Origin of the sequence: Tychonema sp. LEGE 06208 (assembly GCF_015207505.1) — a bacterium.
Classification (GTDB): domain Bacteria; phylum Cyanobacteriota; class Cyanobacteriia; order Cyanobacteriales; family Microcoleaceae; genus Microcoleus.
Genome location: NZ_JADEWT010000042.1, coordinates 1 through 47,242, shown reverse-complemented (window position 1 = coordinate 47,242; position 47,242 = coordinate 1). Strand labels below are relative to the sequence as shown.

Annotated in this window: 40 protein-coding genes; 25 read left to right on the top strand and 15 right to left on the bottom strand. The window is 44.6% G+C overall.

The features are described from left to right. Nucleotides 1–444: 444 nt before the first annotated feature. The 8 genes from IQ263_RS13260 to IQ263_RS13225 form a co-directional block, all read right to left on the bottom strand. Nucleotides 445–1,941 carry a chlorophyll a/b binding light-harvesting protein gene (locus tag IQ263_RS13260; RefSeq protein ID WP_194067837.1) on the bottom strand — a complete coding sequence of 499 codons (1,497 nt, stop codon included), beginning with the start codon at nt 1,939–1,941 and terminating at the stop codon, nt 445–447. Between the two features lie 22 nt (nt 1,942–1,963). Beyond that, entirely contained in the window at nt 1,964–3,034 is a 1,071-nt protein-coding gene (locus tag IQ263_RS13255; protein ID WP_194067840.1) for a chlorophyll a/b binding light-harvesting protein, read from the bottom strand. Between the two features lie 548 nt (nt 3,035–3,582). Beyond that, entirely contained in the window at nt 3,583–4,320 is a 738-nt protein-coding gene (locus IQ263_RS13250) for a response regulator transcription factor (protein WP_194011399.1), read from the bottom strand. A gap of 938 nt (nt 4,321–5,258) precedes the next feature. Continuing rightward, a complete protein-coding gene (locus IQ263_RS13245) occupies nt 5,259–6,209 on the bottom strand; it encodes an FTR1 family iron permease (RefSeq protein ID WP_194067836.1) in 951 nt (316 codons plus the stop codon). Nucleotides 6,210–6,536: 327 nt separating this feature from the next. Beyond that, entirely contained in the window at nt 6,537–6,971 is a 435-nt protein-coding gene (locus IQ263_RS13240) for a ferritin-like domain-containing protein (RefSeq protein ID WP_194067835.1), read from the bottom strand. Between the two features lie 225 nt (nt 6,972–7,196). Next, nucleotides 7,197–7,565: a hypothetical protein gene (locus tag IQ263_RS13235; protein WP_194067834.1), complete on the bottom strand. Its 369-nt coding sequence runs from the start codon at nt 7,563–7,565 to the stop codon at nt 7,197–7,199. A gap of 32 nt (nt 7,566–7,597) precedes the next feature. Next, the gene (locus IQ263_RS13230; protein ID WP_194067841.1) at nt 7,598–7,843 is read right to left on the bottom strand and encodes a hypothetical protein; all 246 of its coding nucleotides are present in this window, start codon (nt 7,841–7,843) and stop codon (nt 7,598–7,600) included. A gap of 203 nt (nt 7,844–8,046) precedes the next feature. Next, entirely contained in the window at nt 8,047–8,187 is a 141-nt protein-coding gene (locus IQ263_RS13225) for a hypothetical protein (RefSeq protein ID WP_194067833.1), read from the bottom strand. 463 nt (nt 8,188–8,650) lie between these two features. On the opposite strand from IQ263_RS13225, the gene IQ263_RS13220 reads away from it, so the two are divergent. The 5 genes from IQ263_RS13220 (at nt 8,651) to IQ263_RS13200 (ending at nt 13,103) form a co-directional block, all read left to right on the top strand. Then, nucleotides 8,651–9,577 (top strand): energy-coupling factor ABC transporter permease, encoded by a 927-nt coding sequence (locus IQ263_RS13220; protein ID WP_194067832.1) that lies wholly within the window; start codon nt 8,651–8,653, stop codon nt 9,575–9,577. After that, nucleotides 9,570–10,226: an energy-coupling factor transporter transmembrane component T family protein gene (locus IQ263_RS13215; protein ID WP_194067831.1), complete on the top strand. Its 657-nt coding sequence runs from the start codon at nt 9,570–9,572 to the stop codon at nt 10,224–10,226. The genes IQ263_RS13220 and IQ263_RS13215 overlap by 8 nt, the downstream gene beginning before the upstream one ends. Nucleotides 10,227–10,442: 216 nt before the next feature. Next, nucleotides 10,443–11,177, top strand: a complete 735-nt coding sequence (locus tag IQ263_RS13210) for an energy-coupling factor ABC transporter ATP-binding protein (protein ID WP_194067830.1) — start codon at nt 10,443–10,445, stop codon at nt 11,175–11,177. A gap of 288 nt (nt 11,178–11,465) precedes the next feature. Further along, a complete protein-coding gene (locus tag IQ263_RS13205; protein ID WP_194067829.1) occupies nt 11,466–12,470 on the top strand; it encodes a 2-hydroxyacid dehydrogenase in 1,005 nt (334 codons plus the stop codon). 195 nt (nt 12,471–12,665) lie between these two features. Then, on the top strand, nt 12,666–13,103 hold the full coding sequence (locus IQ263_RS13200; protein WP_194067828.1) for a CAAD domain-containing protein: 438 nt from the start codon (nt 12,666–12,668) through the stop codon (nt 13,101–13,103). Nucleotides 13,104–13,525: 422 nt separating this feature from the next. On the opposite strand, the gene aroA is transcribed toward IQ263_RS13200, so the two are convergent. Continuing rightward, the gene (aroA, locus tag IQ263_RS13195; protein ID WP_194067827.1) at nt 13,526–14,881 is read right to left on the bottom strand and encodes a 3-phosphoshikimate 1-carboxyvinyltransferase; all 1,356 of its coding nucleotides are present in this window, start codon (nt 14,879–14,881) and stop codon (nt 13,526–13,528) included. Between the two features lie 536 nt (nt 14,882–15,417). Between aroA and IQ263_RS13190 the strand changes: the two genes are divergently transcribed. Further along, nucleotides 15,418–15,912, top strand: a complete 495-nt coding sequence (locus IQ263_RS13190; RefSeq protein WP_194067839.1) for a hypothetical protein — start codon at nt 15,418–15,420, stop codon at nt 15,910–15,912. A gap of 172 nt (nt 15,913–16,084) precedes the next feature. Here the strand turns inward: IQ263_RS13190 and IQ263_RS13185 are convergent, their stop codons facing one another. Beyond that, complete coding sequence (locus IQ263_RS13185) at nt 16,085–16,564, bottom strand: hypothetical protein (protein WP_194067826.1); 480 nt, start codon at nt 16,562–16,564, stop codon at nt 16,085–16,087. Nucleotides 16,565–16,891: 327 nt separating this feature from the next. Here IQ263_RS13185 and IQ263_RS13180 point away from each other — a divergent pair, with 327 nt between their 5' ends. From IQ263_RS13180 to IQ263_RS13170, 3 genes are all read left to right on the top strand, one after another. Continuing rightward, on the top strand, nt 16,892–17,569 hold the full coding sequence (locus IQ263_RS13180; RefSeq protein WP_194067825.1) for a hypothetical protein: 678 nt from the start codon (nt 16,892–16,894) through the stop codon (nt 17,567–17,569). Between the two features lie 358 nt (nt 17,570–17,927). After that, complete coding sequence (locus tag IQ263_RS13175) at nt 17,928–18,227, top strand: putative quinol monooxygenase (RefSeq protein WP_194067824.1); 300 nt, start codon at nt 17,928–17,930, stop codon at nt 18,225–18,227. Nucleotides 18,228–18,341: 114 nt separating this feature from the next. Further along, on the top strand, nt 18,342–19,145 hold the full coding sequence (locus IQ263_RS13170) for an MOSC domain-containing protein (protein WP_194067823.1): 804 nt from the start codon (nt 18,342–18,344) through the stop codon (nt 19,143–19,145). Nucleotides 19,146–19,240: 95 nt separating this feature from the next. On the opposite strand, the gene IQ263_RS13165 is transcribed toward IQ263_RS13170, so the two are convergent. Further along, entirely contained in the window at nt 19,241–20,110 is an 870-nt protein-coding gene (locus IQ263_RS13165) for a calcium-binding protein (protein WP_194067822.1), read from the bottom strand. Nucleotides 20,111–20,183: 73 nt separating this feature from the next. Then, nucleotides 20,184–21,857: a methyltransferase domain-containing protein gene (locus IQ263_RS13160; RefSeq protein ID WP_194067821.1), complete on the bottom strand. Its 1,674-nt coding sequence runs from the start codon at nt 21,855–21,857 to the stop codon at nt 20,184–20,186. 374 nt (nt 21,858–22,231) lie between these two features. Here IQ263_RS13160 and IQ263_RS13155 point away from each other — a divergent pair, with 374 nt between their 5' ends. From IQ263_RS13155 to IQ263_RS13125, 7 genes are all read left to right on the top strand, one after another. Next, nucleotides 22,232–26,077: a glycosyltransferase gene (locus tag IQ263_RS13155; RefSeq protein WP_194067820.1), complete on the top strand. Its 3,846-nt coding sequence runs from the start codon at nt 22,232–22,234 to the stop codon at nt 26,075–26,077. A gap of 149 nt (nt 26,078–26,226) precedes the next feature. Then, complete coding sequence (locus IQ263_RS13150) at nt 26,227–26,976, top strand: peptidylprolyl isomerase (RefSeq protein WP_194009725.1); 750 nt, start codon at nt 26,227–26,229, stop codon at nt 26,974–26,976. Between the two features lie 136 nt (nt 26,977–27,112). Beyond that, on the top strand, nt 27,113–30,109 hold the full coding sequence (locus IQ263_RS13145; RefSeq protein ID WP_194067819.1) for a peptidase domain-containing ABC transporter: 2,997 nt from the start codon (nt 27,113–27,115) through the stop codon (nt 30,107–30,109). A gap of 59 nt (nt 30,110–30,168) precedes the next feature. Then, on the top strand, nt 30,169–32,175 hold the full coding sequence (locus IQ263_RS13140; RefSeq protein WP_194009723.1) for a putative HlyD family type I secretion protein: 2,007 nt from the start codon (nt 30,169–30,171) through the stop codon (nt 32,173–32,175). Between the two features lie 163 nt (nt 32,176–32,338). Beyond that, nucleotides 32,339–34,015 carry a hypothetical protein gene (locus IQ263_RS13135; protein ID WP_194067818.1) on the top strand — a complete coding sequence of 559 codons (1,677 nt, stop codon included), beginning with the start codon at nt 32,339–32,341 and terminating at the stop codon, nt 34,013–34,015. 3 nt (nt 34,016–34,018) lie between these two features. Beyond that, nucleotides 34,019–34,819 (top strand): glycosyltransferase family 2 protein, encoded by an 801-nt coding sequence (locus tag IQ263_RS13130; RefSeq protein ID WP_194009721.1) that lies wholly within the window; start codon nt 34,019–34,021, stop codon nt 34,817–34,819. A gap of 48 nt (nt 34,820–34,867) precedes the next feature. Further along, nucleotides 34,868–35,932, top strand: a complete 1,065-nt coding sequence (locus IQ263_RS13125; protein ID WP_194067817.1) for an NAD-dependent epimerase/dehydratase family protein — start codon at nt 34,868–34,870, stop codon at nt 35,930–35,932. A 122-nt stretch (nt 35,933–36,054) separates the two neighbouring features. Here IQ263_RS13125 and IQ263_RS13120 read toward each other — a convergent pair whose 3' ends face one another. Next, nucleotides 36,055–36,540, bottom strand: coding sequence for a helix-turn-helix transcriptional regulator (locus tag IQ263_RS13120; protein WP_194067816.1), 486 nt, complete (start codon nt 36,538–36,540; stop codon nt 36,055–36,057). Between the two features lie 257 nt (nt 36,541–36,797). Between IQ263_RS13120 and IQ263_RS13115 the strand changes: the two genes are divergently transcribed. The 5 genes from IQ263_RS13115 to IQ263_RS13095 all read left to right on the top strand — a co-directional run bounded on the left by IQ263_RS13115 (nt 36,798) and on the right by IQ263_RS13095 (nt 40,877). Beyond that, complete coding sequence (locus IQ263_RS13115) at nt 36,798–37,700, top strand: hypothetical protein (RefSeq protein ID WP_194067815.1); 903 nt, start codon at nt 36,798–36,800, stop codon at nt 37,698–37,700. A 94-nt stretch (nt 37,701–37,794) separates the two neighbouring features. Next, entirely contained in the window at nt 37,795–39,186 is a 1,392-nt protein-coding gene (locus IQ263_RS13110) for a tetratricopeptide repeat protein (protein ID WP_194067814.1), read from the top strand. A gap of 44 nt (nt 39,187–39,230) precedes the next feature. Continuing rightward, on the top strand, nt 39,231–39,635 hold the full coding sequence (locus tag IQ263_RS28515) for a hypothetical protein (protein WP_228050019.1): 405 nt from the start codon (nt 39,231–39,233) through the stop codon (nt 39,633–39,635). A gap of 43 nt (nt 39,636–39,678) precedes the next feature. Beyond that, nucleotides 39,679–40,644: a lipase family protein gene (locus IQ263_RS13100; protein ID WP_194067813.1), complete on the top strand. Its 966-nt coding sequence runs from the start codon at nt 39,679–39,681 to the stop codon at nt 40,642–40,644. A gap of 59 nt (nt 40,645–40,703) precedes the next feature. Beyond that, on the top strand, nt 40,704–40,877 hold the full coding sequence (locus tag IQ263_RS13095; RefSeq protein WP_194067812.1) for a hypothetical protein: 174 nt from the start codon (nt 40,704–40,706) through the stop codon (nt 40,875–40,877). A 203-nt stretch (nt 40,878–41,080) separates the two neighbouring features. Here IQ263_RS13095 and IQ263_RS28510 read toward each other — a convergent pair whose 3' ends face one another. Together IQ263_RS28510 and IQ263_RS13085 are read right to left on the bottom strand one after the other, a co-directional pair. Next, nucleotides 41,081–41,680 carry a hypothetical protein gene (locus IQ263_RS28510; RefSeq protein WP_228050018.1) on the bottom strand — a complete coding sequence of 200 codons (600 nt, stop codon included), beginning with the start codon at nt 41,678–41,680 and terminating at the stop codon, nt 41,081–41,083. A 188-nt stretch (nt 41,681–41,868) separates the two neighbouring features. After that, nucleotides 41,869–42,552 (bottom strand): class I SAM-dependent methyltransferase, encoded by a 684-nt coding sequence (locus IQ263_RS13085; RefSeq protein WP_194067811.1) that lies wholly within the window; start codon nt 42,550–42,552, stop codon nt 41,869–41,871. A 50-nt stretch (nt 42,553–42,602) separates the two neighbouring features. On the opposite strand from IQ263_RS13085, the gene rfbC reads away from it, so the two are divergent. The 4 genes from rfbC (at nt 42,603) to IQ263_RS13065 (ending at nt 47,013) form a co-directional block, all read left to right on the top strand. After that, nucleotides 42,603–43,148, top strand: a complete 546-nt coding sequence (gene rfbC / locus IQ263_RS13080; RefSeq protein WP_194009709.1) for a dTDP-4-dehydrorhamnose 3,5-epimerase — start codon at nt 42,603–42,605, stop codon at nt 43,146–43,148. A 2-nt stretch (nt 43,149–43,150) separates the two neighbouring features. After that, nucleotides 43,151–44,023 carry a dTDP-4-dehydrorhamnose reductase gene (gene rfbD / locus IQ263_RS13075; RefSeq protein WP_194067810.1) on the top strand — a complete coding sequence of 291 codons (873 nt, stop codon included), beginning with the start codon at nt 43,151–43,153 and terminating at the stop codon, nt 44,021–44,023. A 144-nt stretch (nt 44,024–44,167) separates the two neighbouring features. Then, nucleotides 44,168–45,946: a hypothetical protein gene (locus tag IQ263_RS13070; protein ID WP_194067809.1), complete on the top strand. Its 1,779-nt coding sequence runs from the start codon at nt 44,168–44,170 to the stop codon at nt 45,944–45,946. Between the two features lie 92 nt (nt 45,947–46,038). Beyond that, nucleotides 46,039–47,013, top strand: a complete 975-nt coding sequence (locus IQ263_RS13065; protein ID WP_194067808.1) for a glycosyltransferase family 2 protein — start codon at nt 46,039–46,041, stop codon at nt 47,011–47,013. The last annotated feature ends 229 nt before the right edge of the window (nt 47,014–47,242 follow it).

The following is a 47,242-nucleotide window of genomic DNA, read 5'->3' as shown; positions in this document are numbered from 1 at the left end:
TTGGTAAAATGGAGGTAACATTTTCTATAGATGGGGTTGTTTAACGATATTGACCCCATCTTTTTTTACCATAAATCGGTCAAACCTTTGTTAGCTATGGGTTTTAACGGGGTTGTCACCCCGTCAGCCTTAGCCTTTTTTGCAGAGGTTTTTGAACTCGGCAAAGTTTGAATAAGACTTACGAATCAAGGTTCAGAAACCGGGGTTTTTACGAAAAGACGTGTGGTCATCCGTAGATTCGGTAAAAACCCAGTTTCTTTAGTGGGAGTGAGTCCAGGAGTTTTTAACTCCTACGAATCAGGTATGATTTGACAGAAATTTAGCTAGGACTTGAGAAAAAACCGGATTTCTTGAAGGCATTAGTGCCGCAAGTAGCGGACAGAAACCCGGTTATTTAGTTTTTCGCAGTGCGGAATTAATTCCGCACTACAAACCGTTTTTATTTCAGTTCACAACCCCCCGGAAGATTGCATCAATGCCAGCAAAATTGTCTAACAGCAAATAGGCGAGGAAGGCTCCGCTGGTACCGCCCATCACCAAACCGCCCCGGAATAAACTCCAATCTTCCGGCGTTTTGTGCCAGTAAAGAAATTTACCTGCTTCAATCTTCCGATTCTCGTAAATCGAAAGGCCCGTTGCCAAAATCAACACCAATGCCAGAGTTACCAGCAATGCTGCCAGAGGTGCTAAACCTTTTTCTTGTAAAGGCAGCAATACTGCAAAAGCTCCTACTAGGAAATAGCCGTGAGCCAAGCTAACTTCCAATCCCCTGACTATGGGAGACAATCCTTTGCGGTAAATCGGCAAATTCCGCAAAAAAGTTACAGTCACATCGGAAAAACTAACTGCTGTTGCTGCCGCAGGTTGAGCTTGCATCTGAGGCGATTTTTCAACCTTGTTAGCAGTTGCAGTTAGAAATTCGCCCGATCGAAAATCAAACCCCGCCGCCTTTGTGCGAACGCGCAGCGCGTGCCAGATGTGACCCGAAAGCGCCAAAATCGCTAACACAAAATGGCTTGTTGCGAGCCAAGTCCGCGAAGAAACAACCGCTGCATCCGAGCCGCTCAAACCCACAGGGCCGTAGAAAACCTCTGGATAAACAGTGTCATTTACGGTAACAAAGTAGGCGGCCAAAAAGCCCATATAAGCCAGAGCGCCCAAACTGTAAGAAAGGTAAGCTTCGCCAGACCAAAACAGCACTCGCTGGGCCCACGCAAAAGGCTTGGTGAAGATATGCCAGAAACCGCCAAGAATGCAGAGCAAGCCAACATAAATGTGACCGCCGACAACATCTTCTAAGTTGTCAACTGCTGCCATTCCTTCCGGGCCGCGCACTGGTAAAAGATAGCTAAAAATGCGGGCAGGATTCAGCGTTGGTTCGCTAATTATCCGCACGTCGGCAACGTGGGGATCGTAAAGACCGCCCCAAAATAGGGCTTTTGCCACCAACAACCAAGCACCAGTACCTAATAGCAATAGGTGAATGCCGATGATGGTTGTCATTTTGTCTTTGTCTTCCCAGTCGTAGCCGAAGGAACCAAAGAATGTTTTGTTTTGCGGCAATACTTTCGGGCCGAGCAAGGAATGGTAAAGGCCGCCGGCACCGAGAACTGCGGAACTAATTAGATGCACAACTCCGATCGCAAAATAGGGATAGGTATCAACAATTTGACCGCCTGCTCCTACTCCCAAACCCAAACTTGCCAAATGCGGCAGCAGGATTAAACCTTGGTCGTACATCGGCAACTCTGGGTTAAAGTTTGAAAGTTCAAACAGAGTCATTGCCCCGGCCCAGAGTACGATCAAACCGGCGTGAGCGACGTGAGCTCCCAAAATTCGTCCTGAAAGGTTAGTGAAGCGGGCGTTACCTGCCCACCAGCCGTACTCGTTTTCTGAGTTTTCCGGCTCTGGAATTAAATTCTGATCTGCTATTGCTTGCATTTTCGCTTTCCTCCTGATGCGGTTAACTGGCTGGACTGGCTGCAACTTTATTTCCTTCGGGCTGGATGTCTTCGCGCATTGCTTGCACGACTTTGCCTTTGCGGAAATCAAATCCTGCCGATCGCAAAGCGTGCCAGAAATGGCCTTGCAGAACGAAGAAGGCGAGCCAGAAATGGGTGTTAGCCAACCAGACGCGGGAGGTCAGCATTCCTTCGCTGTGAAAATAGGGGAACTGCTCGAAGCCAATTTTTAAAGTTGGCCCGTAGAATTCCTCTGGGTAAGCAATGGTGTTGACTGAAACAAAGTAGGCTGCGATGAAACCCATTAAGGCTAAGGCACCGAGACTGTAGGAGAGGTAAGCTTCTCCCGACCAGATGAACAGGCGTTTTGCCCAATCAAAAGGTTGAGTGCGAATGTGCCAGAGGCCGCCGGCAATGCAGAGGATTCCTACCCACATATGTCCGCCGACAACATCTTCGAGATTGTCAACAGAGGCGAGCCAATGCGTGCCACCTGCACCGAACAGGTAGCCGAAAATCACGGCGGGATTGAAAGTGGGTTCCGAAATTATCCGCACTTGCCCGATCGTGGTATCATATAAACCACCGAAATACATAGCTTTGGCCACCAACAAGAAGGCACCGACACCAAGCAAAACTAGGTGGATGCCCAAGATGGTGGTCATTTTGTCTGCGTCTTCCCATCTGTAGCCGAAGAAAGGAGTTTTTTCTTCGAGGGTGGCGGGTCCTTTGAGGGAATGAAAGATACCGCCGAAGCCGAGAAAGGCTGAGCTAATTAGGTGAATTACACCAATCTGAAAGTACGGATAAGTATCGACAATTTTGCCTCCGGCACCAACTCCAAAGCCGAGTCGGGCTAGGTTTGGCAACAGGATTAAGCCTTGTTCGTACATGGGAAATTCTGGGTTGAAACGGGAAAGCTCAAATAGGGTATAAGCTCCCGCCCAGAGGACGATGAGGCCGGCTTGGGCGACGTGGGCGCCTAGCAAACGACCGGAAAGGTTGATTAAGCGGGCGTTGCCGGCCCACCAGGGAAAGGTTTCTCCTTCGGCTGGGAAGGATTTTTTTGCCATGCTTGTCACGGGGCGATTTACCTCTTGTGAAAGATGTCAGTTGAGTTTTAAGCGCTTGCGGCTTATTGATATAGATAATCAACAATTTTAGAAGTTTCGTCAAGGGCTATTTGATAAAGTTTTTCACTTCTTTTGGTTAAGATATGTAACTTAACGGTGTAAAGTATCGTCAAATCGAGCCTTTAACTGGTTTTCAGGCTCGATGGCAAGTTTGCCCGTGATTGGCAAAAATAAAGATTAGATCGAATTTGAAGATTTTATTGATAAATAGTCTTACTAAGTCTATTGTTGTTTAAGTAGCTATCTCATCCTCTCGGAAAAGACAAGGTGGCAGAACAAATCCGGTACTTTCTTCTGGGTCAGCTTCGATCGAAGTGGGACTAAAAGACGGTGCGGGATTGTTTTTTCTCAATTAAGAGAATTAATACCAGCTAATGGCTATTTCTTGGCATATTCATCTCAAACTCCAAACCACAAAGCCTGAGAGCGTTTGCTCTCAGGCTTTTCTATCGAAATTTTTAACTGCTTGTGGAATCTGGCGCGCCCGTTCAAGCAGAGGATTTGCTTTCCTCGGCGACTTGCTCGTTGCTGGGCAATTCGAGGCAATAACCGGCCCCGTATACGGTTTTTATGTACCGAGGATGGCGGGGATCGGGTTCCATCTTGGTTCTCAGGTGTCTGATGTGTACGCGAATTGTTTCGATGTCGTCGTCTGGGTCGTAGCCCCAGACTTCTTTGAGAATTTCGCTGGGAGAGACTGTTTGACCGTGGCGCTGCAGCAAGCAGTGCAGCAACTCGAACTCTAGGTGAGTCAGTTTGACGGTATTAACGTACCAAACAGCTTCAAACCTTTCGGGGACGAGGGTCAGCGGGCCGTAATTCAGGATTTCGGAGTGTTTGGCTGCTTGGGGGATGCGGTCTGTGCGCCTCAGCAGGGCTCGCACTCGCGCTAGCATTTCTTCTAGTTCAAAGGGTTTGGTCAGGTAGTCGTCGGCGCCGGAGTTGAAGCCTTCTACTTTGTCTTGAGTTTGACTTAAGGCTGTCAACATCAAGACGGGTATGTCGGATGTGCGATCGTCCCTCCGCAAACGCTGACATACTGTGAATCCGTCTACTCTAGGCAACATCAGGTCTAGGACGATCAGATCCGGCAGCAGTTGTATTGCCAGTGCCTGACCTTTGATGCCGTCTTCTGCCTGGGTGACTTCGTAGCCAGCCATTTCTAGGTTGACGGCTACCAGTTCGGCGATCGCCGCGTCATCATCAATAACAAGTATCCGAGGCATCATCATTTATCTCACCGCTAACCAGATGGCTGAGACTACAGCATTCTGGGGGTTCCAGCTAACTTTAACGAACAATGTTTTAATCTTAAGCTTCATTAAGAGCGTTGCGAATTTTGTAAATATTCTTGTACTAATTATAAGCCCTATGGAGCACCTATCAAAAAAATGTTCGCCAAAAATCCTTCTGAGGGCAGATTTTTTTACTGGCCGAGAGGTTAAATTTTGGTCGGATGCGGGCGGGTTTTGCAGGGAGTTAGCTGCGATTTGATGTGAGATTTAAGATTTCAGAGGCGATTCTGGCTTGACGGGCCGATCGATGTAACTGTATTTACAACTGTCGAAATGGGAAATGCCAATATTTTTGGTAGGAATTTGCCCTAAAGTTGAGCGGTTGAGCCTAGAAATTGATAGTGGCCGATATCTGGCGGTGCAATTCCTCAACCTTCTAATTGCTGCTGTGCGGCTTGAATGTGAATTGAAGCGAGATGTATTGGGAATAAAACTTTGCTTTCCCACTTTTGGATGCAGGTAAAATCGATGTCGGTTTGCTGTCGCATTTGTCGATCGACCTGTTTCGCGATCGAGCTTGTTTTGCCTCTATGATATCAAAAAATAGTCTGAGCCTTTGAGTTTAAGGTTTCCCACGATCGATCGCCCAAAAACTCTAAATTTTGTTAACTTTATTAAGTTGAGTTAAAAAAAATTTCTTTTTTTTTTGATGCCTAGGGCTTGCTTTTGAGGGCTATTGACGGTATAATGTAATAATGGAACTATGACTATTTATAACAAAAAAACTCAATATTCCCATTATTGAATGGTATCATACAAAAGTCAAAAGATCAACCCCCAAACCTGAAAAAATTGGGCATTTTTTAATTATTTGAAAAAATAAAAATTTATTGAAGCCGCGACACAAAGGAGAAAAACTGCTAGCAAAGCTAGTGAGGCGGAGCGGGTTGAGTATTGTTGCTGGGAAGAGTAGGCTTAGAGTCTAATTTTTGGAAGTAAAGAGCGCCGATGGTGGCTAAAAATATTGTATAACCAATAGCTTGCAAAAGATAGATTCGATCTCTGTATCCAAAGAGTGCTTTGAGAATAACTCCGGGAAACTGCCGATCGGGCAAAACTCCTGCAGCATTCCACACCATAGGGCCTAAAATACAAGAGTGCAGTGCTGCGGTGCGATCGTAAAACACACAAATCCCTGCATACTTGCTATCCATCTGCGACAAAATAGCAGCAGCTTGGTCAAAATGCTTGAGTGCAGATACCGCCAAACCCGCCACAATTAACAGCAACAAAATTCCCATAAACTTGAAAAACAGGCGGATATCAATTTTGACTCCCCACTTGAACAACAGCGCCCCAATGATTGTCGCCCCAGTCAAACCGCCCAAAGCGCCTAAAGCGGGACTCAAACCCTGTTGAAATTGAGCGCTAACAAACAAAACTGTTTCAAAACCTTCGCGCAGTACCGCAATAAAAATTAAACCAAATACGCCCCAGCCGGCCTGAGTATTTTCTCTTAAAGCTGCTGTAACTGCTCCTTCAACTTCTGCTTTGAGAAACCGCGCTTGCTGAGTCATCCAAATTAGCATCCAGCTTAGCATGGCGATCGCCACAACTCCCAAGACGCCTTCTAATAGCTGTTTGATTACCGGTGCGTAAGGCTGATTAGATGTTGATAGGGCCGCGAGTAACCCATTGAATAAAACACCAACCAAACCGCTAGCAGCAATGCCGGCTGCGACACCTGCATAAACCCAGGAATTGAGGTTACTTTGCTCGGCTTTTTTCAAACAAGCGAGAACAATTCCCACGACTAAGGCTGCTTCCACGCCTTCGCGCAGGGTAATTACAAAAGTCGGTACGGCTTCGCTAAAAATCATTTTTTTATAACTGCTAATTTCTAGTTAGTTTTTAATCCTTAGTTTTTAGTAACTTTGCTTTTACCGCTGCTAGAAGATCCAATTATTGAACCGCGAAGACGCTAAGGACGCAAAGGAAGAGAAGAGAAGGATCGGCTATTTTTAAGGCGCAGCATTTCTGTTTTGCTTTTATATGATTGCTGTGCCCGCTCGCTAAATATACAACTTTTTCGAGCGGGGACAGCATTCCTAAAAAATGCTTTTTACTCTCCGAAGATATGCTCTATCTTAAGGCGGTTGGGGATTAACTAAGGACTAATGACTGAGGAATGCGCTCTATTACTTCTCTTAACTGAAATCCCTCAGCATTTTTTTCAGTTCTACTTGGTGCAGTTCTTCTTGACCGATCATGTTGCGGGCGTATTCTTCGAGATAAATGCTGGAGTCTGTCACTACTTCAAGTAAAGATTTATACTTTTTGAGGGCTGTTTTTTCGTGATTTAGACTTTCTTCCAACAAATCTTTTACCGAATGTTTGTATGTTTCTTCGATAGTCGCAATTTTTTGCGTTGGATGCCCTTCTAAGCCAGTAAGAATTTCTCCGGCTTGTTGCGCGTGGAGCAGGGATTCAGTTGCTTGTGCTTTAAAAAATTGCACGATGGGGATGCGGTTTGGACCTGTCACCATCAGTGCATAGTGGGTGTAGCGCACAACCCCTGCTAGTTCCCATTCCATGATGGTGGCTAGAAGTTCTTGGGTTTTTTTATCGTCAAGTTCTTTCATTTGTTGTGTTTGATTTAGAATGCAATGAATGACAATATTTAGGATATCATGTTTCTTGATTGAATGGATTTTTGGCAAAAAGTGTTTTTTTTAAAGGCCTAAAGCGGTAGGGTGCGATCGATCGCGCCTTACCGCTTTAGGCCTTTGACTTTTGTCCTAATTTCAAGAAAAAGTTTCCCAGCAAGGCGCGCGCCGCGCAGCTTACCGGACAGTTTTTTGTCTCAATTAGGGGTTGACTTCCAAGACTCCATTAGGAGCAAACACTACGGTAAATTTGGCTGCGGGTACTGCACCGCTGTTACTCTGAGTTTGGGAAGTCTGCTGCACAGAAGGTAGGGGAGTTTCTTGGGTGAAATCTTTGGCTGGTTGATTGAGCGGCTCGAAATTTGCGATCGCCCCATCAAGACTCGCAGTCACGCGATACACTAGATTTTGTGTGAAGGTAGGCTTAGTTTGCCAATCTGGATCGATGCGATCGTACACTTTGATAGCTAATTCATCTAGTTTAGCGCGATCGGTAATTTCTGCTATCTGATTAGTCCCATTCACCGCCTGAGTTTCTGGCTGGCCTGCTGATACAGGTACAGCTTGCACAGTCTTATCTGTACCGCTCTGGTAATAGCTGTTTAAGTAGACTGATTAGTAAAAGGCACAACATCAGAAGACTTTTCAGGCAACTTTTTTTGGCTGTCAGCAACTACCGCCGGCAGCGCACCGCTACTGGTAATAGCTGGTTGGGCGGGCTTATCAAAACTCCGAACATCTGCTGCAGTACCATCAGGATTTTTCAACTCTGGTGTCCAAGACTTGACGTAAATACCGCGAAACTTTTCTTTTTGCGCTACGCGAAACATCGCGATGGGATAAGTCACACAAAAAAGAGTGAAAACTCCCACACAAGCCCAAACTATTTTGTGCATCTCCCTGGCTGGGAGCGGCTTATTTTTTGTTTGGGCGTTGCTGATTTACGGTATGAAAGGCTAAATATGCAAGTCATAGAAACCAGAATCCACAAAATTTCTGAATTTTCAACTTATTTTTTTCATACCCTGATTAAGCAACCCTGTTGGGAAAATTACTTGATAATAATTGCATTAGTTTTTTGAATATCTTGAGAATGCCCGCAGTGGGGGACGAGCCGATCGCACTTTGCGCGATCGACTGCAGCCAAAATATTGCTGACTATATTAAGTGGCAATAATTCGAGCTTTTTCATTTTTCCAACACCCACTAATTGGGATTTGACTAGCTTTCGGGCAATTGTACTGCGACTGCGGTCAAAAAGTTAATGCAATTTATTCTCAAAAGTTGAGAATAAAACCAATTGAGAATTTTCAGTTAATTCTTTATATTTTTTTAATCTTTTGCTTGACCAACCCAAAAACGGATGTTAAATCGGGCAAGAAATATTAATAATTTTTATCAAAAAGCTGGCAGGTGCGGGCTGTAGGTATAAAATTCGATTAATTGTTAAGAATTACTTAATCTCCGATCGCCCAGGAGTGAAAATTATGGCGGTTTGTTGCCTGCATCCTTGTAACAGAAGCGATCGCCCGCCACGAATTGCCCGCTAAAGAAGAGCATCACAGCCCCCCACCAATCCCCCCATAGGGCATAGTAAAGTTTTGTAAAAAATAGTTGACTAAAGGGTTGGGAGTTCTCTTGTTTGGGATATATCGATGCACATACCTGATGGTTTTCTGTCACCGCCCGTAGCTATTGTCACCGGCGTAGCAAGTGCAGCAGTAATTGCAGTTGCCCTAAGTCGAACCCGCACCAGTCTGGGATCGCGGCAAGGCCCAATCATGGGATTAACTACAGCTTTCGTGTTTGCAGCCCAGATGATCAACTTTCCCGTAGCCGGCGGCACCAGCGGGCACTTGTTGGGAGGGGCGCTGGCATCCGTGGTTTTGGGGAGCCCTTGGGCGGCAACTTTGGCGATGAGCACGGTTTTTATCATTCAAAGCGTCTTGTTTGCCGACGGGGGCATCACCGCCTTGGGTGCGAATATTTTTAACATGGGGCTAGTGGGCATTTGGGTTGGCTGGTGGCTGTTGCAGCCGTTGCAGCAACTCTTGGGAGGTTCCAGAAATCGCTTGCCCCTAGCTGCGGGTATTGCCGCCGCCCTCAGCGTCGTTGCTGCTTCTATTTGTGTGGCGATCGAACTAGCAATTTCTGGTACAGTACCGCTGAATATCGCATTACCCGCAATGGTAGGCGTACATATTTTAATTGGCATTGGCGAAGGGATAATTACAGGCGGAGTTTTAACTTATCTCATCAAAGTTCGGCCGGATTTATTACCGGGAGAACAGCCACAATTGCAGAAATGGGTAGCGCCAGTAGTAGGGGTTTTATTAATTTCGGGCTTGCTTTCGCTGTTCGCTTCAAGTTGGCCCGATGGGTTAGAAGCTGTAGCGGAAAAATACGGTTTTAAAGATAAAGAAGCTGTGGCGATCGAAAATCCTACTCCCTTCGCAGATTACACAGTTAAAGGATTAGAAGAACAGCCGATTGGTACCAGCATTGCTGGAGTTGTGGGATCTGCAATCTGCTTCGGCGCTGCCTTTGGTATTGCTCAATTGGTCAAACCGAAAGATGCTTAAACTCTCGATACCTTTTCGATTGCGGTTATCTCTGATAATTGTAGTCGGCATTGGTTTTATGAAGACTGGCGCTTGGCTGTGGCTGGGGATTTATGGGGCGATCGCACTTTTTTGGTCGTTGTGGCTGAGAGCACCGCTGCGAACCCTATTACAACTGTTAGGAGCAGAATTAATTTTTCTGTCATTGTTAGTATTGCCGCAAAGTTGGGAACGCGCTAGTTTTCTATTGCTGCGTTCCCTAATTTGCCTGCTAATTATGAACAGTTTTCTGCTAACTTTGCCGCCCCACAGTTTCGGAATCGCCCTCAAAGGATTACCCCTACCAGCAGGTTTGCAAGAAATAGTTCTTTTAGCAGGACAATACTTAGAAATCTTGCTAGCCGAAGTCAACCGCATGAAAAGATCCGCGCAACTCCGAGGCTTATCCGGTACGGGAGGATGGCTGCGCTACGCCAGTGCTTCCATGATCGGAGCACTTTATTTGCGAAGTCTCGATCGCGCAGAAAGAGTACACGCAGCCATGCTAATTCGCGGCTATCAAGGAAGTTTGCCCACCGACTCAAAATCAACACCAAAACAGCGACTGTGGCTGACACTCGCGATTTTAACCGCAGCGGGATTAACAATAGCTTCTTACGGTAATTGGTAATTAGTCATTGGTCATTAGTCATTGGTCATTGGTCATTAGTCATTGGTCATTGGTCATTAGTCATTAGTCATTGGTCATTAGTCATTAGTCATTAGTCATCAGTCATTAGTTGTTGTTGATTTAAATGTTTTTTTACTTTCCCCTTCTCCCCTCTCTGCGTTCTCTGCGCCCTCTGCGGTTAAAAACTCTTAATCATAAAATCGAGGTAAATAAAAATTGACTAATCTCAAATCACCGCCAACCATTGAAGTGCAAGACCTAGTATTCAGCTATCCCCAACAAAAGCCAGTATTGCGGGGAATTTCCTTTAGTTTGCAACCAGGGGAAAGAGTAGGCTTAATGGGTTTAACAGGGGCTGGAAAAAGCACCTTACTCGAAAATTTAATCGGCTTAAAAATGCCTCAATCCGGCGAAATTAGAGTGCAGGGAATCAAGCTGGAACAGGCGACTTTATCGCAAGCGCGGAAGCAAATAGGATTTTGTTTTCAAGATGCTAACGACCAGCTATTTATGCCGACTATTTTAGAGGATGTGATGTTCGGGCCGCGCAATTATGGAGTGTCGCCTGGGGAAGCGCGCGATCGAGCTTTAGATTTATTAGACGAATTCGGTTTAGTCGAATTTGCCAACCGTTCGGCCCACGAACTTTCCGGGGGTCAAAGAAGGTTAGCAGCCTTGGCAGCAATTTTAGCATTAAAGCCTGCAATTTTAATCTTAGACGAGCCGACTAACGGACTAGACCCCTCGTGGCGCAGGCGTTTGGCTAAAGTTTTGTCGCAATTGCCGATCGAGGTAATTTTAATCGCGTCCCATGATTTGAATTGGATCGGAAAAACGACTCAAAGGGCGTTAATTTTGGCGGATGGTGAGATTAAAATTGACAGAGAAACTGAAGATTTGCTAAAAGACCAATCAACTCTTGAAAGTTATAATTTGCCGCCCGATTGGTAATCGGTCATTAGTTTGTAGGGTGCTACAACCTCAGACTGTAAATTGCGAGATCAAAGGAGGCAGAGTCTCCGGCTCTGCATTACCAGGCTCTTCCTGGTAAGGAGCAATTGCTTAAGTAATTAAATTTTCATTCTTAATGCCAAAAATTAGCTTGTTTTATAGAGGCTTTCGTTGGGAAACTACAAATTTCTCAGGGAAATTGTTTTTTTGGACTAGGGAGTTTTGGTTAGAAAATAGAGTTAATCTGGAAAGAATTGCTAACTATTACTGAATTTGCAGGCAAAAATCATGAAGGTAGCTGTATTCAGCACGAAATCTTACGATCGCACTTTTTTGGAAGCAGCCAACAGCGGCCAACACGAGTTGGTGTTTTTTGAACCGCGCCTGAACCTGGAAACGAGCGTGTTAACTGCGGGATTTCCGGCCGTCTGCGCCTTCGTTAACGACTGTTTGGACGCTCCAACGCTCCGGGCGATCGCCCAAAATGGCGTGCGCTTGCTGGCGCTGCGATCGGCCGGATTCAATCACGTCGATTTAGCAGCAGCCCGCGATTTAGACTTAACTCTGCTGCGAGTTCCCGCTTATTCTCCCTACGCAGTCGCCGAACACGCAGTCGCCATGATTTTGTCCCTCAACCGCAAAATCCACCGCGCCTACAACCGCGTCCGCGAAGGCAATTTCGCCCTAGACGGCTTGTTGGGTTTTGACCTCCACGGTAAAACGGTGGGAATTGTCGGTACTGGCAAAATTGGCGCGCTTACTGCCAAAATTCTGCACGGATTCGGCTGTCGCCTCCTGGGATACGATGTTTTTCACAACCCGGATTGTCTGGCCCTGGGGATGGAATATGTGGCGCTGGCCCAACTGTTCGCTAACTCGGATATTGTCAGCCTCCACTGTCCGCTGATCCCGGAAACTTACCATTTGATCGATGCAGGGGCGATCGAGCAAATGAAGCCGGGGATAATGCTGATCAATACTAGCCGCGGTCAGTTGATTGACACTAAAGCTGTCACCAAAGGGCTGAAATCTGGTAAAATTGGCTACCTCGGCTTGGATGTGTACGAACAAGAGACGGATTTGTTTTTTGAGGATTTGTCGGATCTGGTGATTCAAGACGACGTATTTCAGCGCTTGCTGACTTTCCCGAACGTCCTGATTACCGGACATCAAGCTTTTTTCACTCAGGAGGCTTTGCAAAATATCGCCGAAACCACGAGCGGCAATATCACCGATTTTGAACAAGGGCGTACTTGTCCCAATCAAATCGACCTCAGTGAATTAAAAAAATGAGTCAAAAGAGCGATTTTGCAGCGACGGCAATTGTTTAAAATCAATTGATATGTTTGTTTTGCTTGCAATTTGTGAAAGTCTGGCTTAATCTCATCAATTAGTCCCGGCTGCCAGAATGCTGTGCTAAATGCCGGATAATTACACTGGCGGCAACTCAAAGCCTGCAATTTTACTTGACACCGGAGGAAGTATCAAATGACACAAGCTAACTTTTCTGACGACACACAAACGATGACTGAAGTCGTCACAGTAGACCTGGTGGCTGACCAACCCGGGGTCATCACTACAGTGACAACTACAGAAACACCGACAAGCCAGTTCCAAGATATTAAAGACCAAGTTCTCACAATTTTGTCGGAACTTCCAGTTTATCTGTCCAATTTTTTTACTGAATACCAAAAGCCTCTGGTCACAGTGGGTTTAATCCTGGCAGGCGGTGTTAGTCTTAAGGTAATGCTGGGAGTTTTAGCGGCTCTTAATGATGTCCCTTTGGTAGCTCCAGTTTTTGAGTTAATTGGCATGGGATATACGGGTTGGTTTGTTTACCGCTATCTCCTCAAGGCTTCTACTCGTCAAGAGTTATTAACGGAAGTTGATTCTTTTAAAGAACAAGTTGTAGGCAAAAATTCTTAGAGGAAGTCATTAGTCATTAGTGATTAGTCATTAGTCATTAGTGATTAGTCATTAGTAATACCAAATTCGGGTTTGGGATACCTACCCTTTATCAACGAGTCGGCGCAGGCCGACATCGTTTTTGTAGATGCAGTTTCAACCGCCGAATCATCCAGGGGTATGTTACCCGAATTTGGTATCAGTGGTTATTGGTCATCAGTTATTGGTGATTGGTTATTGGTTATTTGTGATTAGTTATTGGTTATTGGTTATTGGTTAGCAGTTAATGGTTATTTGTGAGGCTATACCAATAACCGATAACAAGTAACAAATAACAAATAACAAATAACAAATAACAAATAACCGATAACAAATAACCAATAACCAATCCCTCCGCTTCGCTCCGCCCAATCCCTCCGCTTCGCTCCGCCCAATTCCCAATCTTAATTTGGATGGCAAAGTTGTTGTAAAGTGGCGGTAAAATCGGGGTAGGAAATGGCAGCAGCTTCGGCCCGGTGAATGTTAGTAATACCTGTGGCGTTGAGCGCTGCGATCGCCAAACTCATCGCTATTCTGTGGTCGGTGTAGCTGTCAACATCCGCGCCAGTTAAAGGAGTTCCGCCGGTAATTTCCAAGCCGTCGGGTAACTCAGTAATTTGGGCTCCCATGCGGTTGAGTTCCACAGCAGTCACGGCCAGCCGATCGCTCTCTTTGACTCGCAACTCTGCCGCATCTCGAATTATTGTAGTACCAGACGCAAAAGCTGCCGCAACTGCCAAAATGGGGATTTCGTCAATCAATCGGGGAATTAAGTCGCCAGCAATGGTGCATCCCCGTAACTTACTGGAATAGCGAACCAAAATATCCGCTACCGGTTCGCCAGCCGCCTCTCGCTGATTTTGCAGTTCAATGTCAGCGCCCATCATTTCCAAAGCTTCCAAAATACCCGTGCGAGTTGGGTTGACTCCGACATTTTCGACTACGAGCTCGGAACCTGGGACGATCGCCCCAGCCACCAGCCAAAATGCCGCCGAACTAATATCTCCCGGTACAATCACATTCTGCCCTTGTAGTTGCGCGGGCCCAGTGACTGTAACGCTGCAAGTTTCTGGATCGACGCTCAATTTTGCTCCGAAGGCCCGCAGCATCCGCTCGCTGTGATCCCGCGAGAGAGCGGGTTCTGTGACTGTAGTTTCTCCCTCAGCCATCAAACCGGCCAGCAAAATGCAGGATTTAACTTGAGCTGAGGCGATCGGCGAATGGTAGTGAATCCCTTTTAACCGCTGTCCGAGTATCGCTAAGGGAGCTAAAGAACTGCTTTTTCTACCCCAAATTTGCGCTCCCATTTGTTGCAGCGGTTTAATGACGCGCGACATGGGGCGCGATCGCAAAGAACTGTCACCAGTTACCGCAAAAAAACGCCCTGGGTGAGACGCTAAAATTCCCAACATCAACCGCATCGTCGTGCCGGAATTACCCGCGTCCAAGACTTCGAGAGGCTCCTTTAACTCGCCAATTCCGACACCACGGACGCTCACCCGTTTTGCGTTAAGTTCCGAAACCGAGGCTCCCAACAGCGAGAAACATTTAGCAGTGCTGCGGGGGTCTTCTCCTAGCAGCAGTCCCTCAATAGTCGTTTCACCGCTGGCGATCGCGCCCAACATCAAAGCTCTGTGAGAAATCGACTTATCCCCTGGCACTCGAATCCGACCTCGCAGCGATAAGCCCGAAGCAGGTTTTTGAATGCTTAAAGTTTGACTTTCGCCTAGAAGCGAAGTAGTTATAATATCAGCTTGCATTGAGATAAACTAGGATGGGACAGCGTTAGCTATCCTACCCTTTTCTCAGTCCTAAGTCATACCATTTTAGATTTTAGATTCTTCGACTTCGCGAGCCAACAAGTTTTAGATTTTAGAATGGGGAATGATATACCGCATAGGGCTTTGGAACAGGGGCTACCCAATTTCATTATTTTGTGAAACTGGTATCAGTCACGGGGGACAGCAGATGCAACTGTACAGATTTTATCTTGATTTTACACAAACCATCCGTATATTTGCTCATATTTCACTTGTTGCACTCAGTTATTGAACAGATGATTGAATTTTGACTGAACAATTTTAGATTTTCGATTGCTAGTTGTAGATTTTTGATTGTTTTAAGCAAAATCTCCGGAATTTGGAATCCAACCAATCTAAACTCTAAAGTATAAAATTTCAAACTTGTACGCTCGCAACTTGTGAGCCAGCGTCTTAACCCCTCAAGTCGAAGGGAGCCGAAGCAAGCCGAAGTATCTCAAACCACCCGATCCACAATAACTCCTACACTTTTATTTATGCTGACGCATCACCGCAAGCCTGTAAGTTTATCGCTGGTATCCACAGATTTACCTTTGTGGTCATTCGTTGAAACCGCTGGTACGCTTTATCAAAAAGACAGCGATCGCTTTCACTTGTTGCTACACGAACCGGCAATAGTCGATCGCCAATTTTCCAACGAATCTGGCGAGGAAGTTGCTATCTTACCAACAAGCACAAAACCCCGGTTGCTGTGGCTAGAAGTTTCGCCCTATCGAGTCATTATGACCATGCAAGGAAACGGCAAATACAGTTACCGCCACTGCTGGGAACGGGGAATGTACGGGCTTAGCCGTTACTGGCTTCAGGGCGAATCGCTGGCGACTCCCGAACAGTTGCGCCTCCGCAACTTCACTCGCAACTTGACGCTGACAGGAAAGCCGGAACCGGGACACTTGCGGTTAGAATATGAGTTGTGGTCGGAAAAAGTACAACTCGGTCGCTATATTTTGAATCTAGAAATTCATCATTAAATTTGGTAATTAGTCATTAGTCATCAGTCATTAGTCATTAGTCATTAGTCATTAGTCATTAGTCATCAGTCATTAGTCATTAGTCATTAGTCATTAAGTAGGCGATCGCAAAAAACAATCACATCTTGCAGGGTATTATAATTGATGTTCTGATTTTTTTGCAATTACCTATTTAGCGATCGCTCTTACAATATTGAATCAGTTTGCCACTCAAAGCGTCTAGATTTTCCGCTGCTTGATTCGCCTGCTGTCCGTATCGGAGAATATTTGCGCTAGCTGTTTTGATTTGCTCTCGACCTTTTATACTGGTAGAAGCCTGATTTGCAGTCTCAAGAGCTTTGGCTATGTCGCCTAGTGCTTGACCCATTTCCCGGAAGGATTTAACCGATGGGCCTTGAATCTCTTTGAGGGTGGGATCTGTGACTTGCAAAGCCTCAAGTTGTTTCGCTGTCTGGTTCAAATCTTTAGCTAAGTTCTTGCTAGTTACAGCATCGTAGCTGCCTTTCTTAAGATCGATGAGAGTCTTACCTTTGGTGACAATTTCTGTAAACTTAGTACACTGGACAGTTCGGTTATCGCCGCAACTAATAGTCAGGGTACAGCAAGCAACAACTAGAGACAGGATGGCAATCTGTTTGCGAAAAAAGTACATGAATCCTCGGTTATAAAAAAAGTAGATTCTGGGATTTTATAGTATAGTGGAGAGTTTCGATTTTGGATACTTCGATTTTCTTCGACTTCGCCATAGGCTAAGTCGTCGTAGAAGTTTGAGATAGAAAAATTGACTCAGCTAGATTAATCAAAAAAGTTGGAAATTGGGTCTAAAATTAGGATTGTTCACTTAGGAGTGTGGGGGTTTTATCCGTTTTTAGGCAGATAGCGATTAGCGGATTTAGACAGCGATATATCTAGTGTCGAAAAACCAGACGGCTTTCAGACAAGCACGGCGTTAGCGAAAGTACATACCTGTTCAGGAACTATGGTCAAAAACAGCAATAACCTACAGAAGGGCAGCATTTGGGGATATCTTACCCTACTTTTGCCTATTTGCTTGACGGCGGTTGCCAGTTTCGAGTCGGGAACGATGTTTTGGGCGATCGCCACCACAGCGGGCATTGCTTGGGCTTACAAGTTTTACCAGCAGCAGCAAAAACATAAACTCGCTCATTTAGACTCGGTTTTCTACAAGTTGATCAAGGAAAATCAAGGGCGAGTTACGGCTTTGGATTTGGCGATGAATGCGAAACTCCCAGGATCAAAGGTTCAAGAATATCTTGACAAACGGGCCTATGAGTTTGCCGCCGATTTTGAAGTGACGGAACAAGGAGGAATTTTGTATTATTTTCAAATAGCTCCAAATGTCAATCAAAGCGCCACACCTAACGCGGCAATAGCTGTTAAAGAGCATCCCACAAATGGGGAACAAGCACAAGAAAAAAAACCTAATTTATTTCCGATAGCTCAAACCAAGACTCCTCAAAAGCCGAAAATCTCTTTTACCCAGACGGAACTTTCCCGTCGGTTCAAAGTTCACGCCACTACGATCGGCAAATGGAAAGTTAAACCGGAGTTTGCTGAGTGGAGCCGCGAAAAAGACCCGGAGAATCTCGCCTGGGAATATTCTACAGCAAACAAACGATTCTATCCCAAAGATTGAGAAGAAGGAAGAGGGAAGAAGTCATTAGTCATTAGTCATTAGTCATTAGTCATCTTGTCCGAAGAGCGAAGTCGAAGGATAGTTGTTAGTGCTGTCCCCCCCCGAACTTTCCGTCCAACGTCATCAGGAAGAAGGAAGAATATACCAAGAAAGCCGGTTTATACGACGTTCTGCGGTTGGTAACGAAGAATTTTGGAATCAACCGGGTTTCTGAGACTTGAGCGCGTCCTGGAAAGATTATGCTGGCTGTTGACCGATCGACCTCTTTGAGTTATTTTTAGTAAAATCGTGTTTTGTTGAGTTTGCCCGATCGACATCGGTAAATTCGATCGCCATAACAGCTTGTTTTTTTTACCCTATGTCCAAACCAACCTTGCGAGTAGTCGCCCGTCTCACAGCCTTTCCCGACAAAGTAGCAGAACTTAAATCTCTGCTGCTGAGCATTATCGAGCCAACTCGCCAAGAACAAGGCTGCATCAAATACGAATTATTGCAAAATCAAGCCGATCCTACAGATTTCACCTTTGTTGAAGAGTGGGAAAGTGCAGCTTTGCTAGAACAACATCTCGCTTCAAATCACCTTCAAGCCGCCGTGCAGAAATTAGAAGGTTTGGCCGTTGCACCTCCCGATATTCGCCGCTATGAATTACTAGCTTAATCGGCTTTTTATAGCAATTTTATTAATGTTTTTGAATTAGCTTGTACCCCCTAGCACCCATTAGTAAGGGGGGACAAGAATTCAGTTGAAATAGAAGCGCGGCTAAACAAAAATATGACAGTAGCAACAATAAAACAGTTATTCATTTACCCCATTAAAGGGCTGACACCGCAAGAAATGTCGGGGTTTGCTTTAACAGCAGGACATGGAATTAAGGGCGATCGCACTTTTGCTCTAATGTTTGCCGACAATCCTGAATTGGCACAAATGCCCGCCGAAAACGTACCTTGGAAGAGCAAAAAATCTTTTGCAGTTCAAAACGATTGGCCGTATTTAGCAGCTTTAGAATGCGATTATCAAGCGGAAACGACCATTTTAACAGTCCAGCGTCAAGGAGTTGCAGTGTTGTCAGCAGCGACGAACACAGCAGCGGGGCGCGATCGCATCAGCAGCTTTTTTAGCGAATATCTGGCGGAAATGCAGCCAACAAAAGAAGCGAGACACCCGCAGTTTGCACCTTTGCGCTTAGTCGGCGACAGCAGCGGCTTAACTCGTTATCCCGATCGAGAACCGGTACACATTTCTCTCCTCGCCCAAGCCACCCTAGACAAATTAACCGAAAAGGCAAACCAACAGATAGACGTGCGCCGATTTCGCCCGAACATTGTGCTAGAAGGTATTTCAGCGTGGTCGGAATTTGACTGGATCGGAAAACAGTTTCAATTAGGTACAGCTTTAATCGAAGTGACAGCACGAATCAATCGCTGTGTCAACATAGAAGTAAATCCAGAAACGGGCGATCGGGATATTCCCCTACTGAGTTTACTCAAACAAGAATTCGGTCACGCACAAACCGGAGTTTTAGCCAAAATCATCAACAGCGGCACAGTTAAAATCGGCGATAGTTTAAATTTATAATTCGTTCGTAATGAGGATTAAAGTCATTCTTCGTTAGTAATGAGGACTTTAGTCATTCTTGGATGCGGACTAAAATCCTCACTACAAACCTCATATTATCCTTCCTCTGAAATCCTCACCTTATTACCGATCAACTTGAGAAAACTCGCCCCAAAATGTTGAATTTCCAAAAAATTAGCATAAGTAGGAGTTGACTTATAAATCCTAAAAGTCCGCATAATTCCCAAAGTCGCCGCACTTTCCAGCGGGCCAATAAAGCTAGTATCCCTATCCAAAAAATGAGACTGCTTAGCCCAGTAAGCCATCTGTTCCGCATTCAAAAAATAGCAACCAGAATGAGGATTTAAAGCCCGTTCAAAAGAAATTGGCTGTTCCATAATTTTCCCCATTAACTGCGGCTGTTCCTCCACATTTTGAAACTTAGCAGTAACTCCGGCCGCTAAATCCCCATCAATATATGCTTTAAAAACAGCCCCTTGAGGCGATATTTCATAGCGATTAGGCTGAAGCAAATTTCCATTTCCGCCGTGATGTGTAAACCAATTTAATTTGCTAAAAAGCCAAGAATCGTGCAGAATCAAATCATCTTCTAAGTAACAGAAATAATCGTATTTGTCAAGACACGCTCGCAAAACTGCTTGACACTCAAACCCCAAAAGTAGCGGTTCGCATTTTGTAGCATGGTGCATAAAAGACCTAGGCTGTACCGGCAGTTGAGCCAACAAATGATAGCCTTGAGTAGTGCAAACAACAATATCAATTTCGTGTTTTTGAGCTTGATTGGCTGGAATAGTTGCACATTCCCGAATATCAATCATCGACTGAGATTGACCGTACAAAGCTTGTAGCGATGTCACGCAAGCAGTTAAAGCATTCAGTCTCGGTTGCGGGTCGTTTCGCTGGGAAGCGTGTTTCCCGTCGCCGCTGGGATTGTAAAAGTGAGCAATAGTGAAGAGAATTCGCATTGGTGTGGAGTAACAATTAAAAATTAAACAATAAAACAGAACGATCGCACAATAACTATAAATCTTACCGCACTTAGTCGCTAAATAACTCCGGCAATCTTCCTCGCAACTCAGCATTCAAACGCGGCAACTCGTCCCGCATTTGCAAGTACCAGTCTCGCCGCTGCCGGTAGTGCCCGCACAGCAAGCGGTTGTCGCGCACCCATTCGTAAGCATTCGCGGCTATTTGTTGGCGCAGAATATTATCATTAATTAGCGAATTTAGCTTGATTTCAAACTCTTTTTTATGTTTGTAAATTAACCCAGTTTCACCTTCAATAATTGAATTTTCGTAGACTGTGGGACTTGCCAAAACCGCAACTCCCCGTGCCGCACATTCAATAAACTTTAAATCGGATTTCATTTCGTTAACTGGGTTGGCAACTAGCGGCAACAAAGCTATATCGCAACTGTACATAATTTCTTGATACCGTTCGTAACTGCAAAACGGTTCAAATTCCTTTTGCTGTATTTCCAGCGCTTCAAAAAATCGGCGGTCGTGGATGACTTTAACTCGAATCCGATGTTTGTGTGCGACCAAAACTCGATTGAGCGCTGCCATAATCGGCTGCCAATCTTGTTCGCGGTTGAGGGCACCAAAAAATAGAGTGACTGTATTTTCTGTTGGGTAAATTCGCGCTGGGGGCAGATAAGCTAATTGATTGGGAAATACGGCAACATTGGGATTGTAGTGCCGCAAAATTTTGGCTAGCGGTTCTGTCGTTGTTTGAACGCAGTGACAGCCGCGATAGCTGAGGTAATTGTTGTCTGCATATTCGCGGCGGCGGATTGGATTGTCGTCAATTTCAGCTACTATTAAGTAGTCTTGTTGCAGCAGTTCTTTGAGCTTGGGAATGTAGGCGGGATATTGCATAATTGTCCGCTGCCAGATGAAGATTTTTTCTTCTCCAGCTAGCGGATTAATTGATTCTACGGTTTTCACGCTGGAGACGGTGCGGACTCCGGGAATTGTGGCGCTAAATTTGTCTGGTTCCAAAACTCGCACGCGATCGCAGCCTGTAGGAGCCATAATGATAGTTTGGATCAGCAATCTGCGGGGTGATATGGCCGATTTGGTCGATCGCACGATATAATATTGAGCACCGGTTTGCGTAGCAAAATCCGTCGATGTCAGCTCTAAAGCCTTCACCATTGGATGCAGCAATTGCTGGAAGCGGGAAAAAGTTTCGGTTTTGTGTCCCTTTCCTTGCAGTTCGTAAACCTGCAATCCAGCATCAGCAAATAGTGATTTAATACTTTCTAGGGTAAACCAGTGCTGCATCTTGCCATCGGGATTTTCCCAATCTCCCCGCAACAGATTGACAATGCGCCGCCAGTATTGAGCGTTGGGGATTGTGGCGAGAATTTGCCCTTCAGGGTTGAGCAAAGCACTGTACTGCTTGAGGACATCCCAGGGATTTTTGAAATAGGGTAGCAAGTCGCCAAAAATCAAGCAATCGACGCTTCCGGGGGCGATGTCGAGACTTTCTACGGCAAGTTCTTCAATATCGGCTACCGTCACCCAGTTTAGCCGATCGACCGCAATCGCGGCTTTTTCTCGATCGCGTTCAATGCCAATATACTGACAGTGGGGATTTATCTGCCTGTATTCTTCACCACTCGAACCCGTACCGCAGCCAATTTCGACTACGACTTTAGCATCCGGCGGTAGCAGTTTCAAAAGGTCGTGGTTGACGCGATCGAGCACTTTGTCTAAAATTCCTGATTAGTTTATTGTAAAATCAAACAGAGCAACCCATGCGACAGAAAACCAGCCGAAAGTTAGCATGGCGATGCCAGTATACAATGGCGATCGGCACATTTGTCAAGAACAAAATTTTCCGAGACCAACTCATTCTCTTGCTCTTCCCTCCCTTCTCTTCCTCAGCGTACTCTGCGCCCTCTGCGGTTCAATTAAATCCTGTTCCCCATCCAGCAAAGATTGCTACATCTTAGCAAATATTGAGAACGCGATAATTTATTCTCAACTCCTACCCTCCTCAAGCGCCATTGAGAATATCAATTAATTCAGCTTTTTAATCAAAAAAATAACACAACACTTAGCTCAATACATTAAAAACTATGAATCAAAATTTAGGAATTAACATCGCCGGCTACATCAACGGCGAATTTGGAGTCGGAGAAGGTGTCCGAGCAAACATCCGAGCAACAGAAGCAGCCAAAATCCCCTTTAACATCAACAATTTTTCCCGCAGTCCCCACCGCCAACAAGATAACACCTATCAAAACTTTAGCCCTGACAATCCGCACCCAGTCAACTTAATTCAAGTCAACGCCGACGAAGTGACAACCTTTATCAAACATAGAGGTTCCAGCTATTTTAAAAACAAATATAACATCGGATTTTGGGCATGGGAAATACCCGCATTCCCCCCCCAATGGCAGCCCGCATTTAATCACTTTCACGAAATTTGGACTTACAGCAATTATTGTGCCGAAACAATTGCCCAAGTTTCACCAATTCCCGTCATCAAAATAATGCCCAGCATTGCTCTGCCCGCACCTTCCCTCAGCAGAAAAGAGTTAGGTTTACCTAAAGATAAATTTATTTTCCTGTTTATCTTCGACTTTTGCAGCCGCATCGAACGCAAAAATCCTTTAGCTACAATTCAAGCCTTCAAACAAGCTTTCGGCGAAGATGACCGCCTATTGTTAATTATCAAATCTTCCAATTCACATCAATTTCCCGAAGCTAAAACCGCCTTAAACTCTACCATAGCCAACAATTCAAACATCAAACATCTAGACGGGTATTTGTCCAAAGAGCAAATTAACGGTTTGCTCTACAATTGCGACTGCTACGTATCGCTGCACCGCTGCGAAGGATTCGGGTTAACAATGGCTGAGGCGATGTTTTATGGCAAACCTGTAATTGCCACCGACTATTCATCAAATACAGAATTTATGAATGTCGGTAACAGCTTTTTGGTCAAGTATAAATTAATCCCGATTGAGCAAGATTGCGGGCCTTACAAAAAAGGCAATGTTTGGGCTCAACCGGATGTCGAACACGCGGCTGATTTAATGCAGAAAGTTTTCAATAATTACCAAAAAGCTCAAGAAATTGGAGCGGTAGCTGCTGAGGAAATTCAGACTTTACTCAACCCGCAAGTTACGGGTAGTAAAATTAGAAAACGTCTCGAATATATTGCCGAGATTACTGATAATTTTCAAAACTTGCCTCTGTCAGCAACAGCCAAAGCAGAGTCTGCAAAAATTAAGGCTGACTTGCAATCATCACACCCCAAAACTCAATCAAAAGCCCAACTGCAAAACTGGCAGCCTTTGGTAAGCATTTGCATTCCGACGTACAACGGAGAAGCGTTTATTGAGGAAACAATCAAAAGTGCTTTGGCTCAGACATATCCCAACATAGAACTGATTGTATCCGATGACGGTTCCACAGACCGCACAATAGCGATCGCCCAATCCTTCCAATCCCAGACATCCGCCGACTTCCGCATCATCCTGCACCGCAACTACGGCTTATCACAAAACTGGAACTTCTGCATATCCCAAGCCAAAGGCGAATACATTAAATTTCTGTTTCAAGACGACTTGCTAGCACCAGAATGTATCGAAAAAATGGTCGCCCTCGCCCAACAAAACCCCGAAGTCGGTATGGTTTTCTCCCCGCGCGCTATCACCATCGCCGCCGATGAATCTCACCCGATTTTGCGTAAAGCTTCCCAATCAATTAAAGATTTGCACAAAAGTTGGTCGAATTTAAAATCTATTCAGTCCGGAAAAGAATTGCTCGCAGATGCTAACTGCTTGAGCAACCCCATCAACAAAATTGGCGAACCGAGTACCGTATTAATTCCCGCCAGAGTTTTTGCAGAAATAGGATTGTTTGATTCAGGATTATCTCAGTATGTAGACTTAGATATGTGGTGGCGCATCATGGGCAATTATCACATCGGATTTGTAGACGAAAAACTGTCGTCACTCAGGATTCATCCCGACCAACAAACCTGGAAAAACTTCGCGGCTGGGGAAAATCATAAAGATGTGGTCAGATTTTACAAAAAACTGCTAAATAGTCCTGAGTACAGTTTTCTCAATCGCGAAATCAAACATACAATCCGCCAAAAGTTAGCCATAAGAACCCAGCCTAATATATCTAACTTGTCAGCGCTGGTAGAACAGTACAAAAAATATCCATCCAACCAGTTTATTCTGGAAAAGATGCGCCAGTACCGCCAACAATTAGCGGAATATTGGCTAAATTTCCCAGCCAAAAATTTAGAAATCGCTTACTCGCAAGCAGCGGGAAAAGCTCATAAGTTGTTAATGGATTGCCACCTGAAACATGAAATTTTAACGGAGTCAGAACAAAGTTTTGTGCAGCAGTTAGTCTCGCAACTTGCTGACGCAGGGGCAATTGCTGAGCAGATTCAATATCTCCTCGCAGCGATGCTGTACGGGGAGGCTTATCAGTTGCGGCTAGAGTATAAAAATGCAGCGATTCCCCAGTGGTTTTTTGACGATTTTCTGAATTTTCTATTTCAATCTCCGACTTGTTTTCAGCAGAGGGGAGATGTTGAAAAATACTCGGAATATTTCCAGGGGTTGATAGATTACGTCGCTACTAATATTGCCCGTTTTCCCGATGCGGAAGTTTGGCGTTATTTGGCTGCTTATATTGCTAAGAATGTTAGTTTTAAAACCTTGAATTTGAGCGAAGCTAATCTGCTAGATGTCTTGATTCGGCGAGCTGATATTCTGGAATTTTATTTAAAAAATATTGGCTGTCAAATAGACTGGATTTTTGCTGAAATAGTAGTTAAACGAACTAAAATTAGAGTGGGATTTTTGCTGAATCAAATTAGTTTGAATTCCGAGACTTTTGCTGCTATTCCCACGTTTGAATATTTGGATAAAACCAAGTTTGAAGTTATCGTGTATCATTTCCAGGTAGAGGATGAGCAATTGGGGAAATATTGCGAAAGTTGCGCTGACAAACTGGTGCAACTTTCGGGGGATTTGCCAGAGCAAGTACAGGAAATTCGATCGCACGATTTAGATATTCTGCTAATTTGCACTAATATCGCCGAAACTTCCCAAGCAACCGCGCTGCTGTGTTTGCACCGACTGGCGCGGGTGCAAATGGCTACCGCTGCATCAAATCCGGCCAGCACTGCAGCCCGAAATATCGATTATTTGATTGCTGGAGATTTGACATTGCCGACAGGTGCAGCAGCACAGTATCGGGAAAAATTAATTACTTTAGAAGGTTCGGGAGTTTGTTTCAGCTATCCGGTAGCATCAGCGGCTGCCACAGTTGAACCGACTCGCAGCAGTTGGGGAGCCACTGATGAATCTGTAGTGTTCATCTCCGGTGCTCCGGTTTGGACAATTATCCCAGAATTGCGATTAACTTGGGCAAAAATTATTGCTGCTGTGCCGAATTCTATTTTAGTTTTGTATCCCTTTGGTTCGGGCCGAGAAAACTACGCGGCGGTGCCTTTTTACAACCAAATTCGATCGACATTCGGGGAATTTGGGCTTGACAAACAGCGGATAGTTGTGATAAGAGCGCTAAAAAATCGCGCAGATTGCATAAAATGTCTGAAATTAGCTGATATATATTTAGAAGCCTATCCATACAGCGATGCCGGCTCCGGTTCAGAAGCGCTGTTGGTAGGGTTGCCAGTAGTGGCAAGAAAAGGGCAAAAAATTCGATCGCGCCCATCAGCAGCAGTCCTCGAAGAGCTACAACTTCCGGAACTTGTAGCAAACAGCGAGAACTCTTATATAGAGCTGAGTACAGCACTGGGAACCAACCCAAAACTGCGCCGGCACTATCGGGATCGAGTCCAGCAAACAATGGCGACAAACCCCAAAATTCTTGATAGCCTCGCTTACTCCTCCCTGATAGGCAAACTATTTGAAAGGAACCCGTAGCCCGGTAAAGCGTCAAGAAATAGACAGCAATAGCGCTAGCTTTCTTAACGCTCTGCTATCATCGGGAGATTGAGAGGTTAGTGGTTGTCGCTCTTTTCCTGCCACAGCTAAATTAAAAGGGAAAGCGCAAGTCAGTTGGAGATAAAAAAATGACAGGACTTTTTCAAATAGGCGATAAATTGCTTCAAGCTCAGGATATGCCATCGCTCCTGAAGCGGTATCAGTTGATGCCTCAATTTTTGCGGGGTGTAATCATAGACCAAGCGATCGCATCCTTTAGTTGCAGCGACGAAGAACGACAGGGAGCCGTCGAAAACTTTCTGGCACAGCACCAACTGACAGCGCCGGAAGCCCGAGAAGCTTGGCTCCGCAGCCAAAACATGACTGCAGCAGAACTTCAAGACATGGCCGTCAGACCCTTGCTGATCGAAAAATTTAAGCAAGAGACTTGGAGACCTAAAGTTGATAATTATTTTTTAACCCGCAAAGCCAGCCTAGACCACGTAGTCTATTCCCTGGTACGCACCAAAAATCCAGCACTAGCAAACGAACTTTACTTTCGCATCCTCGAAGGCGAACAAACCTTTGCCGAAGTGGCCCGCAACTTTTCCGAAGGCCCAGAGTCCAAGTCCGACGGCGTGTTGGGCCCTGTACCCCTGAGCCAGCCACACCCGGCAATCAGCAAACTTTTGTCTGTCAGCAAGCCAAATCAACTCTGGACACCGCGTCCTCTGGCAGAATGGATGGTAATTATTCGACTAGAACAGTTCATGCCGGCCCAGCTCGACGAATCGATGCGGCTGCGCTTGATTAACGAACTCTTTGAAAGCTGGGTCGCCGAACAGGTATCGAAGATTGGCCCGCTACAACCCCTGTCTTCGGTGTCTTCAATATCGTGACCGAAAGCAATTTTGTCTGGGGCCGCGGATTTATCCGTGGAAACTTTAAAAGCGTAGCATCCTGACAAAAAGCCTCCGGATTCATCTGTGGATTCAATCTAAAATCTAAAATCTAAAATCTAAAATCTAAAATCGGATGACTTCTGCCGCTGTTTCCCTCTCCCAGATTCAGGATTTCTTAGCTAAAACACCTCCCTTTGACCGACTCTCTGAGACGGCTCTTCTAGCGTTGGTGGCTAAATGCCAACTCCTAGGCTACAGCACGGGGCAACCCCTGTTTGAACGGGAAAAAATGCCGGCTCAGGTGGCAATTATCTATCAAGGCCAGGCCCGGCTGCTGGGGTTTGACCAGCGGTCGCAGCGCCACGTCAGTTTGCGTTTGGTGCAGTCACAGGAAATTATAGGCTGGGCTGGCTTGCTCAGGGGAATTCCCTGCGAAACGGCGATTGCCTCTACAGATGTAATCGCGATCGTCATACCTGCTGAAGATTTCCTGAGTGTAGTGGAAAAACAACCCACATTCGGAGAAGCCTTTCGCGCTCACTCTTCCTTGAGCGAAGTATTTGAACTGTTGAGCCTGGAATTGCAGCGCCAAGCCGACGGTACTTCCAATCTCAAGGAACTCACCCTGCAAGCTTGGGAAGACGCGACAGTTGTCAACGTGCCAAAGGGCAACAAAAAAACCCAAGAGCTCGCCCAAGAGTTAGATGCCGATCGCATTTGGCTCGTCAGCAGCGGAGTCTTGGGCGATTTTCCCACCGGCAGCCGTTTCTCTGTGGAAACCGCAGCCAAATCCTTAAAAGTAGAAGGTCACGCCGGCGCGCGCTTGGTCGGCTTCCGCGAACCCCCAGAACCGCAACCAGAGTCACAAATCGAAACTTCGATACAAGACCCAGGCGTGAGGTCGCTTAGTGGTGAAAAATCGCTGGTGATTAAGCCCGCACCACCTCCTGCAGACCCGCGAGCCGAAGTACCAAAGGATACGAAATATCCGGTTTTCCGCGCCAAAGGAACCATAGATGCGCCCCTAGCTTGCTTCCAAATGTTGAGCAAGTATTTCGGCATCAAATTTCGTCGGGATATCATCCGCAAAGTTCTAGAAAATCAGTTAAAAACCGCTGGTGCGATCAACTTGCAAGCCTGCGGGGCGATCGCCCAAAGCATCGGCCTCACGCCCCAATTAGCGCAAGTCCCAGCCGAAGCCATCAACCGCATCAAAGCTCCCGTAATGGTTAAATGGGAAAATAGCTTTGCCATTATTTACAGCATCACCGAGCAAGAATTGGTGATGGCAACTCCTGAAAAGGGGCTGATGCGGAAGCGGATACCTCAGTTTAAAGAAATCTGGGGAGAACTAGGAGAAGTCCTGCTGCTGCAAGCTCCCCAAGTCGAGCAAAAAGAGCAGTTCAGCTTCTGGTGGTTTGTGCCGGCGCTGATGGAACACAAAACAGTGTTTTTTGAAGTGCTTTTAGCCTCGTTTTTTGTACAGTTATTCGGTCTGGCCAACCCCTTAATCAGCCAAGTAATTATTGATAAAGTATTAGGTCAGCGCAGCATCGACACCTTGGATATTTTGGGGGCGTTTCTGTTAGGTGTTGCCCTGTTTGAAGGACTGCTAAATGGTTTGCGTACCTTCTTATTTATAGATACTTCCAACCGCATCGATGTCAAGTTGAGTGCGGAAATCATCGACCACTTGCTGCGGCTGCCCCAGAATTACTTTGACAACCGGCGCGTCGGAGATTTGGTTTACAAATTCAGCATGATGGGCCAGATTCGGGAATTCATGACGAGTACAGCTTTAACAGTTGTTCTCGATGCAGTATTCTCGGTGGTCTACGTCGCGGTGATGCTTTCCTACAGCGTGAAGCTAACCTTCGTATCTTTGGCAGTGGTACCGGTACTGGCGCTGATGATTATTCTGATTAATCCCCTGGTGCTGCGCCTGATCAAACAAAGAAATATGCGTTTTGCTGACTCTCAATCTTATCTAGTAGAAGTAGTCAGCGGAATTCAAACTGTTAAGGCTCAAAATATTGAATTAAAATCCCGCTGGGAGTGGTCTAGCCGCTACGCAAAATACATTACAGCCAGTTTTAAAACAATTATCACGGGGACAACAGCAGGTACGATTAGCAGCTTTTTAAACCAGGTGGGTAACTTGGCTCAGTTGTGGGTGGGTGCTTATTTGGTACTGAGCAATGACATGACTTTGGGCCAGTTGATTGCTTTCCGAATTATTTCGGGGAACGTGACTGGTTCGCTGCTGCGTTTTGTGAGCGTGTGGCAGAGTTTCCAAGAAGTCTCGATGTCGATCGATATGCTCAAGGATATTGTCGATAAACCCACGGAAACCAGCGAGGAAGACAGGAGCAATATCCCGCTGCCTGCAATTCAAGGGGATGTTAAGTATGAGGAGGTTTCCTTCCGATTCCTAGAAAGCGGGGCTCTGCAATTGGCGAATGTGAATTTGGATTTTCCCGCTGGCAGTTTTGTGGGAATTGTGGGGGGAAGCGGTTCCGGTAAGAGTACGGCGATGAAGCTGTTGCAGCGTCTTTATGCCCCGCTTTCGGGCCGGATTTTTATTGACGGTTACGACATTGCCAAGGTGGAATTATATTCGCTCCGCAGTCAGCTTGGGGTGGTGCTGCAAGATACTTTGCTGTTTAACTGCTCGGTACAGGAAAATATTGCCCTGAGCAATCCCGATGCGAGTACGGATGAGATTGTGCGGGCGGCAAAATTAGCTGTGGCTCACGACTTTATCATGGGCTTGCCTGCTGGCTACAATACGATAGTCGGAGAGCGCGGTGCGTCGCTTTCTGGGGGCCAAAGACAGCGTTTGGCGATCGCCCGCACGATTTTGCAAAACCCGAAATTGCTGATTTTAGACGAAGCTACAAGCGCCCTCGACTATCATTCCGAACGCCAAGTTTGCAATAACTTAGCAGAAGCTTTCGCAGGTCGCACGGTGTTTTTCATTACTCACCGCCTGACTACCATCCAAAACGCCGACTTAATTATTATGATGGATCAAGGCTCTGTAGTCGAGCAGGGAACTCACAAAGAATTAATGGCTCTTAGAGGACGTTACTATTGCCTCTTCCAACAACAAGAGTCATCGAATACTTGATATCTCACAACTCACAACTTACAACCGATAACGAACAATTAATAATTGGGAAGTAACAAATGGCTATGAAATCGATCACGCTTTCTGAGCAACCAATCATTCTAGAAAAACCAGCGATTTGGTCCCACTTGTTTTTGTGGATGATCATGCTGATGACCACTTCCGGTGTGGTTTGGGCTTATTTTGCTAGCGTAGAGCAAGCTGTCCCGGCTGTCGGCCAATTGGAACTAAAAGATGGTGCTAGAGACATCCAAGCACCCGCTACAGGGGCGGTGGTGAGACTTCACGTTGAAAATGGCGATCGCGTGGAAAAAAACCAGCCTCTGCTCACTTTCAACCCCCTAGCACCCGCTGCAGATTTAACGTCGGTCCAGAAAACTAAAGAGGCCCTGGAAAAAGAAAATAAATTTTACGAAGATGTTGTTAACGGCAAAGTTCAAGGCCCGATTCCTTCTAATTTAGAATCCACAATCAAGGACAGACAGAGCCTCGTGGCACAAAATCAAGTGCTGCAAGCTCTGATTGACGAGCTGTACCTCAACAGGGGATCGAGCGGAAATTTTGATGCCAGTCAGCAAGGACTGTATGTTAATTATCGATCGGAATTTCTCTCTCGCGTAGCCGCAGCCCAAGGTCAAGTTCAGGAGTTGGACAAACAACTGAAGCAAGCTGAGAATGCTGAAAAAGCTGCCGGCGCTCAAATGACCGTCGCACAGCAACAATTGGGCTTTGCTCAGAACCAATTAAATTATTCTCAACAGCAGTTAGCTTCTTCGCAAGAGCAAGTCAAATCAGCCCTAGCTCAAAAAGATTTGGCTGACGAACAGTTAGCAAAATCCCAACAAGTCTTGAAGTCTAATCAAGCCATTCTGGGCAGATTAGGCCCGCTGGTAGAGCAAGGAGCGATCGCCGAACTGCAAAAAGAAAAGCAAGAACAAGATGTTTTCAGAGGCCAAAGCGACGTTCTCAAACAGCAAGATCAAATCAAGCAGCGCGAAGGTGAAATCAACTCCCGCAAAGGCGAAATTAACACGCGCCGAGGCGAACTCAATACCCGCCGGGGTGAAATTAACGCCCGTCAAGGTGACATCGAAAAAATTGCCGCAGAAATAGAGCGCCAGCAAGGAGAACAAGCGCGAATTCAGGAGTCTATAGCCCGCGCCGAAGAACAGTTAAAAAACACTAAGGATGCCTGGGCTAGAGAACTGTACACCAAAATTGCTGAAAACCAGAAACAAATTGCCAGCAGCGATTCTCAGCTTAGCCGCTTAAAAGTAGAAAACCTCAAAAAGCTGTCTGAGGTAAATGCTCAGCTAGAAAAAGCGCAGCAAAACCGCGATACTCAAGTGCTGAAGTCTCCAGTCTCGGGGGTAATCTTTGATTTGAAACCTTCTAAGAAGCAGGATGCGAAGTTGGATATAGCGAAAGATCCGATTTGCCAATCCATCATTAACTCAGTGGTAAAGCCTGGGGATCCCCGCCCGAAACGCTGCGAAGAAGCTTATTACGAAGCGCAGCAAACTGAAAAGCTACTCAAGGTTTTGGATGACGAAAACGGTTTGGAAGCAGTTGTTTACCTCGAAAACAGCAACGTAGCTCTGGTATTGGATGCCATGAGACAGAAGCGCGAGAAATTGGAGCCGTATCATGGCAAACAATTAGATGGAGAAAAGATTGATTGCGAAAAAGGTAAAAGCTGCGTTTGTCCAGAGAAGGAAGTTAACAGAGAGAAATTGGGTCTGACAAAATACGCCTGCGTGCCTGTAGAAGTCAATGTTGAAGCTTTCCCGGCCTTGGAGTTTGGTACTGCTGAGGGTGAAGTGAAAGAGATTAGCAAGGATGCTGAGCCTCCTACCGAATTGCGGAAATACTACTCTTTCAAAACCAAAATCAAGCTCAAGAATCAAAAGTTTGTTTTGAACAAGAACAAGCCAAATCAACAGGAAGTTAACTTGCAGTCGGGAATGGCTGTAAGTTCTAATATCAATATCGGCAAGCGGACTGTTTTGCAGATGTTTATCAACCGATTTACTGGCAAACTGGATACGTTCAAGACTGTTAAGTAGCGAGCAGTTGACGGTTGACGGTTGACTGTTGACGGTTGACTGTTGACGGTTGACTGTTGACGGTTGACGGTTGACGGTTGACGGTTGACTGTTGACTGTTAATTGTCAGTCGAAAAGCTGATGACTGGATTTTACACTTCCGATGCTACCGGATTTGATGTTAATGAAAAAAAATATTTTATTTAGTCTATACCTAATTCCTGTTGTTTTATTAATCGGATTTGTAGCGCATTTTAGCATCAACGTTCCCATCGATGACGAGTGGAGATTAGCCCCCTTGTTTGAAAAAATCGCTCAGGGAAATATAACTTTTAACGATTTTTGGGCCTTGCACAGCAACCACCGCATAGTGTTCCCGAAAATAATTATTTCGCTGGTGGCTTTTGCTTCTAGATGGAATATTAATTATCAATTGTGTCTCAGTATAGGTTTGGCGGGGCTAACTTTTATCGCCACCTACAAGTTATCTTCTCTACAAGCTAAAAATGGAGATAATTTGTGGCATTTAGCTAATATTTTAACTTGTATTTTGGTGTTCTCCCTGGTTCAGCACGAAAACTGGCTTTGGGGATTTCAATTAGCCTGGTTTTTGGTAAATTTGTGTTGTGTATCAGCGGTTAATGTGCTGGTTTCAAATAACAAGTTTTCGCCTAAAATTAGAATATCTCTTGCTGCTCTATTCTGCTTTATTGCTAGTTTTTCCCTGGCTCAAGGTTTGCTTTCTTGGTTGGTGGCGATTCCGGCTATGATGGCTTTAGAAGGAAAAAGATTACATAAAAAAATCAGATTAATTGTATGGATGTTGCTGTTTGTGGCAACTTGTGCTATTTACTCAATAGATTATCATCCGAGCCGGAAAACAAGTATTATTTCATTGTTGAATAAGCCGCTGGTGGTGATTGATTATTTTTTAAGTTTGTTGGGTTCGCCAATTGTGCGATCGCCCGGAGTTTCGGCATTGGTAGGATTGGTAATATTCGCAAGTTTTATATTTTTTGTATGGCATTTTGGGAGAAAGATTACCGAGAATCGTGAGGCTTTGCCTTGGGTGTTAATAGGTTTGTTTTCGGTGTTGTCGTCTTTGTTTATTACCGCTGGTAGGGCAGAATTTGGGGCGGTTCAGGCGATCGAATCTTCGAGATATACGACTAATTCGATTTTGCTGTTGATTGCTTTGGTTCAGTTAGGGCAATTGTTTGTCAGAGGTAATATTGCTACCATAAATCGCAACTATAAATTTATTTATCAGGGATTGGCAGGGCTGTTAATTGCTATAATTATTGTTAACTCTCAGCAGGCGATCGCCCAAACTAGCTCGGCACTCCTTTACAAACAAGGCGCTCAAAATTGTTTGCAATTAATTAACTATTTGGAACCGTCGGAGTTTTTCAAGAATTCGCCAGAAAGCTGTTTGAGGGTGCTCAGCAAAAAAACTTGGCTGGTGAGAGAAGGCGCTGCAATTCTCGATCGAATAGGTTGGAAAAAGTTCGCTAAAAATGTAGAATTTATTGCTAATCCAGAGAAAGTTTACGGCTATTTAGACAAACCCCCAAGGGGCGAAAAATCTTTCAAGGCTGCTGGTTGGGCAGTTTTGCCAGAAAATTTGCAACAGCCTAAGATTGTACTGCTATCTGTCGGCGACAAACAATCTTTTTTTGCTAACGCTTATGTAAATTTGGACAGTCCCGATATTGCTAAGATTTTGCAATCGCAGTTGTACAATAATGCGAGGTGGGCGGTTGATTTGTCCGATCGCGATTTGTCGATCGCCCAAACTGAAATTAAAGCTTGGGTGTATAATCCTGTGGACAACCAATTTGTCCAGTTGCGCGGAGGATGAGGAGTGAAAATTTCGGTGATTGTACCAGCCCACAACGAAGAGGGCTGTTTGGAAGGTACTGTGCGGGCGATCGCCCAGACGCTCGATTTAGAAGGCATTCCGCACGAAATTTTGATTGTGAATGACAACAGTGTCGATCGAACAATTGACATTTGCCAGGAATTATCGCGGGAATTTCCCACAGTTAGATACATCAACAATCAGCCTCCCAACGGTTTTGGATTTGCCGTGCGACGAGGTTTAGCGGAATTTGACGGCGATGCTGTCGCAATTGTGATGGCCGATGCTTCCGACGATCCGAAGGATTTAGTAGCAGGATACCGCAAATTGCAAGCAGGATATGACTGCGTTTTCGGTTCCCGATTTATCAAAGGTGGCTTTGTCGTTGACTATCCAATTCACAAGTTAGCAATTAACCGCTTAGCAAACTGGTTTGTCAAAACTATTTTTGGCTGGCGCTACAACGATGTTACCAATGCTTTTAAACTCTACCGCCGAGAAGTGATTGAAGGCGTGCAGCCGATTTTAAGCCATCATTTTAATTTAACTGTCGAACTGCCTTTAAAAGCCATTGTCCGGGGTTTTTCCTATGCGGTAATTCCTCTGAGGTGGTACAATCGGACTGCTGGTATTTCTAAGCTAAAAATCAAAGAAATGGGCAGCCGATATTTATTTATTGTCTTGTATGTCTGGCTGGAAAAACATCTCTCTCGCGGCGACTACCACAGGACTAGAAAGATGAATGAGTTGAAATTAGATTTATTGGCCAAGTCAAGGACAGAAGCCCTTACTACGAACGAATAAAGACTGAAGTCTTTACTGCGAACCATATTTTAGCAATAATTTTAGTTAATGCCTGAAAGAATTTTAATTGTTGGCGGTGCGGGTTTTATCGGCAGTTGTTTGGCAATTGGCCTGAAGAAACTGCACCCGGAATGGCAAATAATTTGTTTGGATAACCTGCGCCGCCGGGGTTCGGAATTGAATATTCCGAGGCTTAAAAGTTGCGGAATTCAGTTTGTTTACGGGGATATTCGCACGGCGGCAGACTTAGATCCCGTTGCACTCAACCCTGACTGCATTATCGATTGCGCTGCGGAACCTTCGGTATTGGCTGGTTTTAGTTCGCCTCAGTATGTTTTGCAGACGAATTTATTGGGTACTGTGAATGTTTTGGAGTTGGCGAGACAGACTGGTGCGAGTTTGTTGTTTTTGTCTACGAGTCGGGTTTATCCGATCGCCACCGTGAAATCTGTTAAGCTGTTGGAGTTGGATGAGAGATTTGCGATCGCCCCAGAGCAAACATTACCCGGTATATCCGAGTTAGGCATATCAGAAAACTTCCCATTAAAAGGACACCGTTCGCTTTACGGAGCAACTAAATTAGCTTCGGAATTGCTGATTGAGGAATACAGAGAAGCATACAACCTGCAGGCAATTATTAACCGCTGCGGGTTAATTACCGGTGCTTGGCAAATGGGTAAAGTCGATCAAGGAGTTTGCGGTTTGTGGGTGGCTGCTCACTATTTCCAAAAGTCGCTGAATTATATCGGTTTTGGCGGCAGCGGGAAGCAAGTTAGAGATTTGCTGCACGTTGAAGATTTGTTGAGATTAGTTAATTATCAGTTAGAAAATTTTGCTAAATTTGACGGCGAAGTGTTTAATGTAGGCGGCGGTTTGAGCAACAGTCTTTCTTTGGTTGAGACAACTGATTTGTGCCGAAAAATTACCGGGAAATCGATTCCGATTCATCCTGTTTTGGAAGAACGGGCGGGGGATATTCCGATTTTTATTACCGATTCTTCTAGGGTGATGGAGAAAACTGGATGGAAGCCTATGATTGGCCCGGAAGCCGCTTTGCAGGATATTTATGATTGGATTGCGGCTAATGAGGCGGTTTTAAGTTCGATTTTGTAGGGATTTTTTGCATCGCAGATGTTTTGTGGAATTTGGTAATAAAACCATTTATTCTGCGCTAAGGAAACGGCAGTGCCCTGTCCTGTTTCATCCCTTCGGGTGTAACGCCATTTTCGGCAGTATTAATTATTGCCGTTGAGGTCGAGGTTTTCGATGATGGGAATTTCTGAAGGTGAAGAGGCTATTATCCGCAGGTTAATATCAACTATTATTTGATTTTTATCGAGAATTATATTGGCTTTTTTTATTGAAAATTTTATTGGTAAACAATCACCTGATTCAGATTCAGGAGACGACGGAGTTTGATATCCTGCGTCCTCCAGCCATTCACAAATCTTTCTCCAGTTTTCTACCTTTTCATCAGCTTTGCCTACAAGATTTTTGACATATTGATAAATAGTGTTGCAAAAGTCAACTGCAATCCCCTTAGGATTTTTACTGAGGGTTTCGGCAATTTCGGTGGGACTGTGGCCGCAGAGTAGACCGCGTAGATGTTGTTTCTCTGTGGGCGTGAGACGCTTGCCTTTGGCGGATGCGAGGTCTGTATAAAGGGTTTCTAAGTCCCAGTCGCGGGCAGCTTCTGTGAATTGTTCGTTAGGAGATGTCATGGGGATAGGTTTCTGGAGTTTTCCTAATTAAACTCTAACACGATTCCTAATGCTTATTAGTTTCGTGGCTAACCTTGGTTAAGTTATTTTAATATAAAGCAGTCTCATACTTCATCTCTGGCTGTCACGGGAAGGCTCACTTCTTTAGGGATGTCCTTTTGTGCTGGACAGAATTATCAAGCAAAAGTATCTAAGAAATTGCCTGTTTTTCAAATCACTAAAAATCACAGTTAGGAAATCACAGTTAGGAGTATTTTATGCCTTCATTCTACCCAGGTCAGAAAGCTAACGAACTTGCCAAGGAAGCTCAAGAGCGATTCGAGCGTGCGGTTGAAGATTTGAAAAGAGAAGAAGCAGCCACAAACAAATTGGCAGAAGAGTATGGTAAACTTCAACTGAATGTCATAAGAAGCACCATTAAGCGCTTTGTTACCTTCCTTGAAAATAGTGGTCGGAAAGCTTCAGAAAGTGAAAAGCGGCTTTTAGAAGGGATGGATTTTTCAGTTCAGCAGATGAACGAGTACAAAGCTGCGGCGGTAGGAGCAGAACAATATTTTATGGCTGGCTTTAAATCTGCTGGAGCAGCCGCAGCAGGTTACGGCGGTGCTATTGGTGCTGTTACTTCACTAGGAGCAGCAAGCACGGGAACAGCTATCTCAACTCTCAGTGGAGCGGCTGCTTGGAACGCAACTTTAGCATGGTTTGGCGGTGGAGCGATCGCGGCTGGTGGTGGCGGTATGGCTGTGGGTGCTGTTGTGCTAGGCGGTATTGCCCTTTTACCAGCTTTGGCGATTGGTGGCTTTTTTGCTGCTAGTGAAGGCGAGAAAGCGATGACAAAGGCACGGGAGCATGAAGCTCAAGTCAATAAGGCGATCGCAGACATGAAAGTTGCTAAGGATTTTGCAAAACAGGTAAGACAGCGGATAACTGAGTTGAAAGGAGTGTTTAAATCTATTAACACTCGTGCTCTGGAAGGTTTGAGCCAACTGGAATCTCAGCCGTTTGATAGTAAGAGGGATGCTGAGAAGTTCCAACAGGTAGGACTTCAGATGAAGGGACTTGTAGAAATGTTGAAAACTCCAGTTTTAAACAATGGCGGTAAGCTTAACCTTGGTACTGTGAAAATTTTGGAGAAATATCGGATTTTACCAGGTAAATAGACATCACAATCAAAGTAGTCTCAAGACTTACGCAGAAAATCTATTTGTAGGGTGGGCATTTCCCACCTTACTACTGAAAAAAAAGGAGGTTGCAATGAATCCTTGGGAAATTTTAGGAAATGTTGGTGATTTACATAAGATATGTACTGAGAATGACTTCGCAAAAGAAAACCAAGCCGGTGCAGTTGTAGGAGGAGGTGCAGCACTTGCGGCTGGTGTAACTTTAGGTGCGGCTGCTCTAGGGCCTCTGGCTATTCCTGTAATCATGTTTGGCGGTGCACTGGCTGGTGCCACAGGAGAATCTACAGTTAAGAATGTAGGCAAAGGCGTATCTAAGGGAATTACAGGATTTTGGGATTTCTTCAAGAGTGATAAAAATTTTTTTGACCGAGGAATAAAAAGGCTTGAGAATAGAGAGTATGGAGCAGCTATTGAAGATTTTACGAAAGCGATTGAACTCAATTCTCAAAATGCTCATGCCTACTTTGTGCGTGGCTGTATTCTTGATGAACAGCAAAATTATGCAGGAGCAATTTCAGATTACACTACAACTATCCAAATCGATCCTAGCTATGTCGATGCTTACCGTAATCGAGGTAACATTTACGTCGCTAAAAATGATTATAGGAAAGCAATTTACGACTATACCCAAGTCATTAAACTCGCTCCCGGCAATGCGGATATCTACTTAATACGAGGAAGTGCCTACAGCGAAATAAAAAATTATAAACAAGCTATTCCTGACTTCACTCAAGTTATCACTCTCGCTCCTAGTAATGTGAATGCCTACTACTGTCGTGGTTTAGCATATACTGAACTAGAGGATTATAACAGTGGAATTGCCGATTATACCCAAGTTATCAAACTTGACCCTCAATGTGTCGATGCCTACTTCATGCGTGGCTGTCTACTTGTTAAGCTAGAACATTACAAAAAAGCGGTTGTAGACTTTACTAAAGTTATAAAAGCTAAACCTTATGATGCTGACCCGTATTTTAAGCGGGGTTATGCTCGCGAAAAAGTAAAGAATTATAAAGGAGCTCTTGCCGATTTCACTCAGGTTATAAAGCTTAGCCCTAATGAAGCCGTTAATTATTTGTATCGCGGTCATGCACACGTAGCAAACAAGGATTATGATAGTGCAATAGCTGACTACAATCAAGTCATCAAGAGAGAACCAAACTGTACACATGCTTATTTTCACCGGGGATGTGTCCGCCACGAAAAGGGAGACAAGCGGGGAGCTATTGCCGACTACAATCAGGTCATCAAAATAGAGCCAGACAATGCTTATGCCTACGTTAAAAGGGGTTCTCTACGCAGAGAAAAGGCAAAAAGAGAGGAAGCGGTAGCAGATTTTCAGAAAGCTATCAGCCTCTTTCGCAAAGAATCCATGATGGATGAAGTCCGCAATCTTCAAAAAGAAGTCCGCAATCTTCAAAAGGAAATTAAGAATACTCCTTGGTGGCAGACACGGGTGTTTTAGGATTCTGTTCTGTAGAAATATCGAATTTTACCAGGCAAATAGAAATGATAGCTAAAAAAGTTCCTGTAAAAATCTTTAATCCAGGCTCTGCTGCTGACTACTTCCGCGATGTTGTTGAAGCTTACACCGAATACAAAATAGTTGCCGAGCAAGAACAGACTAAACGGCGTGGTATAGAAGCTTGGGAAAAAGCAACAATTGCCGACATTCAAGCAAAACGCGATGCTTTAATCAACTATCTTGAATGCTCGTTTGATGAGCGTGCTAAGAACTTTAACTTTCTGTTTAGAAAGGTCGATGAGGCAATAGCAATCGGTGATAACAACCAGTTAGCTTTAGCCATAACTTCAATTACCGAAATAGCTAAGTCCAGTCCGTTCAAAGACCTTGCTGATTTAACATCTGTCAGAACAGCCCTTGACGATCCAGATCATGAATGGGAGTTTTAAGCCAACCAATACAAGCGATCGCCCTGATCTGCAAAAAATCAACATGAAACACACTCTGAACCGTCAGCGATCGCTCGAAATGGCCTGTCTGTCCCAACTAACCTACGTCGCCTACAACCAAGGCTTAGAAGCTGTGCGCGATATCCTCAAATCAGGATGTTCACCCTTAGTCCGTCAGTACGAAACAATAGAGTTTATTCAAGCGCCGCGTGCCTTGATTTCAACAAGTGATTTTGCTTGCTGCGGTTTGGCTTTGTCTGCACCCAACGAGATTGCGATCGCCATTAGAGGAACAGAAAACCTAGACGATTATTTTTTAAATTTACTGGCAGAGTCTAATTCACAAGGCATTCATTCAGGATTTGACACTTTTGTAGAGCGTTTTTGGGAACAATTGCAAGAGTTTATATTGCGAGAATATAATAGCAGAAAAGACGTTTTTATTACTGGACACAGTTTGGGAGGCGCAGCAGCTACACTCATTACCAAACGGCTTCAAAAATCTGGTTTGAAGCTAATTGAGCCTTATGTTTTAGAAACTTACACTTTTGGCGCACCGCCAGTCAGCACCGAAGAATTCATACTAGATACGCCGTTATACAGATTTCGTAATGCTGGGGACTTCATCCCACACTTGCCAGAAATAATTGCCGTTGCAATTAAGCGGATACCAGGTTTACGAGGGGCGATCGCTAACTGGAAACCTGGTTTGTTAGAAACACTTTCTAACTATTCCCATTTAGAGGCTGAGTATCTTATAGAAAATGATTATTCATGCCGTCAATTAGATGAACCTGACATCAGTAAGATTTGGCAGTGGGTTCAGTTTTCGAGAATTTTACTGCCACAGCTACGAGTTAAAACCCAAGGAGATGAAGAAAAATCGGGTGTTAAGGCTAGATTGAGAAAGCTGGTTCAAACTTTGATTCAAGCCTCATTACAAGAACATCGCGCTATTAAATATGTAGAAAGGCTGAATTTTGGTAATCTTCCACCTTGGATTAAGTAGGTAGAATAAATGTTTGCCAAAAGGCGGGCACCTTCCGCAATCTTCGCGAAACCCAAGACGTGCAGGATGTCAATGATACGGCGGACGCTTCTGGGAGTTCCGCACAGCAGCAAGCGGACGGTTTTTCTGTCGGTGAGTGCTTCAAAACTTTGATAGACATACCTTATGAGGGCATGAATATTGCGCGCGTTAGGGGTTTTACGGATGCCGATCAAGCTACGCTAAAAGCCTGACGGGGCGGTGTGCGATCGCACTTTGTAGAAAATCCATATTTTCGTTTTCGGCAAGTGCGATTCAAACTGAGATGTTGCACCATTCTCAATAAGCTTAAATAAACCGGGTTTATGAACAAAAAATATACGTTTTGGCGTTTAATTTTTGCTCCTATTCCCGGTTTATGACTATTGTGCAAGATATTAGATAGAAACGAAATTTTCTATTGCTTTGTCGATCGCAATTTTTGCGTCAAATTCCAGCAGCCATTACGATGCTGAAAAACATAAGCCCCCGGTTCTCCATAGGTTTTGACTAAATCTTCTGACTCCGTACCAGTGGTATTTCCAGTGTACTTATATTGAGCCTTGATATAATCCACTCGAAACCTGTCTTTAGAGACGCGCCTCAAATCAATTTTTAGCCTGGTATAAGGACTATTATCGACACTAGAAGGGACAAGCATCACCCAACGATAATCCCGCAAGCTAATACTAAATTCATCGTCTTGGCGGCGCATCACTTCCAGCAGTTGGCTGGGATTTTCATAATTCCGCACTTCAATGCGATTTGCTGTGTAAGTCGATCGCATATCCGTCCCTTGATAGTCTTTTCCCCTCACGAAATTCTCAAAAAATTGTTTGTATTCATCAGGCGCACAGTATGCAGGTACGGCGGCTTGACGCGGTATATTGTCTTTGGTTTCCGATTGGGCGATGTTTTGTTTTTGCGTTGGGATACTTTGGGCGCCGGAGGGGGCATTTGCACTATAAATTGGGATGAGTGCTGTGAATATTAGCGGTATCAGCTTGCGATAATTCATTAATTTTTGAATTGATTATGGACTTACCAAGCTCAAAAAAATCTGGTTTTTAACAGATTTTAGAGAAAATTGAATTGGGTAGTGAGTCGAGAATTGCCTTAGCGAAGCCCTCGCAGAGAATCGTACTTTCTTCAGTCCGATCGGGCTGACTTCGTGTGTATAGACGCGGTTTCAAGCGCCGACTCTGATCAATATAAATTATAACTATGCTTCGATGCTTTGACAAACATTTGACCTCCCAAAAACCGCCACAAAAAAGGCAATTTTAAGTAAATTTTTAACAGCAGCGGTGAGGCCGGGCGCCCTTTCGTTGAAAACGGTAAAAATCTCGGTATCATCACCTCAACTTTAAACCCCACAGTTTGTAAAAGCTCTTGCAGCGATAAGTGCGTAATCGGTAATTGATGATCGATAAAATCGTAGTATTCTTTGTAAGAGTATTTAAAATTAGGCTGAATTATCAAAAGTGAGCCGCTGGGCTTCAGCGCATCAAAGCAAAACGAGATAATTTCTACAAGTTCCTCTTTGTTGCGGAGATGTTCAAAAAAATTAGAGATAAATATCCGGTCAAATTGTTTGGCAAAAACGGATTTATCTCCACAGTTTAAAACATCAACATTCAGTATTTTTACATCAGGATTGGCAAATAACTTTGAATCGGGATTGAGGTCAATCAAACATTTTTGGTCAGCCAGAATTTGATTGATAAACTCGCAATATCCGCCGCCAATATCTAAAACCGCTGACTCTGGAGGAACATAATCTTGTAAAAACTCATCAATTAGAACTTTCCAGAGTGCCACCTTCGCTTGCATTTGGCGGGAATCAAATCGGTTAGCGTACAAGTTTTTGAGATATGTGTCAGTTTTCATAGTAAGATACCATAGACTAAGTATGAGTTTATCACGCGATACAGGCCACTATGAACGTTATATCTACCGAAATACCGGAAGTTTTGATAATTGAGCCGAAAATTTTTGGAGACGATCGCGGTTTCTTTTTCGAGAGTTTCAATCACCAAGCTTTCGTAGAAAAAACAGGCGTAACAACAGAATTTGTTCAAGACAATCATTCCAAGTCTTCTAAAAATGTCCTGCGCGGTTTGCACTACCAAATGCAGCAGCCTCAAGGTAAATTGCTGCGGGTAATTGCGGGCGAAATATTTGACGTAGCGGTGGATATTAGAAAAAGTTCGCCGACTTTTGGGAAGTCCGTGGGCTGTTTGTTGAGTGCAGAAAATAAACGGCAACTTTGGGTACCCGCAGGTTTTGCTCACGGTTTTTTAGTAGTATCAGACATTGCTGAAGTTTTGTACAAAACTACAGATTACTATGCACCCGGACACGAACGGTGTATTGTATGGAATGACCCGGATTTGGCGATCGACTGGCCGCTAGATGGTGCCCAACCAATCTTATCAGCTAAAGACAAAGCCGGACAAACGTTGAAAAAAGCTCAAGTGTTTTAATCGTGAAAATTTTACTCGCAGGCGGCAGCGGACAGCTAGCTCAAGAATTGCAGTCGATTTTATTATCTTTAGGAGAGGTTATTGCGGTCGATCGCACTCGCGTCGATTTGTCCCAACCCGAAACCATCCGCCAAGCAATGGCAGAAATCCAACCCAATTTAGTGATCAATTCCGGCGCTTATACTGCGGTAGACAAAGCCGAAAGCGAACCAGAATTAGCACAAACAGTCAACGGCATTGCACCGGGAATTTTCGCAGAAGAATGCGAAAAACTGGGAGCAACTTTGATTCAATTTTCCACCGATTACGTATTTGATGGCAGCAGCGGTTCTGCTTATCTCGAAACAGATTCTACCAACCCGCTGGGAACTTACGGCAAGTCAAAATTAGCAGGCGAGGAAGCAATTCGGCAAGCGGGAAACCGACATATTATTATTAGAACCGCCTGGGTTTACGGCAACGGCGGCAAAGGTAATTTTGTCAAAACTATGCTGAGGTTGGGAAAGGAAAGAGAAGAGATTCGAGTAGTAGCAGATCAGATCGGAAGTCCAACTTGGACGGCCGATTTGGGGGCTGCGACTGCCCAAATTATCCCGAATCTAGGGCCAGAAACTTTTGGAACTTACCACTATACTAACAGCGGTGTTTGTAGTTGGTACGATTTTGCGATCGCCATTTTTGAAGAAGCAGAAAAACTGGGCTTTCCCCTCAAAATTAAGCGCGTAATTCCCATCACTACCGCCGAGTATCCAACACCCGCAAAACGTCCCGCTTTTTCGGTTCTCTCTACGGTAAAAATATCAGCACTTTTGGGCGCGCATCCTCCCCACTGGCGGCAAGAACTCAGACAAATGCTGGCAAAAGAAGTCAAATAAAAAACTGAGTAAACCTCAAAACGCGAGGGCGGGTTTTGTTCATAAATTATCTGTTGCAAGCTGTACAGCATCTAGGGGGATCTGGCTTAACTGAACTTTATTGAGCAAAACCTACCCCATCAATTAAAAATCTTCCCCAAATCCATGAAATTACAACAAAAATCTATTTTAATTGCGGCATCAGTTATCGCGATTTTGATACCAGCCTCCTATATTTTGTACCTGATATCGCAAGGGGGAGACTTGTCTAATTTTGATTATTGGTGGATGACATGGAATTTTTATTCAGTAGATGGTTTTTCGACAAATCCTTTGAATTGGATATTTCGGGCAAACGAGCATTTTGTCTTCATTCCGGCAATTATCTATGCCTTGAATATCGCTGTCACCCAAGGTTCAAATATTGGTTTGTGCTTAGTTGCCTGGTTTTTAGCTTTGATTCAGTGCCACGTACTAATTGCTTTGCTGCCATTAAAATTGAGGCGCGATCCTCTGCTGTTTATATTAATTGTCCTTAGCATTTCTATTTTTAGTTTTACACCGGCGGCGGCTCACAATTGGATGCGGGGATTCAGCGGTGTTCACTGGATAATTGCTAATTTATTTGTAATTTGTTCAATATTTTGTTTGCAATTTTATGCGAAGCTTTTGTTAGAAAAAAAAGAGGCGCAAACCCTGAATATTAATTCCCCTGCAGAGCCTGGAAACGAGGGATGGAAACCAAATAACTGGGTAATTGGTAGTATTGTGTTTGGAATTTTAGGCTGTGTTAGTTACAGCACTCCTTTGGGTTTGTGGCCGATATTGTGTGCTGCTGCGGTTGTGCTGCAGTTTCCTCGGCGAATAACTTATTGGTATTTCGGTGCTTCGATTGCAGTGGTTGGTCTTTATTTCTTAACTTATAAAACTCCAGCAAATCACCCTTCTTTAACTAAAGTTAACCCGCTCAAAGCTCTCGAATATATTCCTATTTATCTCGGTGGAATTTTTAGCGAAGATGTGATTATCGCATCAATTTTTGGTATAATTGGTTTGATTGCTGTAACGGGTTTTATCAGTTATTGGCTATTAGTAAAAAAAGTAGAGCGCCTAAATTGGCTGCCTTGGCTGTCAATTCAATTGTACGCGCTACAAACGGCGTTAATGGCCGCTGTTAGCCGATCGGGATTTGGCATCGAACAGGCCACCGCTTCCCGCTACGCGACACTCCCCGCCTTGTTTTGGATGAGCACAATTGTTCTCGCAGTCTTGTGCGTGCGGGAGTTTCAGTCGGCACCGAGAATCCAAAAACGTTGGCTGACACCGCTGTTTGCAGTCACCACAGCCGCCGTTATTTTAATGTACGGGGTGGGAGGCGAAACTGCAATGGCGATCGCCCGCAGAGCAACCTATCAACCATTAGTATCACTTTCATTGCAATTAGGCATCACCGACATAACATTAATCAAAGACAAAGTAGGCAACAAACCGGCGGCATTTGTCGGATTAATCGATGCTTTAAAAAATAACAACTTAGTACCATTCAATCGAAACATCAAAAAACACAATTTCTGTGCAGCATTAGACACACAAATCGAGCCCAATTTACTTTCAGCACCCAAAGACGGAGTACCCGGATATTTTGATACACTAACTACCCTCGCACCCGCCGCCGCCAGAGTAATTGGCTGGGTAGGAGACCCCGAAAATAATGTAAAATGTATTGCCATTCTCAACCAAGAAAATGTCGTTCGAGGTTTTGCAATGTCAGGATTCCCGCGTCCCGACTTAGTTAAATTGTTTGGCACAGCCTATCAATTTGCAGCTTGGAGAGGATACGTTCAAACATCGCCAACAGATACATTATTGACAGCCTATGCCTCATTTAAAAACCGTCAAGGCTGGGTAGCTTTGCGAAACTCCCAAGTTCTCGATAAAAACTAAAACACCTCTCTTTCTCCTTCTCTGCGCCCTCTGCGCCCTCTGCGGTTAATAAAAAAATCTCATTTACAACACAAATGAAATAGAATAGCTTTATGCCAAAAGACCTCAGTTTCGTAATCCCCGTTCACAACGAAGAAGCCACCCTAAAATTGCTGTTTGAAAAAATAAAAATTGTCATGTCCCAAGCAGAGATTGACAGTTACGAAGTCATTTTCATAGACGACGGCAGTCGCGATGCTTCTTGGCGAGAAATTGCAGATTTAGCCAGCCAACATCCCAAACTAATTAAGGCCATAAAAATGCGCCGCAACTTTGGTAAATCCGCCGCACTTTCAGCAGGATTTCGCAATGCAGCAGGGAGAATTATATTTACTCTCGATGCCGATTTGCAGGACAACCCAGCCGAGATTCCCAAATTTTTAGATAGTTTAGAATTGGGATTCGATTTAGTTTCCGGTTGGCGCAAACAGCGGAACGACCCGCTTTCTAAAACCTTACCTTCCAAGCTGTTTAATGCCGTGGCGTGTTTGATGACTGGGGTAAAAATGCACGACATGAATTGCGGTTTCAAAGCTTATCGCCGGGAAGTTTTGCAGTCGATTAAATTGTACGGGGAATTGCACCGCTACATTCCCGCTTTAGCAAATAATTTGGGTTTTAAAATTGGTGAAGTAGTCGTCGAACACCATCCGCGAAAACATGGAAAATCTAATTATGGTTGGGAACGTTATGCGCGGGGTTTTATTGATTTGTTGACGGTGTTAGCCACAACGCACTATTTGCACAAACCGGGTCATTTGTTTGGGGGATTGGGATTGTCTTTTGGCTTAGTGGGAAGTATTTCGCTTGGTTATTTGATTGTTATTTGGTTTCTGAATTTGGCGGGGATGGGTTTTGGGCCTATCGGGAATCGACCTTTGTTATTTTTTGGGATTTTGTGTACAATTCTATCGGTGCAGTTGATTTCTTTAGGGATTTTGGCTGAGTTGATTGCGCGGAATGTGGCTGCTGATTATGTGGATAAGCAGATTTGTGAAATTATTGATGATTCGGGTTTTGATGTTTAACCGCAAATAAGATTTGGCGGTTGAAACCGCCCAGAAACCGCCCAGCAAATAAGATTCGGCGGTTGAAACCGCATCTACACAAACAAAGTTGGCCTGCGCCAACTAGGGCGTCGGTTCAGTATTAGGAGTTGACAAAACAAACTGAAAATGATATGTGAATTGAAAAGCCTGTTAAATTCTGACAATCAGGAAGAAGGAAGAAACCTTATGCGCCCTCCCTTATGGCATC

Bases quoted from the DNA above. Each gene is read 5' to 3' on its own strand.
- IQ263_RS13260 (WP_194067837.1), bottom strand. From the start codon at position 1,941: ATGCAAGCAATAGCAGATCAGAATTTAATTCCAGAGCCGGAAAACTCA.
- IQ263_RS13255 (WP_194067840.1), bottom strand. From the start codon at position 3,034: ATGGCAAAAAAATCCTTCCCAGCCGAAGGAGAAACCTTTCCCTGGTGG.
- IQ263_RS13250 (WP_194011399.1), bottom strand. From the start codon at position 4,320: ATGCCTCGGATACTTGTTATTGATGATGACGCGGCGATCGCCGAACTG.
- IQ263_RS13245 (WP_194067836.1), bottom strand. From the start codon at position 6,209: ATGATTTTTAGCGAAGCCGTACCGACTTTTGTAATTACCCTGCGCGAA.
- IQ263_RS13240 (WP_194067835.1), bottom strand. From the start codon at position 6,971: ATGAAAGAACTTGACGATAAAAAAACCCAAGAACTTCTAGCCACCATC.
- IQ263_RS13225 (WP_194067833.1), bottom strand. From the start codon at position 8,187: ATGAAAAAGCTCGAATTATTGCCACTTAATATAGTCAGCAATATTTTG.
- IQ263_RS13220 (WP_194067832.1), top strand. From the start codon at position 8,651: ATGCACATACCTGATGGTTTTCTGTCACCGCCCGTAGCTATTGTCACC.
- IQ263_RS13215 (WP_194067831.1), top strand. From the start codon at position 9,570: ATGCTTAAACTCTCGATACCTTTTCGATTGCGGTTATCTCTGATAATT.
- IQ263_RS13205 (WP_194067829.1), top strand. From the start codon at position 11,466: ATGAAGGTAGCTGTATTCAGCACGAAATCTTACGATCGCACTTTTTTG.
- IQ263_RS13200 (WP_194067828.1), top strand. From the start codon at position 12,666: ATGACACAAGCTAACTTTTCTGACGACACACAAACGATGACTGAAGTC.
- aroA (WP_194067827.1), bottom strand. From the start codon at position 14,881: ATGCAAGCTGATATTATAACTACTTCGCTTCTAGGCGAAAGTCAAACT.
- IQ263_RS13190 (WP_194067839.1), top strand. From the start codon at position 15,418: ATGCTGACGCATCACCGCAAGCCTGTAAGTTTATCGCTGGTATCCACA.
- IQ263_RS13185 (WP_194067826.1), bottom strand. From the start codon at position 16,564: ATGTACTTTTTTCGCAAACAGATTGCCATCCTGTCTCTAGTTGTTGCT.
- IQ263_RS13180 (WP_194067825.1), top strand. From the start codon at position 16,892: ATGGTCAAAAACAGCAATAACCTACAGAAGGGCAGCATTTGGGGATAT.
- IQ263_RS13175 (WP_194067824.1), top strand. From the start codon at position 17,928: ATGTCCAAACCAACCTTGCGAGTAGTCGCCCGTCTCACAGCCTTTCCC.
- IQ263_RS13170 (WP_194067823.1), top strand. From the start codon at position 18,342: ATGACAGTAGCAACAATAAAACAGTTATTCATTTACCCCATTAAAGGG.
- IQ263_RS13165 (WP_194067822.1), bottom strand. From the start codon at position 20,110: ATGCGAATTCTCTTCACTATTGCTCACTTTTACAATCCCAGCGGCGAC.
- IQ263_RS13155 (WP_194067820.1), top strand. From the start codon at position 22,232: ATGAATCAAAATTTAGGAATTAACATCGCCGGCTACATCAACGGCGAA.
- IQ263_RS13150 (WP_194009725.1), top strand. From the start codon at position 26,227: ATGACAGGACTTTTTCAAATAGGCGATAAATTGCTTCAAGCTCAGGAT.
- IQ263_RS13145 (WP_194067819.1), top strand. From the start codon at position 27,113: ATGACTTCTGCCGCTGTTTCCCTCTCCCAGATTCAGGATTTCTTAGCT.
- IQ263_RS13140 (WP_194009723.1), top strand. From the start codon at position 30,169: ATGGCTATGAAATCGATCACGCTTTCTGAGCAACCAATCATTCTAGAA.
- IQ263_RS13135 (WP_194067818.1), top strand. From the start codon at position 32,339: ATGAAAAAAAATATTTTATTTAGTCTATACCTAATTCCTGTTGTTTTA.
- IQ263_RS13125 (WP_194067817.1), top strand. From the start codon at position 34,868: ATGCCTGAAAGAATTTTAATTGTTGGCGGTGCGGGTTTTATCGGCAGT.
- IQ263_RS13120 (WP_194067816.1), bottom strand. From the start codon at position 36,540: ATGACATCTCCTAACGAACAATTCACAGAAGCTGCCCGCGACTGGGAC.
- IQ263_RS13115 (WP_194067815.1), top strand. From the start codon at position 36,798: ATGCCTTCATTCTACCCAGGTCAGAAAGCTAACGAACTTGCCAAGGAA.
- IQ263_RS13110 (WP_194067814.1), top strand. From the start codon at position 37,795: ATGAATCCTTGGGAAATTTTAGGAAATGTTGGTGATTTACATAAGATA.
- IQ263_RS28515 (WP_228050019.1), top strand. From the start codon at position 39,231: ATGATAGCTAAAAAAGTTCCTGTAAAAATCTTTAATCCAGGCTCTGCT.
- IQ263_RS13100 (WP_194067813.1), top strand. From the start codon at position 39,679: ATGAAACACACTCTGAACCGTCAGCGATCGCTCGAAATGGCCTGTCTG.
- IQ263_RS28510 (WP_228050018.1), bottom strand. From the start codon at position 41,680: ATGAATTATCGCAAGCTGATACCGCTAATATTCACAGCACTCATCCCA.
- IQ263_RS13085 (WP_194067811.1), bottom strand. From the start codon at position 42,552: ATGAAAACTGACACATATCTCAAAAACTTGTACGCTAACCGATTTGAT.
- rfbC (WP_194009709.1), top strand. From the start codon at position 42,603: ATGAACGTTATATCTACCGAAATACCGGAAGTTTTGATAATTGAGCCG.
- IQ263_RS13070 (WP_194067809.1), top strand. From the start codon at position 44,168: ATGAAATTACAACAAAAATCTATTTTAATTGCGGCATCAGTTATCGCG.
- IQ263_RS13065 (WP_194067808.1), top strand. From the start codon at position 46,039: ATGCCAAAAGACCTCAGTTTCGTAATCCCCGTTCACAACGAAGAAGCC.